The organism is Armatimonadota bacterium, from assembly GCA_023511795.1.
In the GTDB taxonomy this organism is placed as follows: domain Bacteria; phylum Armatimonadota; class UBA5829; order DTJY01; family DTJY01; genus JAIMAU01.
Map to the genome: position 1 here is coordinate 576715 of JAIMAU010000001.1, position 57671 is coordinate 634385.

General features: G+C 45.8%; 57 protein-coding genes (1 of these 57 running past the window's edge). 42 read left to right on the top strand and 15 right to left on the bottom strand.

Annotated elements, in window-relative coordinates:
- From fliF to K6T99_02580, 28 genes are all read left to right on the top strand, one after another.
- Positions 1 to 441, top strand: the final stretch of a protein-coding gene (gene fliF, locus K6T99_02445) for a flagellar M-ring protein FliF (GenBank protein MCL6518669.1). It extends 1107 nt beyond the left edge of the window; only the last 441 of its 1548 coding nucleotides appear in the window; its start codon lies off the left edge, out of view; its stop codon occupies positions 439 to 441.
- Between the two features lie 12 nt (positions 442 to 453).
- Entirely contained in the window at positions 454 to 1506 is a 1053-nt protein-coding gene (gene fliG, locus K6T99_02450) for a flagellar motor switch protein FliG (protein MCL6518670.1), read from the top strand.
- Positions 1484 to 2167 carry a hypothetical protein gene (locus K6T99_02455; protein MCL6518671.1) on the top strand — a complete coding sequence of 228 codons (684 nt, stop codon included), beginning with the start codon at positions 1484 to 1486 and terminating at the stop codon, positions 2165 to 2167. Before fliG ends, K6T99_02455 begins: the two co-directional genes overlap by 23 nt.
- Entirely contained in the window at positions 2160 to 3500 is a 1341-nt protein-coding gene (gene fliI / locus K6T99_02460; GenBank protein MCL6518672.1) for a flagellar protein export ATPase FliI, read from the top strand. The genes K6T99_02455 and fliI overlap by 8 nt, the downstream gene beginning before the upstream one ends.
- 62 nt (positions 3501 to 3562) lie before the next feature.
- Complete coding sequence (gene fliJ, locus K6T99_02465; GenBank protein MCL6518673.1) at positions 3563 to 4039, top strand: flagellar export protein FliJ; 477 nt, start codon at positions 3563 to 3565, stop codon at positions 4037 to 4039.
- Positions 4029 to 4556, top strand: coding sequence for a lytic transglycosylase domain-containing protein (locus tag K6T99_02470; protein ID MCL6518674.1), 528 nt, complete (start codon positions 4029 to 4031; stop codon positions 4554 to 4556). Before fliJ ends, K6T99_02470 begins: the two co-directional genes overlap by 11 nt.
- A gap of 134 nt (positions 4557 to 4690) precedes the next feature.
- Positions 4691 to 6355: a flagellar hook-length control protein FliK gene (locus K6T99_02475; protein MCL6518675.1), complete on the top strand. Its 1665-nt coding sequence runs from the start codon at positions 4691 to 4693 to the stop codon at positions 6353 to 6355.
- 12 nt (positions 6356 to 6367) lie between these two features.
- Positions 6368 to 6772, top strand: a complete 405-nt coding sequence (locus tag K6T99_02480; protein MCL6518676.1) for a flagellar hook capping protein — start codon at positions 6368 to 6370, stop codon at positions 6770 to 6772.
- Between the two features lie 312 nt (positions 6773 to 7084).
- Complete coding sequence (locus tag K6T99_02485) at positions 7085 to 7546, top strand: chemotaxis protein CheX (protein MCL6518677.1); 462 nt, start codon at positions 7085 to 7087, stop codon at positions 7544 to 7546.
- Positions 7539 to 7919, top strand: coding sequence for a flagellar protein (locus K6T99_02490; protein MCL6518678.1), 381 nt, complete (start codon positions 7539 to 7541; stop codon positions 7917 to 7919). Before K6T99_02485 ends, K6T99_02490 begins: the two co-directional genes overlap by 8 nt.
- 148 nt (positions 7920 to 8067) lie before the next feature.
- The gene (locus tag K6T99_02495; GenBank protein MCL6518679.1) at positions 8068 to 9318 is read left to right on the top strand and encodes a flagellar hook protein FlgE; all 1251 of its coding nucleotides are present in this window, start codon (positions 8068 to 8070) and stop codon (positions 9316 to 9318) included.
- 97 nt (positions 9319 to 9415) lie between these two features.
- The gene (locus tag K6T99_02500; GenBank protein ID MCL6518680.1) at positions 9416 to 9646 is read left to right on the top strand and encodes a flagellar FlbD family protein; all 231 of its coding nucleotides are present in this window, start codon (positions 9416 to 9418) and stop codon (positions 9644 to 9646) included.
- Between the two features lie 18 nt (positions 9647 to 9664).
- Complete coding sequence (locus K6T99_02505; protein ID MCL6518681.1) at positions 9665 to 10450, top strand: flagellar motor protein; 786 nt, start codon at positions 9665 to 9667, stop codon at positions 10448 to 10450.
- A 1-nt stretch (position 10451) separates the two neighbouring features.
- Positions 10452 to 11315: a flagellar motor protein MotB gene (locus K6T99_02510; GenBank protein ID MCL6518682.1), complete on the top strand. Its 864-nt coding sequence runs from the start codon at positions 10452 to 10454 to the stop codon at positions 11313 to 11315.
- Positions 11281 to 11670 carry a flagellar basal body-associated FliL family protein gene (locus tag K6T99_02515; GenBank protein ID MCL6518683.1) on the top strand — a complete coding sequence of 130 codons (390 nt, stop codon included), beginning with the start codon at positions 11281 to 11283 and terminating at the stop codon, positions 11668 to 11670. The genes K6T99_02510 and K6T99_02515 overlap by 35 nt, the downstream gene beginning before the upstream one ends.
- Positions 11671 to 11714: 44 nt before the next feature.
- Positions 11715 to 12698 (top strand): FliM/FliN family flagellar motor switch protein, encoded by a 984-nt coding sequence (locus tag K6T99_02520; protein ID MCL6518684.1) that lies wholly within the window; start codon positions 11715 to 11717, stop codon positions 12696 to 12698.
- 27 nt (positions 12699 to 12725) lie between these two features.
- On the top strand, positions 12726 to 13193 hold the full coding sequence (fliN, locus tag K6T99_02525; GenBank protein ID MCL6518685.1) for a flagellar motor switch protein FliN: 468 nt from the start codon (positions 12726 to 12728) through the stop codon (positions 13191 to 13193).
- Positions 13194 to 13203: 10 nt separating this feature from the next.
- A complete protein-coding gene (locus K6T99_02530; GenBank protein ID MCL6518686.1) occupies positions 13204 to 14130 on the top strand; it encodes a flagellar biosynthetic protein FliO in 927 nt (308 codons plus the stop codon).
- The gene (fliP, locus tag K6T99_02535) at positions 14117 to 14863 is read left to right on the top strand and encodes a flagellar type III secretion system pore protein FliP (GenBank protein ID MCL6518687.1); all 747 of its coding nucleotides are present in this window, start codon (positions 14117 to 14119) and stop codon (positions 14861 to 14863) included. The genes K6T99_02530 and fliP overlap by 14 nt, the downstream gene beginning before the upstream one ends.
- A gap of 10 nt (positions 14864 to 14873) precedes the next feature.
- Entirely contained in the window at positions 14874 to 15143 is a 270-nt protein-coding gene (gene fliQ / locus K6T99_02540; GenBank protein ID MCL6518688.1) for a flagellar biosynthesis protein FliQ, read from the top strand.
- Entirely contained in the window at positions 15144 to 15926 is a 783-nt protein-coding gene (fliR, locus tag K6T99_02545; GenBank protein ID MCL6518689.1) for a flagellar type III secretion system protein FliR, read from the top strand.
- A 22-nt stretch (positions 15927 to 15948) separates the two neighbouring features.
- On the top strand, positions 15949 to 17025 hold the full coding sequence (flhB, locus tag K6T99_02550) for a flagellar biosynthesis protein FlhB (GenBank protein MCL6518690.1): 1077 nt from the start codon (positions 15949 to 15951) through the stop codon (positions 17023 to 17025).
- A 68-nt stretch (positions 17026 to 17093) separates the two neighbouring features.
- On the top strand, positions 17094 to 19184 hold the full coding sequence (gene flhA / locus K6T99_02555) for a flagellar biosynthesis protein FlhA (GenBank protein ID MCL6518691.1): 2091 nt from the start codon (positions 17094 to 17096) through the stop codon (positions 19182 to 19184).
- Positions 19185 to 19192: 8 nt separating this feature from the next.
- On the top strand, positions 19193 to 20221 hold the full coding sequence (locus K6T99_02560; protein MCL6518692.1) for a flagellar brake protein: 1029 nt from the start codon (positions 19193 to 19195) through the stop codon (positions 20219 to 20221).
- A 12-nt stretch (positions 20222 to 20233) separates the two neighbouring features.
- The gene (locus K6T99_02565; protein ID MCL6518693.1) at positions 20234 to 20455 is read left to right on the top strand and encodes a hypothetical protein; all 222 of its coding nucleotides are present in this window, start codon (positions 20234 to 20236) and stop codon (positions 20453 to 20455) included.
- Positions 20456 to 20462: 7 nt separating this feature from the next.
- Positions 20463 to 21254: a FliA/WhiG family RNA polymerase sigma factor gene (locus tag K6T99_02570; protein MCL6518694.1), complete on the top strand. Its 792-nt coding sequence runs from the start codon at positions 20463 to 20465 to the stop codon at positions 21252 to 21254.
- Between the two features lie 16 nt (positions 21255 to 21270).
- Entirely contained in the window at positions 21271 to 21561 is a 291-nt protein-coding gene (locus K6T99_02575) for a hypothetical protein (protein MCL6518695.1), read from the top strand.
- A 7-nt stretch (positions 21562 to 21568) separates the two neighbouring features.
- On the top strand, positions 21569 to 21850 hold the full coding sequence (locus K6T99_02580) for a hypothetical protein (protein MCL6518696.1): 282 nt from the start codon (positions 21569 to 21571) through the stop codon (positions 21848 to 21850).
- An 11-nt stretch (positions 21851 to 21861) separates the two neighbouring features.
- Here the strand turns inward: K6T99_02580 and K6T99_02585 are convergent, their stop codons facing one another.
- The 15 genes from K6T99_02585 to K6T99_02655 all read right to left on the bottom strand — a co-directional run bounded on the left by K6T99_02585 (position 21862) and on the right by K6T99_02655 (position 34204).
- Positions 21862 to 22314 (bottom strand): hypothetical protein, encoded by a 453-nt coding sequence (locus tag K6T99_02585; GenBank protein ID MCL6518697.1) that lies wholly within the window; start codon positions 22312 to 22314, stop codon positions 21862 to 21864.
- Positions 22311 to 22721, bottom strand: coding sequence for a flagellar export chaperone FliS (fliS, locus tag K6T99_02590; GenBank protein ID MCL6518698.1), 411 nt, complete (start codon positions 22719 to 22721; stop codon positions 22311 to 22313). The genes K6T99_02585 and fliS overlap by 4 nt, the downstream gene beginning before the upstream one ends.
- A 29-nt stretch (positions 22722 to 22750) precedes the next feature.
- A complete protein-coding gene (gene fliD, locus K6T99_02595) occupies positions 22751 to 24724 on the bottom strand; it encodes a flagellar filament capping protein FliD (protein ID MCL6518699.1) in 1974 nt (657 codons plus the stop codon).
- A gap of 110 nt (positions 24725 to 24834) precedes the next feature.
- Positions 24835 to 25650, bottom strand: coding sequence for a flagellin FliC (locus tag K6T99_02600; protein MCL6518700.1), 816 nt, complete (start codon positions 25648 to 25650; stop codon positions 24835 to 24837).
- Positions 25651 to 25988: 338 nt separating this feature from the next.
- Entirely contained in the window at positions 25989 to 26453 is a 465-nt protein-coding gene (locus K6T99_02605) for a flagellar assembly protein FliW (protein MCL6518701.1), read from the bottom strand.
- Positions 26454 to 26478: 25 nt separating this feature from the next.
- Positions 26479 to 27393: a flagellar hook-associated protein FlgL gene (flgL, locus tag K6T99_02610; GenBank protein MCL6518702.1), complete on the bottom strand. Its 915-nt coding sequence runs from the start codon at positions 27391 to 27393 to the stop codon at positions 26479 to 26481.
- Positions 27394 to 27398: 5 nt separating this feature from the next.
- Positions 27399 to 28790, bottom strand: coding sequence for a flagellar hook-associated protein FlgK (flgK, locus tag K6T99_02615; protein ID MCL6518703.1), 1392 nt, complete (start codon positions 28788 to 28790; stop codon positions 27399 to 27401).
- 13 nt (positions 28791 to 28803) lie between these two features.
- Entirely contained in the window at positions 28804 to 29247 is a 444-nt protein-coding gene (locus K6T99_02620) for a flagellar protein FlgN (protein ID MCL6518704.1), read from the bottom strand.
- A 14-nt stretch (positions 29248 to 29261) separates the two neighbouring features.
- Positions 29262 to 29555 carry a flagellar biosynthesis anti-sigma factor FlgM gene (locus K6T99_02625; GenBank protein MCL6518705.1) on the bottom strand — a complete coding sequence of 98 codons (294 nt, stop codon included), beginning with the start codon at positions 29553 to 29555 and terminating at the stop codon, positions 29262 to 29264.
- 144 nt (positions 29556 to 29699) lie between these two features.
- The gene (locus tag K6T99_02630) at positions 29700 to 29993 is read right to left on the bottom strand and encodes a rod-binding protein (protein MCL6518706.1); all 294 of its coding nucleotides are present in this window, start codon (positions 29991 to 29993) and stop codon (positions 29700 to 29702) included.
- Between the two features lie 26 nt (positions 29994 to 30019).
- Positions 30020 to 31123, bottom strand: coding sequence for a flagellar basal body P-ring protein FlgI (locus K6T99_02635; GenBank protein MCL6518707.1), 1104 nt, complete (start codon positions 31121 to 31123; stop codon positions 30020 to 30022).
- A 34-nt stretch (positions 31124 to 31157) separates the two neighbouring features.
- Positions 31158 to 31739, bottom strand: coding sequence for a flagellar basal body L-ring protein FlgH (locus K6T99_02640; GenBank protein MCL6518708.1), 582 nt, complete (start codon positions 31737 to 31739; stop codon positions 31158 to 31160).
- A 2-nt stretch (positions 31740 to 31741) separates the two neighbouring features.
- Positions 31742 to 32716 (bottom strand): flagellar basal body P-ring formation chaperone FlgA, encoded by a 975-nt coding sequence (gene flgA / locus K6T99_02645; protein MCL6518709.1) that lies wholly within the window; start codon positions 32714 to 32716, stop codon positions 31742 to 31744.
- 6 nt (positions 32717 to 32722) lie between these two features.
- On the bottom strand, positions 32723 to 33511 hold the full coding sequence (gene flgG / locus K6T99_02650) for a flagellar basal-body rod protein FlgG (protein ID MCL6518710.1): 789 nt from the start codon (positions 33509 to 33511) through the stop codon (positions 32723 to 32725).
- A gap of 12 nt (positions 33512 to 33523) precedes the next feature.
- A complete protein-coding gene (locus K6T99_02655) occupies positions 33524 to 34204 on the bottom strand; it encodes a flagellar hook-basal body protein (GenBank protein MCL6518711.1) in 681 nt (226 codons plus the stop codon).
- Between the two features lie 235 nt (positions 34205 to 34439).
- Here K6T99_02655 and K6T99_02660 point away from each other — a divergent pair, with 235 nt between their 5' ends.
- The 14 genes from K6T99_02660 to K6T99_02725 all read left to right on the top strand — a co-directional run bounded on the left by K6T99_02660 (position 34440) and on the right by K6T99_02725 (position 57599).
- Entirely contained in the window at positions 34440 to 34934 is a 495-nt protein-coding gene (locus tag K6T99_02660; GenBank protein MCL6518712.1) for an HAD hydrolase family protein, read from the top strand.
- A gap of 66 nt (positions 34935 to 35000) precedes the next feature.
- Positions 35001 to 36770, top strand: coding sequence for an NTP transferase domain-containing protein (locus tag K6T99_02665; GenBank protein MCL6518713.1), 1770 nt, complete (start codon positions 35001 to 35003; stop codon positions 36768 to 36770).
- 24 nt (positions 36771 to 36794) lie between these two features.
- Positions 36795 to 42077 (top strand): glycoside hydrolase family 99-like domain-containing protein, encoded by a 5283-nt coding sequence (locus K6T99_02670; GenBank protein ID MCL6518714.1) that lies wholly within the window; start codon positions 36795 to 36797, stop codon positions 42075 to 42077.
- Between the two features lie 51 nt (positions 42078 to 42128).
- Positions 42129 to 44357 carry a tetratricopeptide repeat protein gene (locus K6T99_02675; protein MCL6518715.1) on the top strand — a complete coding sequence of 743 codons (2229 nt, stop codon included), beginning with the start codon at positions 42129 to 42131 and terminating at the stop codon, positions 44355 to 44357.
- Between the two features lie 77 nt (positions 44358 to 44434).
- Positions 44435 to 45376: an aldo/keto reductase gene (locus K6T99_02680; protein MCL6518716.1), complete on the top strand. Its 942-nt coding sequence runs from the start codon at positions 44435 to 44437 to the stop codon at positions 45374 to 45376.
- 161 nt (positions 45377 to 45537) lie between these two features.
- The gene (locus K6T99_02685; GenBank protein ID MCL6518717.1) at positions 45538 to 46359 is read left to right on the top strand and encodes a sugar phosphate isomerase/epimerase; all 822 of its coding nucleotides are present in this window, start codon (positions 45538 to 45540) and stop codon (positions 46357 to 46359) included.
- 71 nt (positions 46360 to 46430) lie between these two features.
- On the top strand, positions 46431 to 47810 hold the full coding sequence (gene cysS / locus K6T99_02690) for a cysteine--tRNA ligase (GenBank protein ID MCL6518718.1): 1380 nt from the start codon (positions 46431 to 46433) through the stop codon (positions 47808 to 47810).
- Between the two features lie 68 nt (positions 47811 to 47878).
- Positions 47879 to 48580: a PIG-L family deacetylase gene (locus K6T99_02695; protein ID MCL6518719.1), complete on the top strand. Its 702-nt coding sequence runs from the start codon at positions 47879 to 47881 to the stop codon at positions 48578 to 48580.
- Between the two features lie 75 nt (positions 48581 to 48655).
- Positions 48656 to 49921 (top strand): DegT/DnrJ/EryC1/StrS family aminotransferase, encoded by a 1266-nt coding sequence (locus tag K6T99_02700; GenBank protein ID MCL6518720.1) that lies wholly within the window; start codon positions 48656 to 48658, stop codon positions 49919 to 49921.
- A 97-nt stretch (positions 49922 to 50018) separates the two neighbouring features.
- Positions 50019 to 51035 (top strand): Gfo/Idh/MocA family oxidoreductase, encoded by a 1017-nt coding sequence (locus tag K6T99_02705; protein ID MCL6518721.1) that lies wholly within the window; start codon positions 50019 to 50021, stop codon positions 51033 to 51035.
- 5 nt (positions 51036 to 51040) lie between these two features.
- A complete protein-coding gene (locus K6T99_02710) occupies positions 51041 to 52063 on the top strand; it encodes a zinc-binding alcohol dehydrogenase (GenBank protein MCL6518722.1) in 1023 nt (340 codons plus the stop codon).
- 2 nt (positions 52064 to 52065) lie between these two features.
- Positions 52066 to 54612, top strand: a complete 2547-nt coding sequence (locus K6T99_02715) for an extracellular solute-binding protein (GenBank protein MCL6518723.1) — start codon at positions 52066 to 52068, stop codon at positions 54610 to 54612.
- A 69-nt stretch (positions 54613 to 54681) separates the two neighbouring features.
- Entirely contained in the window at positions 54682 to 56535 is a 1854-nt protein-coding gene (locus K6T99_02720) for an ABC transporter permease subunit (GenBank protein ID MCL6518724.1), read from the top strand.
- Between the two features lie 47 nt (positions 56536 to 56582).
- Positions 56583 to 57599 (top strand): AIR synthase family protein, encoded by a 1017-nt coding sequence (locus K6T99_02725; GenBank protein ID MCL6518725.1) that lies wholly within the window; start codon positions 56583 to 56585, stop codon positions 57597 to 57599.
- Positions 57600 to 57671: the final 72 nt, after the last annotated feature.

Sequence of the window (57671 nt, forward strand, 5' to 3'; positions counted from 1 at the left end):
ATGCTTGATCAGAAAGTTGATGCATCAAGGATACCAGCTATTCAAAGTGCTGTTGAAGCAGCGGTCGGCGCAGATTCTAAGAGAGGTGATAGGGTAATCGTACAGAGCATACCCTTTGATGATTCGGCAACAAAACTGGAGAAAGAAATGGATGCAGCAGCAGCAAAGCAAAACTATCTGTCAATTGGGAAAAGCATTCTTGGGGTACTCCTCCTCTTTGGATTCCTTTTCTTCTTGAAGCGGACTGTTAGTCAAATCAAGGTTAGCATTCCCGAACCACCGATGCCATCAACTGCGTCGCCTCAAACAGCTCAGGTCTTGATCGGCAAAGAATACATGACACCTCAGTCGGTTCCAAATGAGGCGATAATACAAAATATTGGGCAAAAGAGTCCTGAAGAAGTAGCCCAAGTTATTAAATCGTGGATTTCAAAATCATAAGGTTGGTGTGCTGTGACTACGCAAGATTCATTAAATGGTCTTCAAAAAGCATCTATTCTATTGATGTCGTTGGGTGCCTCTGCATCCGCGGAGATACTAAAGCACTTAAGTGAGCAAGAAATCGAAATGCTCACAAGAGCGATTGTTCAAACTGAGCGTGTCGATCAAGAGGTCCGTGACATGGTGCTAGAAGAATTCCAGCGCGAACTTGCAGTTGCAGAGACCTCTTTGACCGGCGGCAAAGATTTTGCGGCACAAGTGCTCGAGCAGGCATTAGGCCAAGAGAAAGCAAGCAAACTTATCACACATTCAAGTAAGTCAACTTCTGGAAATACGCTCCAGTCAATTTGGGACATAGAGCCGGAAAAATTGGCAAAAACAATTGGCAACGAACACCCCCAAATTGTTTCTTTGCTGCTCCTGAACCTCCCGCCAAATACTGCAGCAGGGGTACTCTCAAAGCTTGATCCAGAATATCAAGTGGAGGTAGCTACTCGCATATGTACGATGGCCGAAGTGGATCCTGGGGTCATAGCAGAAATTGAGGCTGCATTGAGGCCCAAAGAGTCAGGCACAGCTGTTGAAGAAGTAGAGCTGTTGTCTGGTCCAGCTGCCCTTGTTGATATTCTGAATAACGTTGACCGCGTAACTGAGCGAGCTGTTCTCGAGGCAATGAACGCCAGGGATGAAGCTACGTGGCAGCAAGTTCGCAGGATGATGTTCCTATTTGAGGATATTGTAAAGCTCAGCGATAGGTCTGTACAGCTGGTGCTGAGGGAGATCGACCAGGATGACTTGCGCCTTGCTGTAAAGGGTTGTCAGGATGAAATAAAAGAAGTCATATTTCGCAACATGTCTGAGCGTGCAGCAGAGAGTTTGAAGGAAGACCTTGAATTAATGGAAAAGGTCAAGCAAAAGGACATAGACGAAGCCCAACAGAGGATTGCCTCGGTGGTCAGGCGGATGCTGGCTAGTGGCGAAATTACGCTTGATGAAGAGTTAGAGATGCCTGCAGAGGAATCGCTTACTGAGGGAGACAAAGTTGAACAGCCTAATCAAAGCTAAAGTAGTTGCTCAATGCGAGCCAGTATACGTTGTTACTTGTGATACCGAAATAAAAAAGAGACGGAAAGGAAGTACTTCCTCGCCTCAGGACCAAGCTCGTGTGGTTGTGGAGAGTGCCAAAGAAGAAGCAGCACAAATTTTGGAGAATGCCAATCGCGAGGCAGAGGCAATCCGTGCGGCGGCTTACAATGAGGGTTACCAGGCTGGCCTTAGGGAGTTAAATGCTGAAAAGGAGGCTTTAGCTGAGCGAGCGGCTTTGGTAGAGAAGGAGGCAGAAAAACAGCTTGTTGAATTTTGGGCTGAAATTGAGCCCGAATTGCTGAAGCTTGCAGTAGAAATCGCAGAGAAAATTATACGTCATGAGCTGGCAGAGAATAATAAATACGTGCTTTCAACGGTCAAGACTGCACTTTACCAACTTCGGGACCGCCGAGAAATCAAGATAAGAGTTAATCCCAACGATTACGAGTTAGTTCGCAGTCATAAAGATGAGCTCATTTGCTCGTTTGATGGGGTGCATGAATTGGAAATTATCGAAGACCGTCGAGTTGATCAGGGCGGATGCGTTATAGAGTCGGCTAACGGAGAACTAGATGCGCGGATTGCCACACAGCTTGCCGAGGTAGAGCGAGCACTTATGGAGGCAGCACATAATGGCTAGCACCATTAGACGCCCCGACCTTCGCCGATACAGTCGGGTTGTGAGCAAGCTTAACACCATGAAACTAAATGGCAAGGTTAGCCAGGTTGTTGGCGTTGTTATCGAATCTCGTGGCCCTGCTGCCCGACTAGGTGAGGTGTGCGAGATCTATGCCAGCAGGAACGCACCTCCAGTTCTTGCTGAGGTTGTAGGTTTCAAGGAGGATTCTGTTCTCTTGATGCCTCTTGGTGACATGGATGGGATTGCTCTCGGAAGCGATGTCATTGCAAGGGGAACCTCCCTAAAGGTTAAGGTCGGCGAGGACCTGCTTGGAAGAGTACTTGACGGACTTGGGAGGCCAATTGACGGTGGCGGGCCGATTACGGTGGAGAACGAGCTTCTTGTTAATAGAATGCCGCCGCCCGCTCTCGAACGCCGGCGGATTCTAGACCGATTGGCATTTGGAATAAGAGCGATTGATGGTCCTTTGGTTTGCGGTAGAGGCCAAAGGATAGGAATATTCGCAGGCAGCGGCGTGGGAAAAAGTACGCTTCTCGGTATGATTGCACGAAATACAGAAGCTGATGTGAACGTGATTGCTTTGGTAGGCGAGCGTGGCCGCGAGGTGCGGGATTTCCTCGAAAAGGATCTTGGGCCGGAAGGTCTTGCTAGGTCGGTTGTTGTTGTTGCAACGTCGGACCAAAACGCTGTTGTCCGCTTGAAGGGTGCTCTGGTGGCTACAACAATCGCAGAGTATTTTCGCGATAAAGGCAAAGAGGTCATGCTTATGATGGACTCGATTACAAGAGTTGCTTGGGCGCAGCGTGAGATAGGTTTAGCAGTTGGTGAGCCACCTACAACGAGGGGATACACGCCGTCGGTTTTCGCTTTGCTACCGAAACTATTGGAACGCTCTGGGACCGCAGCCGTAGGTTCAATCACAGGTTTGTATACAGTTCTTGTGGAAGGCGACGATATGAACGAGCCAGTTGCGGATTCTGTAAGGAGCATTCTTGACGGTCACATTGTACTTTCGAGGGATCTGGCAAATCGGAACCACTATCCTGCGATTGATGTGCTTGCAAGTGTTAGTAGGTTGATGCCAGACATCGCCTCAAAGGAGCATTTGGAGGCAGCTGGTAAGCTAAGAGATTTACTAGCAACCTATCGGTCGGCTGAGGATCTAATCAACATAGGCGCGTATGTTGATGGTAGCAATCCAAAGATTGACGAGGCTAAACGCAAGATAGATGATGTGAATAATTTTCTTATACAGGCCACATATGAGGATGCTCCGTTTGATGAGACGGTATCTGCATTAATAAACCTTACGAGGAGTGAGGAAAAGGCATAAGCAAAAAGTTATCCGTAAGCTGAAAAATGATAACCTATTCTTCAAACGCCAGGTGATAAGTTATGAAAAGCTTTCGGTTTAATCTCCAGAAGGTTCTTAGCTACCGTGAGAACGTGGAAGAAATCCTTTTAGCTGAATTGGCGGCAATTAAGGCGGCATATGACCGTGAGCTTGGACGGCTGAGCGAAATCACCGCTGCGAGGGATATGTTTCATGATGCTATGAAGAGAGAGCTTGCGTATGGGGATCCTGAGTACATCCGAAGGGCTTATCACTATCTTCAGGACTTGTCAAAGCAAGTTGATGCTCAGCAGATTACGGTACACAGACTTGCTGTTGAGAAGGAAGTGAAAACAGCGGAGGTTATTAAGGCATCTCAGGATCGAAAAATATTAGAGAAGTTGCGTGAGTATAAAGCAGCCGAGCATAAACAAGAGTTGCTCAGGGAGGAACAGAAATTCCTGGATGAAGTTGCTGGAAACAAGTACGTGCGAAGACGAGCAACGAAAAGGCCCATGGGGTGGAAAAATGAATCTTGAAAATGTTGAAGCAGTAAAAGCCCGAATAGCAGAAATTCGCAAAAGATTTGTGGACCCGATGGAAAGATTTTCCCAATCGTCGCATTGTGCGTTTGAATGTTTACTCAAGCGCGCCAAGGTTTCCAATGTACCAGTTTGCCCGGAGGATTTAGAGCCGCTAATTAATCGAGCTGCTGAAAAATATGGCATTGATTCCTCAATAATCAAAGCAATTATCAGCGTGGAATCGGGGTTCTCCCAGGTAGCAGTTTCGAGAGTCGGGGCGGTAGGTTTGATGCAGCTAATGCCTGGTACTGCTCGTGCTCTAGGCGTTGACCCTAGCGATCCAGCGCAGAATATAGAAGGCGGGACTAGGTATTTAAGGCAGCAGCTTGATCGTTTTGGAACATTGGAAAAAGCATTGGCGGCATATAACGCTGGTCCTGGCGCAGTTTTAAGGTATGGGGGAATCCCACCTTACACGGAAACTCGAAACTACGTTGAGGCTGTGTTGCGAAGGATTGATTTTTATCGCTAGTTAGTTTTTTGGCAGGGGTTGTTTTGCCTTAATGACCCCCTGCTTGAGGAAAAACAATAAACGAAGGGAGGTAAAGTGTCATAGAGGAAATAGCGAGTACAATTAACGAAGTGGCTTTGCCAAGTGGAGTCCCGATGCCTCGGGGACAGCCGAATAGCACCCCGAAAGATGCCGTTCAGTCTGCACCGCCATTTGAGTTAATTGTGGCACACTTGATGGGCGGCTCAGACGCTGCGGTGGAGACAGATGAGGAAAGGGCTGGACAGCAGGTGTCCGACGTTGGCAATGGTGGAGATGAGATCGCCGGCCAACCATCCAAAACGATGGATGCAAGCCTTCAAATCGAGTTCCTGCTGGGGTCCTTCAGAGAAGCGGTTGGCGAAGCAGTTCCATTAGAAAGCGAAAAGAATAAAACGCTGGTTTTTGGTGCAAAGCAGGGTTGCATGCTACCGAAAATGTTGGGGATTGAGCCTAGCTTAACATCAGAAAAGCCAGTGTCTGCTTTGCTTTCAAAGACTGCCTCGCTACGTATTCCAACGCCACAAGCGCCAGATGCGGCACGGCTTTCTAGCGGTACCGAAATCGCGATGGATAGAGTGCCTGGCGAATTGGCGGCTATTCAGCCCACGTCTTGGTCTGGCATTGCGGATGTCCGTAGGTTACTTAACCTACCAGACGGCATTCAAGTTAGAGATGGAGAGGCAACTCCACAGCTGTCGTTTCCCAAATCGGATTCAGGGCAAAATTCCTATCCGATTCGGGATACCCTGCTAGAAATGCTGGGACCTAAACTAACTTTGACCTGCAATGCGCCTCGTCCATTGCAACTCGATGGTTCTGCAATGCTGGAGAGTGTCCCGGTTTTTCTTCAAACAGGGCAGACTAGAGAGCTGGCTGCGTTTATGAATGTGCACTCAGATAGCATAGAAAAGACAAGCCTGGCCAGTCAATTTGCTGTGCATGAGGTACATGAGTCGGCATTAGCGGCTGCTTTCTCCAATGTACAAAACACCGCTGAGGTTGCCACTCCAGGTAGCAGTACAGCAAGGAGCAAGGAAGATAAGGTAGTGGGACGAGCGTTTAAAGGTACGCTAGTTGATGCCCAAATCCTAGATGAACAGGCTTTGGTTAGCCCTAGTAAGCAGGAAAGCCGCATCGTAGCGGAATCAATGATAGTGGATGCGTTGCAGGATTCTAACCCTAAGGATAAGTCTGCCATCTTTAGCAAGGAAGTGACCGACAGACAAAAGGATGGTGTGGTAGGTCAGGTGGCGAGAGAGGTGCCAGCTGGAGTTAATATCCAAGGCGACCAGCTGGTGAGACCTTTTGAAAGGTTGAACGGCCATGTACCGCCTGAGCCATTGCTGAGAGCGCATATCATTCACCAGATTGTCAGGGCTGCAAGGATGCATGTCTCCGATTCTACAGCTGACATTACGTTGCGGTTGGATCCGCCTAACCTAGGAATTGTGCATCTGAACGTAGTGGCAGAAAAGGGCATGGTAACTGCCAATATAAGAGTTGGCACAGAAGCAGTCAGACAGGCGCTTGAGGCGGACCTCTCGATGTTAAGAGAGTCATTAACCAATGCGGGCATTCATGTGGATGCAATATCAGTCACGATTGGCGATGATATGACTCCTGGTTGGAATTGGCAGCTTGGCGAGCATGGAAATGCTCGAAATTATAGTGCTCAAACCACCGGAAAGCATGCGGCAATTTCTAGGGAAGCCGACGTTGAGACTGTTCAAAATGGAATGCGTGCAGTTTCCGTTGGTAGATTCGACTATCTGGCGTAGGAGGAATTGCGAATGATAACCCCTGTAGCTGAGATTAACGGGGCGAGTAACGCAAATATGAAAGCGGCTGTGGAAAAGCCGCTCGACCGCGATGCCTTCTTGAAGCTGCTTATCACCCAATTGAGATATCAGGATCCGCTTAGGCCGATGGAAGACAAAGAGTTCATTGCGCAATTAGCTCAGTTTTCAAGCCTAGAGCAAATGCAAAATATGAACAAAAGCTTGGAGGCTTTTCTTCAAAATCAAACGGCTTTCCAAGCTATCGGCCTCATAGGTCATGTTGTAGAAGGAATCGATCCTAGAGGCGGAGAGAAGGTAAATGGCGTCGTGAAGAGCATTCGTTTTGACGGTAGCACAATACTTCTCAAAGTCAATGATCGCGAACTGCCTCTCGGCGCAATAAGCCTAGTACAGTAGGGCTATAATATGCTGGACCGACACCCGAGTACGCTCATGTACTCGGGTGTCCTTTTTCTCCCCATCCCATGTGAATTATTCCCAACCTTTGTTGCCACTCAAATATAGAATTTCGGCGCTGATTTCCAACGGTAGTAAGATGTTCATCCTATCGCTTAGGAAGACATCCTTCATATATGGGTGAAGTAAGCGTAAAGTGCGACTCTTCTTTTTGCCTGTTAAAGAGCAAGCGGCTGCTGGCACGGAAATTGCTGTTAATGTGGCGGCGACGCGTCGTAATACCTGTCGGCAGGAGATCCGGGAGGAGATTGTTTGAAAGTCGAGTATGTTAACCCATTTGTAGAGGCATCATGCTCCGTGTTGGAGCATGTTTCGGGCGCATTAGTCAAGCCTGGTGATTTGTGCCTGCTTGGAAACCCTTTTGGTGTTGCTAGCATCAACATAGCCACAAGAGTTGAAGGAGCTCTTTGCGGCATTGTGGTTCATAGCATGACAGGTTTGACTGCTCGGCAGCTTGTAAGCCGCATAACTGGAAAGCAGTGTCAGGGCGTTGGCAGGGTGATGTGCGCAGGCTTAACCCAGCTTGGAATGATGTTTGTTGAGGTTGCTGGCAGGACGCTAGCGAAATACGGCTATCCCTGTGGACTCAGCAGCCCTACCATTTTCCATGGGCTGAATGTGGAGTTCATGTCTGAATCGCCTGCTTTGAATATACCGCTAGAGACGGGAGCTGGCGAGGTAAATGTGAGTGTGGCGGTGAGAGGTGATGAGTAAAATCACTCCAGGAGTACAAATAGAACGCTCAAGTCTAGGGAGACCTGTGCCGATTCGACATGGTAAAGCAAATCATGGTGGTTTTGCTTCGGCATTGGCTAAAGAAAGCGAGCGTCTGGAAGGGTTGAAGATTTCCTCGCATGCCCAAAAAAGGCTCAACTCCTCAAACGTTGCTTTGTCGGAGTCGGATATTCGGCGCATTGATGGGGCTGTTCAGCGCGCCAGTGAAAAAGGCGCAAATCAGTCGCTAATAATGCTTGATAATCTGGCTCTTATTGTGAGTGTCAAAAATCGCGTCGTCATTACAGCAATTGATGAAGCTCGCAACAAAGAGGGAATCTTCACGAATATAGATAGCGTGGTAATCGCTTAAGGAGGTGAGGTTCGGACCAGGAAAACTTACGTTCACAAAATATGTTCGGGGTCGGACCTCTGCTGAGGAGACCCCGTGTCGCTTGATAGGCGAGCGGTACACAAAGTCAAGCTCATTTATCGAGTTTCTTCAGGAGGTCAATTAGAGCATGATTCAAGCGATGTACAATGGTGTCTCGGGCTTACGAGCTCACAAGACACAAATGGACGTAATTAGTAACAATGTCGCAAATATCAATACGGTTGGCTTTAAAGCTTGCAGAGTGAACTTTAGAGAGATGCTTAGCCAAACTATAAGAGGGGCAACCGCACCAAAATCTGGCGGATTGGGTGGAACAGACCCTGTCCAGATAGGGTTGGGAACGAGTATAGGCAGTATTGATACTCTCTATTCCCAAGGTTCTCTCATTGCTACCGGGAAGGCTACCGATGTGGCAATTGAGGGTAGCGGTTTCTTCATTCTTACTGATGGCCAAAGCAAATACTATACCAGAGATGGGTCTTTCCAGCTTGACTCTGAAGGCTATCTGGTGTCATCTGGTTCGGGTATGAAGGTTCTAGGCTGGGCGGCTGATCCAAATACAGGGGAAATAAACACAACCTCCCCTGTAACGTTTGAATCAGCGATACGCCTTCCTGTAGGTCAGCTAGTGATTTCACGACAGACAACCTCCATAACTTATGGAGGAAACTTAGATGCAGGTTCTGAGGCTGGACAGGGCTATACCATAAGCGTTGAGATATATGACTCGCTGGGTGCGCCTCATACGCTTACGGTACTTTTCACAAAAACCACAAATGATGGTGAATGGACATGGGAAGCTGGAAGTCCTGATGCCGAACCAAGTTCGTCTGTCGGAAGCGGAACTATAGTTTTTGATTCATCTGGTAACTGCACAACAGCGACGGGTAATATCTCGCTAACATTGGCATTTCCAAATGGAGCGAGTAGCCCAATTTCAGCTACGCTTGATTTTAGGGGCATTACTCAATTGGCAGGAGAGACTACCATTTGCCCGACGTCGCAGAACGGCCTACCACTAGGCGGTTTGGATAGTTTTACAATTGGCAAGGACGGCGTCATATCGGGGTTTTTCACAAATGGTATGTGTAGTCCTCTCGGACAGATTGCCCTTGCCCAGTTCAGTAACCCATCGGGTCTGAGCCGCGTTGGCGGCAACCTGTTGGTTGAGACCAGCAATTCTGGACTACCACAGATTGGCCAAGCATCGGTCGGTAGCTTAGGGAATATCACTGCTGGTTTCCTGGAGTCATCTAATGTGGATTTGCCAACCGAGTTTGCCAATATGATAGTTGCGCAGAGAGGTTTTCAGGCAAACTCAAGAATAATTACAACCGCAGACGAGATACTTCAGGAATTGGTGCAGCTTAAGCGATAGCGCTGTGGTATTTGCCTTTCGCCGGGCATAATCGGTAGGGGGTGGAATTCAAAATTCCACCCCTGCGATTAGCCTTGATGAAAGTAAGGTGTTGCAAATGATTGCTGTGAAGCTAATAAACGGCACGGAAATAATTTTGAATTCTGATCTTATAGAGTTCATAGAAGCAACGCCGGATACGGTAATCTCGCTTTCGAACGGAAAGAAAATGATTGTTAAAGAATCCGTGTCTGAGGTTGTTGAAAAAATTATAAATTTTCGAAGGCAGATTGGCATTACCATTAAGGGATTAAAGGTTGCCGAATCTTCGTGCGTTGATGAGGACTAAATAAAGGGCAGATGAATAATGGATATTGCTACCGTAGTTGGTTTAATTCTCGCATGGGGAGCAATACTAACTGCATTGATAATGGAGGGTGGTAAGGTTACAGACCTTATCAACCCTTCTGCGTTTGTTTTAGTTGCCTTGGGTACAGCAGGTGCAACTACAATCTCGTTTTCAATGAAGCATATTCTAAGTTTGCCAGGTGTTATTCGCAACGCATTTTTTAGCAAAGAAACTGACATGCGGGAGATTATCAATACCATGGTGGAATTTGCCCGTTTGGCACGTCGTGAAGGCATACTTGTTCTCGAGCAAGAAGCCATGAACCTTGATAACAAGTTTTTGCAAATGGGCATCCAGCTTGTGGTTGATGGCACACCATCTGAGATGGTTCGGGAAATTCTAGAGACCGAAATAGCTTCACTTGAGGAGAGACACAAGGTTGGTGAGAGCATTTTCTCCACTATGGGTGGATTTTCACCTACCCTTGGCATTATTGGTACGGTCATGGGTCTTATTCACATGCTTGCCAGTTTGGACGAGCCAGGAAGAATGGGACCCGCAATTGCCGCTGCATTCATTGCAACTTTATATGGTGTTTCGTTTGCAAATTTAATCTTTCTTCCCATTGGTTCGAAGCTTAAGGTGCGGACGGCCGAAGAGGTTACTACTTATGAGATGATGATTGAAGGCATTTTGTCAATTCAAGCGGGTGACAATCCAAGAATGGTAGAAGCAAAGATGATGGCTTACCTCCCACCTAAGCTCAGGCAGAACGTGACCACACATGCAGCAAGTCAGGAGTAAGATGGAACGTCGTCGTAAATCATCTGGAGGAGAAGGTGGCGGAGGCGGCCATGACGGAGGCGGCACTCTCCGTTGGTTGCTTACCTATGCAGATATGATTACGTTGTTAATGGCTTTCTTTATTATGCTCTATTCGATGTCAATTTTGAATTTGAATAAGTTTCGCCAGGTGGCTATCTCAATTAGAAGTGGTTTTGGTGGGTTTGCGGAAGGACAAGGCAAATCTATTCTTGGAACAAGCGGACAATTTAGTGTGAAGCCGAGCCCAATAATAGGAGAAAGTGTGGGCGTGCCCTGGAAGGTAGTAAAGAAAATCCAGCGGTTTGTGCAAGAAGAAGACTTAGGCAAGTCAGTTAGATTGCGCGCAGATGAGAGAGGGTTAATTGTTAGCTTGGCTACCGATGAGATTATGTTTGCTAAGGGAAGTGCAGAGTTGTCACCCAAGGCAAAGGAAATAATTGGGGTTGTCGCTGATGTCCTTAAAGACATACCAAACTCAATTCGTGTCGAAGGGCATGCCTGTAACTTGCCTGTCTCATCAGCAAAATATCCATCAAATTGGGAGCTTTCAACGGCACGTGCTACGACTGTCGTTCGATACTTAATCGAAGTGCTTGGTTTCCCGGCAGACAGGCTTTCGGCGGCTGGTTATGCCGATACTAAGCCTATTGCACCCAATAATTGCGAGGCAAACCGCGCACTAAACAGGCGTGTGGATATAGTAGTGCTAAATTCCGAATGGGAACAGCCAAGGGAGGAATCCAATGAGCATCGTAAACGAGAAGTCGGGAAGGTTGCAGATAGCAATAATAATCGCGGTGGTGCTGGCATTGGTTCTAGGAGCAGGGGCGTTCACGTTCACTAAAATAATCAAAAAACCAAGAGGTAAGGCAGCTCAAACAAAACCAGTAGAGCTTTCCGAATGGAAATTGCCTGAATTTATAGTGAATCTTGCAGACACCGACGAGCCACGCTACCTTAAAGTCGACTTGGTGCTTGAGGTTGAAGGAAAGTCCAACAAAGGCGAGGAGGGTGGCAATGCTGAGGAGGCAAAGGCTAGGGATGCCATCATATCCGTATTGTCTCGAAAACATTTTTCAGAGTTACTGACAGAATCAGGCAAGAAACGCCTCAAATCAGAACTCAAGAATGCCCTCAATTCCAGATTAAAAGATATTGAAGTAGTAAATGTTTACTTTACTTCTTTTGCGATGCAATAGCTAACGATTGGGTTAGTTGGCCTGCCATTTAGCAGGAAAGAATTATGAAGAAACAGTTTGTGAAAAAAGAAGCGGATATCTGCTCAGGGACTATGAGCAAGTCAAGCGAAGGTGCTGTTGGAACGCCGGAGGTGCGACCATATGACTTTGTGCACCCTGATAAGCTTTCAAAGTCGAACCTTCGAGCTCTTAGGCTCGTGTTTTCAGGTTTAGAGCGCCCATGGACAGCAACTATTTCGACAAAGCTTAGAACCGAGACCCAAGCAAGCCTATTGTCCTTTGAGCAGATGCCGTTCAGTAAATATGCAGAGTCTGTATCAGAAAACACTGTTTTCTTCACTATTGTAATGCCGCCGCTCCGCGGATATGCAATTGTCGACATCTCTCCAGAGTTTGCATTGAAGTTGATCGACCGACTAGCAGGTGGCAAGGGTGAAATGCTACGTCAAGTCAGGGGGCTCACTGAAATTGAACGGCGAATTACTGGACGTTTTATTAGCAGTCTGATGCCAGGTCTTATTGATGCTTGGAAGCCTGTAACTAGCGTGGAAGCCGTCATTTCAGAATCTTTCTCATCGGTGGAAGATATTGAAATTGAGCCACAGGAATTAGTGTTGGTTGTGGGTATGGCATTGAATTCCGCTTTGGGTGAACATCAAATTAAAATTGTCTTGCCAGTTAGCTCTCTTGACCCTGTGCTTAAGTTATTAGACCCACAGAGGTGGTTAAAGAGTGAAGCTTCAGATAAGTCAACTCCTACGCAAACCCTGGCTGTTTTGCTTAATGATATTCCCATACCTGCATCTGTCCAATTGGGTCGGGCACAAGTCAGTGTTCAGGATGTATTAGATATGGAAGTCGGAGATGTAGTAAGGCTTGACAGCAAGGTAAATGATCCGCTCTTAGTTCGAATCGGCGATGAGGTAAGGTTCCTTGCGAGGCCTGGTCTCGTAGGTAAGCGTGTATCAGTTCAGGTTATTGATAAGATTGAGCAATGCATGGAGAAATGCGCTGTTTCAGAATCATAATCACAACAAACAAAAGAGGTAAAGAATATGAGCCAACAAGAAGAAAGAGCCCAAAAAAGCGAAGTAGTTGAACAGCCACCTACGGAAGAGGCAATTCATGCTAATAACTCAATTGAATCACCGAAGGTTGAGCTATCCGTAGTAGAAGGAAATGCTGAGGAGGAAAATTCTTCGGGCAGCTCGGTACGGCCGGTACGTTTTGGCCAAATTTCGCCGACTGCGGGTGTAGGCGGTCAGAGTTCAATAGACCTTATCCTTGATGTCAGTTTGGATTTGAGTGTGGAACTTGGGCGAACTAACATCCCAGTGCGTGATGTTCTTCAACTTGGCCCGGGTTCGATAATCGAACTTGACAAGTTAGCGGGAGAGCCGGTCGATATCATGGTTAACGGCAAGTTGATTGCAAGGGGCGAGGTTGTTGTCATTGATGAAAACTTTGGTGTTCGGTTAACGGAAATTGCAAGTTGCTCGGAGCGATTGCTCAAAGCTGCGTAGAGGTGTTAGGATGAAAACTCTGCTTGTTGTAAAGTGCCTGTTATATGTGCTGATGGCTGCATGTTCTTGTGGACGTGTGCTTTCTGCAGGTGCGGCAGAAAGCCAAGGAATAAATGATAGCGGAGCGGCATTGACGACAGCAATTGATGCCCAGGCAGATAATGCGACCTCAGATAACTTGGATTCATTGGATAAATCATCTCAGGAAACGCCGGTCATCATCCCAATAATTCCAGAAGATAAAAAAGCTACACCAGCAGTTTCTGTCAGCGAGGTAACCGAACCTCGAAAAGCAAAAGAAGAAGGCAGGCGAAGCAAGCCTGTTCGGCGTGCGCCACTGTACCCAGCAAGTGTGGTTGTGCAAATAAATGACTCGCAAACTTCGAAAAGGGCAGAGCCTTCACCGTATGTTATTGAAAAGAAGCGCCCAGATAAGATAGCACTCCTTTCAAATTACCAAAGAACTAATCGAGAGCCTGCCAAGAAGGAGACATCTACCATTGCTGTTGTTCTCTCCATGGTACTCAAGCTCTCTATAGTTTTAGGGCTTGCATATTTTACAATTTTGCTATTGAAATGGGTTTCATCGCGAAGAAACCTGTTGCCTAACAACCATGATTTAAAGATGGTTGCATCAGCTAAACTTTCAGCAAATAGTACTCTGCACATTGTTAATGTAAGAGGGAAAAGCCTTTTAATAGGGTGCGGTGGAGGCCAAGTGAGTCTTCTATGTGATCTGGGGGACGTATCTGAAGAAGGGTTGTCTCAATCTAACGGTCTTTTTATGGAGTATCTTGAGAAATACTCGAAGGAAGAAGCGCGACATGGTCCTGCTGGGAGGATTGCTGGCCTCTTGCGGGACTGCACGGCATATCTGCGCGAGCGTAGTCATGTCTTTGCCAGAGCGTCAGGTAGAGGTGTGAATGATGAGGGCTAGGATTTTGACGGCAGGGTATGCGCTGTTTGGCTTTTTCGGTACCGCAGCGGCAGAGCCCGTAATTCCAAAGCTAAATATTGGCATCGAGGCGGCAAACAGTCCCCAAGATGTTTCTGTGAGCCTGCAAATCCTTCTAATCCTTACGGTTCTGTCGCTTGCGCCGGCAATGCTAATCATGCTGACATCGTTTACAAGAATCGTAATCGTTCTCTCATTCACTAGGAGTGCGCTTGGTACTGCTCAGGTGCCGCCAAATTCGGTACTGATTGGATTAGCGCTTTTCCTTACCTTTTTTACTATGGCGCCGATATTTATTAATATAAACGACGCGGCACTCCAGCCGTACCTGCATAGGGAAATAAGCTTCGATGAGGCACTTGACCGCGCGTCCTCGCCAATAAGGGATTTCATGTTCGCTCAGGTAAGAGAGAAAGATATCGCGCTTTTCGTAAATCTTGCGCGTATTGAGCAGCCGAATAGTGAATCTGATGTGCCAATGTACGTGCTTATTCCTGCATTTTTAATTAGCGAACTATATAAGGCTTTCAGCATTGGATTCATGATCTTCATCCCATTCTTGGTAATAGACATGGTTATTGCAGTAACCCTGATGTCTATGGGCATGATGATGCTTCCGCCCGTGGTGATCTCGCTTCCTTTTAAAATTTTGCTTTTTGTGCTTGTAGATGGTTGGCACTTAATCGCTCAATCGCTCACAATGAGCTTTCACTGAGGTGTAGACTATGACTGATTCAAACGTTCTGAGTATTGCACAACATGCATTGACTTTGGCGGTTGCCATATCTGCGCCAATTTTGGGTGCTGGATTGGTAGTGGGCTTGGTAGTAAGCATTTTCCAGGCTGCCACACAAATACATGAAATGACAATAACATTTATACCAAAAATTCTGGCAGTTGCAGCGGCCTTGACTGCTTGTGGGCCGTGGATGGTGCGGCAGGTTGTAGATTTCACTACTGTTTTGTTTCAAAGCATACCAACGATGGTGAGATAGATGGACCTAGCATCGTTTAGCTTGGAGAGGCTTGAAACATTTGTATTGATTCTCTCGCGCACAGCGGGGATATTTGCCATAACGCCACTGTTTGGCTCAAATCAGGTGCCTTTACAGATACGTGTTGCAATGGCGGTGGGACTTGCAATTGTATTCATGCCTCTCTACCGGCTTAATGGAGTGCTAGCATCCGATGCCCTTCAAATGGCGTTGCTAATTGGGAAAGAGACATTGGTTGGATTAGTAATCGGATTCGTAGCTACGTTGGTACTAACGACTGTTCAAATAGCAGGTGAATTCATAGATATGCAGTCGGGATTTAGTTTTGCAAGCATGGTTGACCCGGTCAATGGAACGCATACTGCCGTGGTAGCAAGACTTCATTATTTGATTGCTGGCCTTTTGTTTTTTGTGACTAACGCCCACCATGTGATGATTCAAGGCCTTGCAGATAGCTTCAGTCTGGTTCCAATTGGCCAATTAGTCATAAATTCGGCTGTGGCTAATGGAGTTATGGATTTGTTTGTCCATTTATTTATGGTTGCGATTCGTATTGCCATGCCAGTCCTTAGCGCTGTTTTTCTTGCTGATATATCGTTGGCGCTAATTGCTCGGGCTGTTCCCCAGATGAATGTGCTCATAGTGGGTTTCCCCTTGAAGATTGGGGTTGGCCTCGTTGGCATTCTTGTTGCTTTGCCGATCATAATGGCTTCTGCTCAGGGATTATTTGGTGATATATACAGTCAGACGGGGAGTATTCTTCGCCTGTTTGTTGGTCAATAGGCACAGCTAGGAGAATTTAGGAATGGCTTCACAAGACAGGACCGAACCTGCAACCCCGCGAAGGCGGGAGGAAGCAAGGCAAGAGGGCAAAGTTGCCAAAAGCATGGACGTCAATTCTGTTGTTGTCCTGCTTGCTGGGATTCTCCTCCTGAAAGTTGCCGGGCCATATATGCTAAGAGGATTGATGGCAATTGCCACGGATGCATTTTCTCACTTGCATTCTCGCGAAATAACTATGAGCAATATTGGAACATATTTAGCGTCATATGGAGTTCGCGGAGCGCTTATCTGTCTTCCTTTGGCGATTGGGTTAGGTGCAGTAGGCATAGCGTCTAATGTGATGCAAGTCGGCCTAAAAGTTACACCAAAGGTGCTAAATCCCGATTTGAATAGGCTCAATCTGGTGCAGGGGATTGCAAGGTTGTTTTCATGGCGCTGTGGTGTAGAAATCATAAAGCTAGTGGCTAAAGTAGGCATTGTTGCTTGGGTTGTTTATGCTTCTTTAAAAAACCAATATTTCTTGCTCGTAAATTTGGCGGGTATGCCTCTTGTCAGCGGTTTTCTTCTAGTAGGGAGCCTCTGCTGGCAGCTTGTTTTGCGAGCATGGATTGTTATGTTGGCAATGGCAGTTTTCGATTTTATATATCAGCGCTTTCAATTCGAACAAAGCATGAAGATGACCAAACAAGAGGTTAAGGATGAGTACCGGCGTTCGGAAGGAGACCCTTACATAAAGGCAAGGATTAGACAGCGCCAAAGGGAGATAGCTCGCGGACGAATGTTCCTTGATGTTGCGAGGGCAGATGTAGTGATTACCAACCCAGTTCACCTGGCAGTGGCGTTAAGATACGACTCGGCTGAGATGGCTGCGCCAACCGTTGTTGCCAAGGGCCAACGGCTCATTGCTGAGAAGATCAAGGCCATCGCCGAAGCACATTGCGTTCCAATAATTGAAAACCCGCCGGTCGCAAGGTTGCTATATAAGACTGTCGAAGTCGGTCAACAGATACCCGAAAGCTTGTATCAAGCAGTTGCTGAGATTCTAGCTTATGTATACAGAATGAGCGAGAGAACTGATAACAGGCACGCGGCTGCCTAATGTGTTTTCGTTCTCCCAAGCAATAGCGCAATTTAGGATGATAAGATGAGGGCGGAAAAGGACTAATTATGGCAACAGTTATAGCACCTCGGAAGCCATTAGGGCTTCAAACAATAACCAAATACAGCGATTATCTTGTTGCTTTCACTGCTGTCATCGTCGTGGGAATGCTGATAATGCCAATTCCTGCGTGGTTGCTCGACGTCTTACTAACACTAAACATTGCAATGGCGATGACCGTTTTGCTGGCAACAATCTATACTCCACAGCCGCTTGAGTTTGCTTCTTTTCCGTCTATGCTTTTGGTTACTACGCTTTTCCGTCTTGCCCTCAACATTTCAGCCGCAAGACTAGTACTGCTTAGCGGTTCTGCCGGGGCACTCATTTCGGCATTTGGTACGGTTGTTGTCGGCGGTAACTACGTTGTCGGTGTTGTTATTTTTATTATTATTGTAATTATCCAATTCATAGTCATAACCAACGGCACAGGTCGAGTTGCTGAAGTTGCTGCAAGGTTTACGCTAGATGCAATGCCAGGAAAGCAAATGGCTATTGATGCGGACCTCAATGCCGGCATTATTGATGAAGAGGAAGCTCAAGCTCGCCGAAAAGCAGTCGCACGAGAGGCTGACTTTTATGGTGCCATGGATGGTGCAAGCAAGTTCGTTCGGGGGGATGCTCTTGCCGCAGTTGTCATGATAATAATCAACATCCTTGGCGGAGTCATGATTGGCGTACTTCAACGGCATATGAACTTTATAACCGCTCTCCAAAACTATACGCTATTGACAATTGGTGTGGGTCTTGTTACGCAAATACCCTCTTTGCTAGTGTCGACCGCGACAGGCTTAATGGTTACAAAGGTATCATCAGAAAGCAATCTGGGTAGCGAATTAACTTCACAAATGCTTGGCCAGCCAAAAGCAGTTTGGATTACATCAGCAATATGTGCAATACTCGCATTAATTCCGGGGCTTCCAAAAATGCCATTTATTCTTGCTGGTTTATTTGGAATTGGTTTGGCATTCTTAATCAAGGGGCAAGCGCAACCTCGCACTGAGGAGCAGAAGGAAATCATAACTCCAAGGCCCCCTGAATCCATGACAGATTTGCTTGCGGTTGATCCTATTGAGGTTGAGCTAGGATATGGTTTAATACCACTAGCTGATCCAAAGCAAGGTGGCGACCTCCTAGATAGAATCACTGCAGTACGAAGGCAGGCAGCGCTCGAACTTGGTCTTCTTGTTCCTGCAATTAGAGTTAGAGATAATATGCAGCTTAAACCGAACGCCTACTCAGTTAAGCTTCGCGGTATCGAGATTGGCACAGGCGAAGTATATTCCGGCCAGTTGTTAGCGATGAACCCTGGGACGGCGACTGCTGAGCTCCATGGTATAGAAACTGTTGAACCAGCCTTCGGACTTCCAGCGATTTGGATCTCCGAACTCCAACAGACAGAAGCTGAGATGGCCGGCTATACGGTTGTTGATCCACTAACCGTTATGATTACACACCTAAGTGAACTTATTAAGAAACATGCGGCGGAAATTTTGACGCGACAAGACACGCAAACGCTAATAGACACTGTTAAGGAGAAGTCGCCTGCAGTTGTTGAAGAACTTGTTCCAAATCTTCTGAGCATCGGTGACATCCAGAAAGTCCTCCAAAACTTGCTATCAGAGCGGGTCTCAATCCGAGATCTGGGTGTCATTTTAGAAGCGCTAGCCGATGGTGCACGGCTTACAAAAGATGCCGATTTGTTGACTGAGTATGTGCGCCAGGCTCTTTGCAGGCAAATTAGCAAACAATATCAGTCGCCAGAAGGTTGTATTCATGTAATTACCCTTGACCCGGCTGTCGAACAGATACTTGCAGAAGGTATTCGTCAGACGGATACGGGTTACCAATTGGTTCTAGAGCCGCGAATTGCCCAGCGAATTCTTGAAGAGACTCGGAACCAAGCAGAGCGAATGGCAGCGTTAGGATATCAACCTGTCATTCTCTGCTCGCCTAAGGTGAGGATTCACTTTAGGCGGCTTATTGAACGAATGGCTCCAACGCTAGCTGTTTTGTCGTTCAATGAGCTAAGTCCAGGTACCAAACTTGAAACACAGGGAATGGTGAGCCTGGCGAATGAAAGTTCTTATGCAGTAAAGTGAGGTAGCAAGTGTTTTGGCGCAAGAAAACTGAAGACAGGGTGAATATCTTTTCCCTCGTGAGGGTCAACGACAGAATTCAATTGAAAGTCTATGGACGCGCATATCTAAGTCGTGTTGAAGATATTCGAGGGCAGGAGCTGTTTGTTGGCGCCCCTGTGGAGCAGAACCGAGTAAGGATGTTACCGACAGGACGTGAGGTCACGGTTAGCTTGTTTGCAGTTCATGGACTGCAACAATTCTCTGCCGTCGTTGTTCGCATGGAAACAAACCGAATCCCACTTGTTGTCTTGTCGAATTTCAAGGCGATAGGCACAGTTCAACGAAGAGAGTATGTTAGGGTGCTGCAGAAGCTTCCTATACGTTATAGGCCACTTTCGGGTCCTAAGGGTGGTGGGCCTTGGTTCAATGGAATAACGAACGACTTGAGCGGCGGCGGGGTCCAGTTGACTGTAAGACATTGTGGACTAGAGGTTGGAGATCTCTTGGAGATAGAACTCTTTTTGCCCGGAGAGGAACCTATTAGTGCGGTTGGACAGGTCGTCCGTTCAACGCAGGGTTATTTTTCAATACTCAGCGGTCAGACAATTGGCATTAAGTTTACAGAAATAGATTCGGCAGAGCGCGACCGAATTGTCCGTTATGTCTTCAAAAAGCAATCAGAGATGCTTGATTCGCGCCGTAGTTTTGTTCGCGTAAGGCAGCGTGTGGAAGTTTCCTACAGACGCTCAAACAAACATTCATTTGAGAGAGGATACACTCTGGATATGAGCACGGGTGGCTTGCGGTTGGTGGCTTTGTCAGGTGAGAGTTTCAACACAGGTGATATCCTCGATATTTGGATTGTTCTTTCCAACTCGACAATTATCGGAGCAACCGGTGAAGTTGTCTGGGTAGGGAATGGAAAAGAAACTTCAGCTCAGGAACAGCAAATAGGTATAAAATTTACCAAGATTGATTCAGAATCAAGGGCTTTGCTTGCTGATTTTCTTTCTGGCGCACGGACGGAAGATAACCAGCTGGATGATAAGGCAGCATAGGACTGAAGAACTATGGATGGATTTTATCAGTTGGTGTGCCTGCTGATATCGCTTGCAGGTTTCATGATAGTCATAGGGGTCCTGCTAATACGAGGTGAGCCTATTCTTGTCACCGCAGTTAAGGGCGTGCTGGCTTTTGTGGCGCTCAAAATTATTCTAGGTGTATTAAGCAAGCTTTTTAACGCAGTAGCCTGCTCTGAAAACACCAACGAAAGAAACAGGAATGAAACCTAGATAGACTTTGTGGAGGTTTGCGAACTTGCCAAAGACAGACCTTCTGTGGAAACGATACAAGCAGGGTAGGGATTTAGATGCGCGAGAGCAATTGATTCTAAACTATGCGTATCTGGCAAAGTATGTTGTTGACCGTATGACTGTTCGGCCAAGTGCGGTTATGGATTACGACGACTTGCTTGGGCATGCCGTCGTTGGGCTTATCGATGCTGTAGAGAAGTTCGACCCCTCTAGGGACGTCAAATTTGAAACCTATGCCGTAACTCGAATTAGAGGGGCCGTACTTGATGCGATCAAAAGTCTTGATTGGATGCCTAGAACCATTCGTTCACTGGAGCAAGAGCTTAGACAAACGTTCGCACGCTTAGAAGCAGAACTTGGCCGCCCAGCAACTGATCAAGAGGTCGCTTCATCACTTGGAATAACTGTTGATGCTCTGAATGAACGACTTGCGGATATAGCTCAGTCGGCGCTTCTCTCGTTTGAAGAGCTCTTATCTTTTAGAGAAGAGAATTTTGGCGAAAGTGGTATCTATTCCTTAAACGACCCCTCGGACGACCCCATTTTGGCTGCCGAGTTGAATGAACGAAGCAAGCTACTTGCTAAGGCAATTACCGACCTTCCCGAAAAAGAAAAGCTTGTAATTAGCTTATACTATAATGACGGGTTGACGCTAAAAGAGATTGCAAAAGTCCTAGGCGTCACTGAATCAAGAGTCTGCCAATTGCATTCCAAAGCGGTTGTAAGGCTGCAAGGGAAATTGGCAAGGTATGCTGATTTGCTTGTTGCCGCGGCATAACGTGGAGGTGTTCAAGGTGGATGTTCGTGCGTCAGATACTTCAAACTTGGCGGCTCAACAGGTTGAATTAAAGCGTGGGGAACCGGTCAGGGAACGTTTACATGGACAGGTTCATGATCCATTTGCAGCTCACGCGGCGGCTCAAGTCGACGGACAAGTATCACGTCCAAAATTGTCTAAAGAACTCAGGAGAGGCAAGAAAAACGAAGAACATACAAGAAACCAATTTTCAGTAGAGCAGGAATCCGAACAATCCAATGTGTCCGAAACAGAGATTGAACACCATGTTCTTGATGTGAGGGTATAAGAAGTATATGAACGAAGGTTGGTTCACATTTTGTTTGGTGGCTGCCATAATCTTGTGTTCTGGGTGCGTTCTTGTAGCTGCAATTATGCGAACAGTTGCTGTCCAGCGTCAACGCGAAGCACTCATAACCGATAACCTGCGAGCGCTCGAAGAATCCACTGTCTTCTTGATAGAGCAATTGAGGTCAGAAACCGAACGAATGATTGCAGAAGTTGAGCAACGGAGGAAAGTTCTCGCTGAATTAATCGCAGAGTTTGACAAACAGCTTTCAGTAATCGCTAGAAAATGAGCAATATTTTCCTAAAGTATATTATCTAGAAAGCGTGAACTTTGCATTTGGGGTTGCTTTTCGTATGTTTTAATGAGACTGCGGTGTTGTCTCAGCCTTGCCAGGTTTTTTCTGTATTCGCCAAGCAGTGCGTGTAAAGCATCTTCACAGGCAGCTTGCTTCTCCATCAGCGATTTTAGACCAGTGGATACCTGCTCTATTATTTGCTCCAAATGGGGATGCTTGTTGATACCGTCTTGGCTCCGAGTTGGCAGTCGTTTGGCGATTGATTGCAGTTGATTTGAACACCGCTTGATTTCTTCACATGCCTGGGCTCTTTCTTCAAGTATGCTCGCAACAGAGCCAATATCTGAATTGCTAATTTTCACCATGAGTTGCAAAGACAAATCGCACGCTCGTTGCAAATGCCGGTCGAACTTAATTCCGATTTGAATTGCTTCTTGAATAGCGTCTGCGGTGGTCATGCTGCCTTTGCCTCTAGTTTAGACTGGCCAGAGCGTGCAAGCAATTCGGCTTCTGCCCAAGTTTGCCTAAGTTCAGAAAGAATTTGGATTACTTCTTCCAAAGCCCTTTGGTCGTCTTTTATATTGGCATGCGTGAGACGGTCGAATATATAGGAATATAGGCTATAAAGGTTTTCGGCAAGCTGGCGGTCAACATTCATATCAAGGCTTGAAATAAGTTCTAGAACGATATTTTGCACTTTACGTATATTCTCGCTTTGCTGGTCCAGCTTACCTTCTTTCATCTTTTCAGCTGCCGTTTTGGCAAATCTGATAGCCGCATCGTAAGCCATGAGGAGTAGTTTGCCAGGGGATGCGGTTTTGAATTGGTTTTCTACATATTGCGAGTATGGACTGTTTACTGACATGGCATCCTGCCTCTTTGCTCCTATAAAGTTTATTTCCAGCCGTTTGCTATTTGTGCTAGCTGGCCTGCAAGAAATTGCCCCTGCGATTGCAGTTTGTTGAGAGCATTCTCCATAGCCGTGAATTTAGCCACAAGTTGCTCTTCTTTTGCTGCTATTCTCTTTTCTAATTCAGCGATGTAATCGTTTATATCCTTTATCTGAGAATTAATTGTGTCTTGAGCAGCGTCTATTGCTCCAGTATCTGCCGATGTGATAAAGCTTAGGTAGTCGGACAAAATTGCCCCGACTCCTTTTGTAAAGTAGATAACCCCATAGTTTCCTGGGGTAGTCGCGGTAATTTTAATCTTTAATCCTTCGGTGTTTTCGTTGCCTACATTACCAGTTAGGTATTGCCCATTTCCAGTCGCTGGTTCGCCGTTGATTGTGCCCGCAACATCTGTGCCGGCAGCACCTGTTCCAGTTCCTGCCTCGCCATCGTAGTCATCCTGAGTGACCAATACATTACCCAAGCCAGATGTTATCTGCCCCGGCTGGGTATTAGAGAGGTTCGAAACGGCATTGATCGAAAGGTTACCATATCCAACCCTGGTGAGTGTAAGGTAATCTCCTGTCCCTTGGCCGTTGATGTCAGTCCTTGACGCAATGACGCCAGTTTGGGAGGAGTACTCGTTAATTTTTGCGACTACCTGTTCAGCACTCATACCGGTTGTGAGCTTTATGATAGTATTGTTAATGGTGATTTCTTCATCTTGTGTGAGGACGCCGATTTGAGCAACGCCAGCAGTTATCCGTGATTGCGTTGCCACAGCTGTGACGACAATTTCATATCCGTTGGTGCCTGATATTTTTGTCTTTTCGGTGGACGAGACGTATGATATTGCTCCATTAGTTGTATACCCAACAGCGGCAAAAAGGCGCTTGATGGTGTCTAAATTGTTTTTTAGGGCTTCATCCAATTTAGTCTCATCAATCAAAAGCTTATTGTCGCTGGTTGTGGATGTTATTCCTATCTGTGAGAGCAATTTTACAGATTGGCTCAATCCTTCAATAGGTTTACCTACTCTTGTTGCAAGGTCCGACTGGATTAGTTGCAAAGATGAATCCGAGAAGAGTGCCCCGCCAGAATTGGTCTCAATATTGTATTTAAATTGCTGGTTAATATAATCCATCAGGTTGTTGTATTGGTCAACAAAGTCCTTGATGGATTGTTTCACAGCGTTTGTATTGTTTTCTATTGTAATTGTGATGGCCTTTGTTGGGTCGGCCTTTTGCAAGTTAAGGGTCACACCTGGAATGAGGTCTGTGATGGTATTGCTACTTTTGTAAACGGTGATCTCCGAACCGGCGCCGTCACCAAGTGTTAAACTAGCATCTTGCGCTGACTGCAAGTCAGTGAAAGTTGGCAAAGTCCCGGTAACATTGAGGGTAATTGCGCCGACCGTGCCAGTTTTGTTGCTGGTTATTACCAGACGATAAGGGTTAGTTTCTGAACCATCGTTTATAATGCTAGCAGTCACGCCCGCATTTGAATTATTGATGGCATTGCGTATTCCAGCAAGGGTGTTATTTGTTTCATCAATTGTGATTTGAACTGGAGCGCTTGTTCCTACGGCTATGGTAATTGTTCCTGTCCCAACACTAGTTGTAGTCGTATCTGCAAATCCTTCGGTTTTAAGCTGATGTGCGCGGGCAAGAGTATTAACCTTAAGATAATAGGTTCCTGTTTGTGCTGAGGAGGAAGCAGAGCCGCGAATTATATCTTCATCGCTTGAGATGAGGCTCTTTGCGTCAAAGGTTGAGCTAAGGGCTAAAGAATCGGCTTTTGTTTTAAGAGCGAGTATACGTGTATTCGCTTCCTGCCATGCGGCAAGTTTTGAGTTCAGGGTCGCTCTTTGCGCTTCCAGTCGTTTTATAGGTATTCGTTCAATCTCAATAAGTTTTGCAATAATCTCGTCCGTTTTTAACCCTGATATTATGCCATTTATTGACGCTGTCCCTGGCATTCTCCAGCTCCAATTGTTTAAGAATTAGTGGAAGTACCAATGCTAACTTTATCGTGTAGTGGCGTGGCCGCCTCATGGCGGCCACGTTGTTATTTGGTGAGCTTTAGGCGCTACCTGATTAGTGCCAGTAGCGCTTGTGGCGCTGCGTTCGCCTGCGTAAGCATTGCAACGCCAGCCTGCAGTAGAATCTGGTTGCGTGTAAACGCTACCATTTCTGCTGCCATGTCGCTGTCTCTGATCGAGCTTTCGGATGCGGCGATGTTTTCCTTCGCTACGCCAAGGGACGCTATGTTGGACTCGAGGTCCTTTTGTGCCGCACCTAACTGGGCTCTCATTGTAGATACCGTGTTTATTGCGGTATCAAGTAGTGAGATAGCGCCCTGAGCGTCAGTAGTAACATCTATTGAAGCTACACCCAGAGCTTCTGCAGAGACGTTTTCAATGCTTATGGTTGTCGTCTGGTTGGCGTTTGCACCTACCTGGAAAACTAAACCGCTAGCAGTGCCATCCAACAGCTTCTTCGTGCCGAACTGCGTGTTCGCAGAAATTCGGTTAAGAGCTGATATCGCAGAATCAATCTGCGTCTGGTCTGCTTGCAAAGCGGTTTCATCGTTTGCACCTTCGTTTGCCGCGTGCAGTGCCAGGTTGCGCATTGTGCGAAGCAGGTTCTGGACTTCGGCCAGAGCACCCTCAGCTGTCTTTATCATATTGACTGCATCGCTTGAGTTTGCTATTGCCTGGCCGAGACCACTAATCTGGCTGCGCAGGTTTTCAGAAATTGCCAGTCCTGCTGGGTCATCTGCTGCTCGGTTGATTCTAAAACCAGATGACAACCGTTCGATTGACGCAGCTAATGCAGAGTCAGTGCCCTGCAACTGACGGTGCGCATTGAGCGCTGCTGCATTCAGGTTGATCCGTAAAGACATGTTCTATCCTCCTCCTTGAAGTTTTTGTCCTTTGGACTTTGGAGCATCCTGCTTCATTTTAGCCGGCTGAGTAGTGCAGCCGATTCCGACCGCCGGCTATCAGCACGTTGCTATTATCGGAATCGGATTTTCTCATGGGCGCACACTCATGGGTCATGTTGCGCCCAAACTGCACATACGCATCACTCTCCTTTCGAAAGCAATGTTTTGCGTCTCCAAGTTAAATTGCTGATTTTTGCTTTTTATCTTTGCAAGTACTATTACGGATGTTACTTCCAAGTTCTTATTCCATAATTGAGCAAATATTTGTGATATTTATCTAGCTTAATAAATAACTTTTAGGCTGCTTTGGCCAGGCAATTAGAGCTCTCTTCCTTTGGAATTTCGCCGATTACATGTTTTGTTCCATATCGCTCATCATCAAGAACTATTTGGCGTGCATGAAGCGTGCGAGCATTGATTACTATTGGCCCAAGTAGGTTGGTTGTAATTCTGCCATTTTCCCTGTCAACCGTTACAGTGGTTAGCATTACAGCCTCAGTTGCCTCCTTGAGGTCTAGTGATGCTACTTGGTCATCATTAAGAACTATTTCGTAATCGGGAAAGAAGTCAGTTGGATTGATTACAATGAATGCCACAGCAGGGTCATCCACTGCCTGAAGCCATTTGAATGGCGTATCGGTTCGGTCATGCAATAATACATACCGCGTGCATGCCGGGAAGCCAAGCATTCCATCTGGCATGTTTACAATAGAATCCTTGGAAACTTCCACAGTTCCGAATCTCGTTGTTTCAATTTTCATGTATTAATACTCCTTCCTCAGCAAGCTACTTAAGGAAATCTGCCAGCGTAAGATTCATTATTCTGCCAGCAGTTGCAATTGCTGCCTGATAAACGTTCTCCCGGGTACGAAGATCTACAATCGCTTCTGCAAGATCCGCATCCTCAGTTTTCGATAACAGTTCCGACATAGTTACTTTAGAATTAAGCAGTGCTTCATTTGTCGCTTCGAGCCTACTCAAGCTTGCACCCACTTTTGACCTTACTGCTATTGCATTATCAAGAAGTGCATCGATGTCGGCTATCCTTGCGGAAATTGCTTTGCAGTCTCCGGCGAGTACTTCTTCTTTAAGCAAACGTATTGTTTCAAATATATCGGGCGAGCTTGGAACTGCAATGCTGCCCATATTTAGCACCATATCTCCCGTCACACCAGCGGGGATTGATATGCCAGGACCAACTCGGATAAAAAGCTGATTGCTATTTCCTTGATATATATATGGCGGCTGACCTGCTGGATTACTGATTATCGGCGTCTTGTCACTTAAGCTTCCTGCAAAAATGTATTTGCCTAAGCATTGTGTGTTTGCTAAATCAGCAATTTCGGATGAAACGTGGTCCAGCTGTGCCGCTACTGCCATTTTTGCTTCGTCGGTTATACTTGCGTTTGCTGATGTCATAGCTAGCGACCTCACGGTGCGGATAGCTGAAACTATCGAGTCGAGAGCACTGCATGTTATCGATAGTCTATTTCGTGCGATGTCGGTATTTCTTGTATACTGCTCAATCGAAGCAATGGATGATCGCAATCCCAGTGCTCGTCCGGTTCCCACAACATCGTCTGATGGCAGCCTTATGCGCTTTCCTGAGGAAGCTCTATCCTGTGCTTTTAGAAGAGCCTCGGAGTTTGTCATGAGATTCATTCGCACTGTTTCAGCTACCATCCCAAGTGTGAGTCGCATGGTACTTACCTCCCGCTAATCCCCATTTGCCTTATTATGGTATCAAGCATTTCGTCCATAACGCTGATGATTCGTGCAGCGGCATTATAAGCCTGTTGGTATTTGATCATGTTCACCATTTCTTCGTCGATTGATACGCCTGACATGGATGACCTTTGCAGCTTTAATTGATGGGTGGAAAGCTCTTGGACGCTGTGTTGGGTTTTTGCTTCTCGTGCATTCGCGCCGATGCGGGCGATTAGGCTGTTGTAGGCATCTCCAACTGTTTTCCCATCGATAACTGGCTGGTTGCGGAGGTCCGAGATATTTAGGGCAATAGAATTGTCAGCAATGGTTCCGCTTGTGCCTGTTGCAACCATTCTTGGGTCAGAAATCAGAGACCACTCTACCTCAATGTTGGATGCATTGCGGCCGGAAGCGAAAAAGTTGCCTGCGGGATTGCCATTAGGTAAGCGCCCTTCAGAATATATTGCGTTTACTGCTTCTATCAATCCACTAGCAATAGTATTCAGCGAATCAATGCACTCCTGGATTGTTGTGTCTCGAACATATAGTAGGCCTTTTATCTGGCCGCCATTTATCAAAACTTGCGAATTGTCATTACTCCAAACTATGTCCGACCATGCTCCGGTGCCCTGAACGACTGATATCTCGTTAACATGTGTACCTTGCACCAGGTTTTTGCCACCTATTGAAAGCATTAGTTCAGAGCCATTGAGCCCATGTACTTCGACACGCACGAATTTTGAGAGCTCTTCAATCAGCAAAGCTCGTCGGTCAAGCAGGTCGTTTGGGCTATTGCCGGCGCTCACCACACCAGTGATTTCGTTGTTAATTTTCGCTATCTCTTGGGCTAACGTATTTACCTGTGCAACGCAGTCTGCAATGGTCTGGTCTGTGTGTTTTTGAAGGCTGAGCAAGTCGCCATAAAGCTTTCGCATACGGTCGGCCAATGCAACGCCTGCGTCCACTACAGCAGAGCGCGCTGGCAGACTGTCGGGACTGGAGGCTAGTTCTTCCCAAGAATTCCAAAATTGATCAAGCACTCCCGAAAGCCCCATGCTTCCTGGCTCACCGAAAATTGATTCTATCTGCCCCAAGGCTTCATTCCTTGATTGCCACATGCCAAGTTGGTCAGTAGCACGCCGGATTAGCCCATCTAAATAGTCCGTTTGAGCGCGCCTGATTGTTTGGATAACGACGCCTGTGCCGAATTGTGGAATGATACCTCCACCGAGGGCATACGAACCTTGTGCAGGATTGTTGGTGACAAAAATTGGTTCCTGACGCCGATAGCCTTCAGTGTTGGCATTGGCAATGTTGTGCCCCGTCACATTCAGTGCATATTGTTGAGCGCGAAGAGCACTAACGGCTATATCAAGCCCAGAAAACGACAATTTTTACCTCCAGTTAAACCTTCTTATCTAGCAAGAGCGCTCCGTTCCACTCACCCTCGTTAGCTGCGCGCTGCTCAGTAATGAGTTTTGAAAGCAGCTCAAGTGAGAATCGTGTGTATACTATAGAATTTCTGAGTAGTTCGGTGTTAGCGGCGACTAATGATTGAAGCCTTTGAGCTACTTCGGCTGTTTCATGACGAATTGCGCTAAGTCTCTTATCGTCATATCTCGCTTTTTCCTGAGCAAGAAGATTTGTAATGGCTTTTTCTCGCCGAGCCAGTTTGTCCAAGTTGAGCAAAACGGAATCATGCTTGCGCACGTTCTCAGCAAGTTTCTCGTGCATGCCATCCTTGAGAATAGATTGTTGTTCTTTTGAAAGATTTATCAATTCATGTAGTTTCTCAAGCTTTTGCTCTGCTGTTGCAATCAATTCATCCCTCAGGCGTTCCGAGTCCATGTTAATTCTCCCACTTACTTTATTCTGCCTTGGAATATGTCAGTCAGTATTCGACGTGCAAGCTCATCCTCATTCACTGCATATTTGCCAAATTGAATTCTGCTTTTGATATCAGCTATGACGTCATCGCGAACACTTGGCAGTTTTGCAATAACTTGCTTAATTTTCTGCATTTCTGTTGCCTGTTTTGAAAGGATTAGCTTATCTGGATGCGACGAAGGAACAACCTCGGATATTGGCCTAATTGTATTGACTTTATGCGTATGCAATTCGAGAACTTTATGGATTTGACTGTTTGAAATATGCATCGTACACACCCTTTGGGGTTGCCAATTTAGTTACTCTTTTCCAAGATATGTTTCGACTCTTTTCACCAAAACTTTAGCGTTTTTTAATATTGCAAGCGATTGCCTAGTAAATTAAGACCCACCTAGGTTTTATCCAACCCTTGCTTAGTCCTTGTTATTATGAGTTTTCGATAGCTGGGTATATAGCATGTCTGCTATGCCCAGAGGGTTTGTAAGAGAAATCTGCTTGGCTATTTCCTCGTCAAGCATGCTATTGAAAAGTTCTTCTTCGCGCCTGTCGCCAAACAAATCGGTTTTAGGAATTGACTGGCGCATTATTGTCAGGAGTTGGTGGATAAGAACGGATTCAAACTCCTTACATGCTTTCCTCAACTTCTGCTCGTTGCTTACGACTGCTGATGTATTTGACTTACTTATTGGTAGGTTGTTAACGCGCATGAGAATGGCCTCGCTTTGCAAATTGGTTATATAATCTCAAGCTCTGCATGAAGTGCACCTGCCTGCTTGAGAGCCTGAAGAATAGCTACAATATCTCTGGGTGTTACCTTAAGTTCGTTCAATGCTTGCACAAGTTGCCTTAAAGTTGAGCCTGGCTGGAGATTGATCAAATATCCGCGTTCTTCCTTTACATCAACCGTAGTTTGCTCAACAACTGCTGTTTCGCCTTTCTTGGCGAATGGACCGGGTTGAGAAACTTGCTTTTCTGTCTTTATCTCAATGCTTAAATTGCCATGTGATATAGCAACTGGCGACAACTTGACTCCACCGCCAATGATGACTGTTCCGGTGCGTTCATTTACAATGACTTTTGCCACCTCAGCTTCGACAACCGAAAGCTCACCAACGTCGGCAATTGTTCTTATCACATCTTGTTCTCCTGCTTTAACCTGGACTGTTGCTGCGTCCAAAGCTGTAGCCGTGCCTGCCCCAAGCTTGTTGCTTACTGCTTCAGCGATACGGACTGCTGTGGTGAAGTCGGGGTTGTTCAGCAATATATTGATACAGCCGTCATCAACAAGCGTCGTTGGGACCGCCTGCTCGATGATTGCTCCGCCGGGAATGCGCCCTACGGTAGTGTGGTTTTTCGTTATGCTGGTGCCGCCTCCACCTGCGGTGAACCCACCGACTGAAACTGGGCCTTGGGCAACTGCATAAACTAAACCATTGGCTGCTTGAAGTGGAGTCTGTAGTAATGTGCCGCCTTGGAGCGTGCGGGCATCTCCTAATGAGGAAACTGTTACGTCAATTTTGCTTCCTGGGCGAACAAAGGGCGGAAGGTCAGCTGTAACCATGACAGCAGCTACATTCTTCACTTTCATCTTATCTGGCGGCACACTAATGCCAAATTTTTGAAGCATATTGGCTACAGACTGGGCAGTGAAAAGTGTTTGCTGGGTGTCGCCAGAACCATCAAGACCTACTACTAGCCCGTAGCCGAAGAGCTGATTGCTTCTGGCTCCTTCAATTCGGGCAATATCCTTAATCTTCACAGTTTGCTCGGCTATTGCCATTTCTAGCGTCAAGATAATCAAAAAAGCAAAGCATATCTTAGCCATAGTGCGATTCATAATGCTTCCTCCATCAACAAGGTCGTAAGCCGGTCTAGAATAAAAACCTCAGTATCTTGCTAATAAAACCTTCTTTTGTACGGTTACCTACCGGGCCTTTGCCAATGGTTTCAATCCTAACATCAGCCAAATTAGTTGAAAGTACTGTGTTATCAGACCTGATGTCTTGAGGCCGAACAATCCCCGTCAGAATTATGGTTTGTTTATCACCATTCATGTTGAGCGATCGCTCGGCTTTAATTTCGAGATTGCCGTTCTTTTGAACATTTGTTACGGTAGCAGCAAGTCGGGTCTCGAACTTGTTGCTTACCACGCTTTCGCCGGACGTCGAGCTATTCTGTGATGAAGTATAGCCAAGCTCGGGAACCAATTTCAGAAATGGACCAATGCCTGCTGCATTGTCATGCTCAAGGCTCTTGTCAAAGCTTTGTCCAGCTTTTTGTGAAGCGGCGGACTGTTCAACGATTAATACTGTAATTAAATCGCCAACCTTGCTTGGCCTTAAATCAGCAAAGAGGCTTTTCTCCGTTGGCTGCCATAGTGAATCAGCACAGAGAGATGTGATTGTAGCTATAAGCAAAACAATACTTAAAAATGCGAATCTTCTGAGTAACATTGCTACGTCCTCCTGTCAAGTGAAATCTCGATAATCCCAGGTGCGGTTACTGTCCCGCGGACTTCTTGGGAGTCTCTAAACAATCTAACTTTAATGCGGTCGCCAATGCGGCCTTCTTGCACAGCAACGCCTTTGTCGCTCACACTGACTGCTCCGTTGTTTACAAAAACAATCACTGCGTCGCCTGATTTAATTACTGGAGGGGATGCTATCCATCCTCGACGAAGTACCGAACCCTGTGGAATTGGCACACATGCACTCCATCCTGCTTCTGGCTTGCCAATTATAATGTCATTTGGAAGGTTGGTTATGTCTCGTTCTTCAAGCGAGATATTTGACGCATCTAACTCTTCATCTTTTGCGATGGTTTTTGTCGCTACCGGCACTTGTGCGATAACTTTGATTAGAGCTGGGACGTAGACCGTCCGGTAAGTTCTGCCATCAATTACTATCTCGATGGGAACATTCACGCGACCTTTTAGTTGTTTATTTGAGGATTTGACTCTTAGTTCAAGTTTGCCGATTGGGACTTCCTGGTCAGTTGGCAATCGAACGATTTCTGCTGATGCAACGCCAGGCAAATCTTCCTTTTTAGATACGTATTCCCGAACAGCATCAAAAAGCATTTCACCAGTAACGAGTAACGCCCGCCTTTTTATGCTAACCAAATCAGGGCAAAGAAACACAATTGAGTTACTCCAAAGGCCAACCCGTCGAAGAGCGGTAGTAATCTGTGAGCGTGTCAGTTCTCGAGACTTGCCAGGGAGTGGTGAGCAACATATAACGGTTTTCTTTGCTTTTTCAGCAAATGCTTGGTCATCCACTTTTATTGTTGCAATGTCCCCGAGAGTGATGGTTTGGCTTTCCACTTCACAGGAAGGTCTGACTTGTATGGTTAGTTGCGGCGTTGCGATTGCTGGAACGATGGCCAACATTAACCCCAAAATTAGCACATATTTGGTAATTTGCTTGGACATTTATCGTTACCGCCTCAAATTGTTTGCGATGCTCAGCATGTCATCTGCTGTTTGGATAGCCTTGGAATTGACCTCGTAGGCACGTTGAGCGACAATCATGTTGACCATTTCCTCGACAACCTTTACGTTGGACATCTCAACAAACCCATGGGCAATTGTTCCAAGCCCATTGAGACCAGGTGTGTCTACTATCGGTTCGCCCGAAGCGGCTGTTGGTGCCAAAAGATTGCGGCCAAGGTTATTCAGACCTGCTGGATTGATGAATTTAGCTATCTGTATCTGCCCCAGCTCCTGAGGGGTAGTTTGGCCAGCCATTGTGACAGATACTGTTCCATCTGAACCAATGCTGATGCTTGTTGCTTCGGCTGGGATTGTAATTTCTGGGTCGAGAGGATACCCATCTGCTGTGACTATGCGACCTTGCGAGTCTAGCTTGAATGTGCCATCCCGAGTATAGGCAGTGGTTCCATTGGGAAGCAGTACTTGGAAAAATCCATCACCTTCAATCACAAGATCTAGCGGATTGTTGGTCTGCTGGAAATCACCCTGCGAGAATATTCTGGTAATCGCAGCTGGTCTTGTGCCAAGGCCAACTTGGATGCCTGTAGGAACCATTGATCCTTGGGCTTCCGTTGTGCCTGCAGTCCTAAGCGTCTGATAAAGAAGATCTTGGAAATCAACCCGGCTCTTTTTAAATCCTGGTGTGTTTACGTTAGCCAGATTGTTTGAGATTACATCAATGTTTAGCTGTTGTGCTGCCATGCCGGTTGCGGCGGTCCACAGCGATCTTATCATTGCTCAATCCTCCTAAACTGTTCTAGGCATTTGGTTGATGACTTTGTCGAGTGTTTGGTCTATCGATTGGATGACTTTTTGATTTGCTTCGTATGTTCGTAACGCGCTAATCATAGAGACCATCTCAAGTACGACGTTAACATTCGAACCTTCTAAACTTCCCTGTATAACTTTTCCCGGGGTATTTGAACTATCGGTGTGAATGCGAAGCTTGTTAACAATTGTGCCGCTAACTTTCACGTTCCCTTCGGGTTCCACCGACCAATTATCACTGGTTATTGTTATCGGCCCATTTTCGCCAAGAACGAGGTTTCCTTCTTGTGTAACCAACTGCCCGGCCTGATTGAGCTTGAAATTTCCACTTCTTGTAATAATTTCGCCGGTGGGTGTACTAACTACGAAAAAACCAGGGCCATCAATTGCCAAGTTAGTCTTAGATTCCGTGTCAATCATCTGACCAATGGTTTCGTCTTGCTTGGTGTTAAGTATTGGGATTACACATTTGACTTGGGTGGCAGATGGTCGAGACTCAGCACCATGAGCGTTTGAGAGTTCAGCTATAAAATTGGAAAATGAAACCCGCGTGCGTTTGAATCCTGGAGTGCTTACGTTTGCTAAGTTGTTTGAGATAATATCTTGTTGGTCCAGTTGCGCTATCATTGCTGACGCAGATGCATATAAACCCTGAATCACTTTGCGTTACCTCCGCATTACTTTTCGACCGTCTGGCGGTGTAACTTTAGCGGTATTTTCAAATGTCTTGCCAGTAGCCAAATTCCATAAGTTCAATGTCGTTTAGGCAAATGATGCCCTACAATTCCCTGGCATAGTAATTGCTGTATATTCAGTGCTCTGAATGCTATCGAAAGGTGCTGCTTGCATTAAGAACGGTAACTAATAAGTATGTGGGGAGATATTCTCCAGGCAAATGGATATTAGGCGGCATTCTGATTACAAACCTATAAAAATTGCTTTCTTCGATGTGGACGGCGTCCTTACGGATGGAACAAAGTTCTATCACGAAGACGGCACAGTTTCTAAGCTTTTTCACGACCAAGATAGCACAGGCTTGCGAATGTTAACCCAAAATGGGGTGGAGGTCATTATAATTTCCGCCGATGAGCGCGTTAATAGAAATTGGGCGGAACATCAAAGCCTGCCTTTCTATTGCACAGCTGACAAGGCAGAAACCGTAGCAGAGTTATTGGACAAGAAGGGATATGATGGCAAATCGGCGGCTTTTGTGGGAGATGACCTGAGGGATCTTGAAGCCATGAAGCTTGTTAGATATTCAATGGCGCCTGCAAATGCATCGCAGCAAGTGCGTCGAGTGGCGAGGTTTCGGCTTCGCCGTGCCGGTGGCTCGGGTGCTGGGCGTGAGGCGGCAGAATTAATTTTGCGGATAAACCGTTTTATTTTTTAGAAATATCGCTTGTTACTGCGATTGAATATGTGGTGTTCTAAATTTCAGGAAGTAAAGGAGTAGCCAATGAGAAGCGTGGTGTTGCTCGCGGCAGGAATGGGAACAAGGCTTGGCTCAATGACAGAAAAGTTGCCCAAATGCCTTATTCCATTTAATGGTAAAACGCTTCTAGAGTACACCATTGAGAAGCTCCTACGCTTTAACTTTGATAATATCGTGGTAGTTGCTGGTTATCGCCATGAACAAGTGCGCCGGATTGTTCCGGATATCTTGGTGAACGAGGATTATGCCACCACCCAGCCTCCTTATTCCCTCCGTATAGGTCTTGAAAGAGTCCCTCATGGACCTGTTCTTGTCATGGATGCGGATATTTATTTCGAGGATCGTGTGCTCGAGGAAATTCTCAAAATGGGGGACAGGTCTTTTGTTATTACCTACACTGCCGAATCTAAGCTGGAGCCAGGTAGCCGTGTGAATGTTAAAGATGGTCGAGTCGTTCAAATCGGACGCTATATTTCACCCTTATTCCCTTGGCAAATCCACAGCGGGATTACTCATATTAGTTCGGCCGACTTTGATTACTACAAGTATCTTGCCAATCAGGATACATTCCGCACAACCGAAATGCATGTTCTTTTGAATGAATTGTGCAAGAAAAGACCAATTCTTGCTATCAATATGGAGAAAGCAAGGGTTGAGCGAAAAACAGGGGATATCTTTCTCGATGGAGGTTCATTTTCTGACGTATTAGTGACCGAGGAGGACAATATAATAAGGAAGGAAAGCGCGAAGGATACGGAAAGGCTAATAAACGAGATATATTATCTCCGTGATTTGCCTGAAGACCTTCGGCCCTATTTTACAGAGCTTTTGGATTACAGCGTCGAAGGACCAGTTGTTTGGTATACGATGCCACATTATCCTCAGCCTTCGCTTAAGAAGCTTATTCTTTCAGGCCAGTTTACCGCACTTGATGCAGTAGAAGTTCTTACTAGAATAGTTAAATTCCTAGTTGAAAAGGTCTACGTGCTGCGTCGTATCGATGCCCCGGCAAGCTACACTGCTTCTGTGCACTTTAATAGGGTTGATGTTCGCCGTGAAATGGCTTTAAAGCGAGCTCCAATATTAAAGCAGGTTTTTGGGGCAAAGCATTACATAATTAACGGCTTGGAGTATGAGAATCCGTTTGACATAATCGAAAAGATTAGAACTCGTGTAAAATTGGTGAGCACTCTTCAACCGCCGTATCTGTGCATGATTCACGGCGATCCACATTTCGACAACCTGCTGATTGACACGTCGCAGACGCCTTGCGGTTTTCGCCTGGTAGACCCGAAGGGTTTCTGTGCCGGAGACCCCATGTACGATATATCTAAGCTTTTCCATGATTTTCAAGGTCTTTACGACTTTATATATGAATACATGTTTGATTTGAATTGGCAACTGCAAGGTGATGTTTTTGAAGCCGAATTCCAAATTCATAACTGTGCCGCGCTTCGAGAGTTTCAAAAGATTAATGAATATTTCCCAACAATTGTTTCACAGTTTTTTGAGAGCGACCCAAACTGGTATTTGCGCATGAAATTCATTGAGGCAATTCATTTTAATTGCCTTCAGCCGTTTCATATTAAAGGAGATGGCATAGAGTCGAAAGCAATTGCTATGTTTCTTGTTGGCGTTCAGCAGATGAACAACTTTTGGGAAATGGTCCCACCCGACCTCAAGAAGGAAGATATGAAGTATAAGTTGGTTAATATCAACACTATTGAGGACTTTACATACGCACGAAGCCTGATTAAGTCAGATTTGAATGAAGAACAAGCAAAAGCAGCTTGAGAATACCAAAACGGAGAAGTGCGAATGGTAGAAAAAAAGGTTCTAGGAAGGCATGAGAGAAGAGTAGCTTGTTATGCGACGTTACCGTTCCAATTGCGGTCTCTCAAACCAATCGCTGATGGATTTGAGGATTCACTTATTAGCTATAGTCATAAGGAGATAATGGATTGGCAGCCAGATGTTATTATTACTGCCGATGTCTCACAGTTGCCTCTTTTTCGTGAGTACTGCGATGCCCACAATGTCTTATTAATAGGTATGAGACATGGTCCAGCTACAAAATACACTTCTCCTGAAAAAGAATACTCCGTCGCAGACTATGTTTGCGCCAGCGATTGGGATGTGGACGATTTTACGAAGGCTGATGTTAGACCGAAACGAGGTTTCTTGCTTACCGGCAATCCCTGGGTAGACGACGTATTCAAAATTCCCGAGCGCAAACTTTGTAAGGATGCTCCTACAATTCTTTTTGCTCCAACCTATAATCCTGAAGTCAGCGCGGCTAAGTTTTTCGAAGATAAGCTTGCAAATCTTATCCATTCGGTATATCCAAAAAGTAAAATCATTATCAAACCGCATCCTGCTATTCTACAATATGACCATCCGTATGTTGTTCAACACCGCGAAATATTTCGCCGATGGATTAGACAGTGGCTTGCTATATGCCAGGATTCGAATCTTGTTTCATTGATTGATGACCCCACAGCATCAATTAGTCGGTTCTTTCCAGATGCGGATATTCTAATTTCTGATGGCTCATCGTTAATATTTGAGTTCATGGTGCTAAATCGCCCAATTCTTTTGTATACGAGCCCTGAGAAAGTAGGAATATGGGAGTATGATTCAAGGGCGCTTGGCAATGCCTGGCGCGATGTGGGAACGGAGTTCACTACGCGAGAGGAGTTCATTTTTGCTTTAAAGAACGCTTTTGTCAATCATTCCGAAAAACACAGCGCAAAGCAGAAGCAGTACACAAATATTCTTTATGGCAACTACCAAGATGGGCGATCAACAGAACGAGTAATCCAAAGCATCAAAAATCTGCCTTATCTGGATATAGCGCTTCTAGCGGACAAAAATGCAAGCCATGTAAGAGAGTTCAGCGAAGGGTTGAGCAATATTCTCAGGAATAGCACCATACATGTTCTTGAAAACATAGAACCTGAGGAAAAAGACTTTCAGCTAAATGCCTTTTTTGAGAAGAGCGATTCACAGTTTGTTATGGTGATTGATTATGATGGGGGAAAGAAGTTGCAATGTGCAGATTTCGTTAGCCGTTCGCTACAAATTATGTCGCAAGACGAATCAATTGCAGCTGCCGGCAGGTTGGTAGATGGGTGGATTGAACGCAGTTTTGCAATTTTTGATAGAAAAAAGGTCTTGGGCGTGGGTGGATTCTCCAAGTCAGATTCTGACTTATGCATGAGGCTTTTAGAGAAAGGTTGGAAAGTAATCTCTGCATGGGACGATAGACCGGTGATTAGATTTGAAAGCGGCTTTTATGATGAGGAATACGGCGTGCGGTGGATGGCAGAAGAAGCAGTTATGCGTGTTGGATGGAGTGTGTGCAACGTTAAGAAATTCCCACCTTTATGCCTCACATTCGATGTTGTGTGTTCGAATTCCAAACATTATCCAAACTTCCCATTTAACCTAAAAATATGCGAAGGCGATGCAACAATTAAAGAAATTCGCTTTGATAAGTCCTATAAGAAAGAAAAAGTTGAGATTTTGCTTCCTTGTATTACAGGACCCCATATTCTTCGATTTATAAGCGATGAGTCCTATGTCCCTCGCGAGATTGGCATAAACGGCGACCCTAGAAGGCTTTCAGTAATGGTTAACAATGTAAAACTAAATGAGCAATTCCTACATAAACATATACAGACTGAATGCCCAGTTCGTTTAATTGCCTTCTACTTGCCGCAGTTTCATCCCATACCTGAAAACGATAAGTGGTGGGGAAAAGGCTTTACGGATTGGGATAATGTTCAAAAAGCTAAACCATTATTTAAGGGACACTACCAACCACACGTGCCCGCAGACTTAGGTTATTATGACCTTCGTAACCCTGAAGTTCGTGAAGCGCAAGCTGAAATGGCAAAAAAATATGGGATAGAAGGCTTTTGTTACTGGCATTATTGGTTCAATGGAAAAATGCTGCTAGAGAGACCATTTAATGAGGTGCTTGAGTCTGGAGAGCCTGATTTTCCCTTCTGTCTTGCGTGGGCTAATGAGAATTGGACGCGAAATTGGGATGGGCATGAAAACCTAATTCTTCAGCCTCAGGAGTATGGTGGAGAGGCTGATGATATTGCTCATTTCGAATGGTTGCTAAAGGCATTTAGAGACCCACGATACATTAAAGTAGATGGGAAGCCCTTATTCCTTATATACAGACCCATGGATATCCCAAATGTTGAAAAAACGCTTGCATTGTGGCGGCAGTTAGCTAGGAGTTCTGGGTTGCAAGGCTTGTATGTAACCGCCATCAGAATCAGTCTCGACAAAACGGTAGACGGGTACTGGTTAAAGCAAGGTTTCGATGCTGAGCTACTATTTCAGCCATCTTTTGGAAAGCTGTGGGATAAATATGGAGCGGGTGAACTCCCGGGGGTTCTTAATAAATATGGCGAGGGTGATGGCGAGCCTGGGCTTATTTTGAATTACAATGACGCGTGGCGTGTAATGGCTGGCATGGAAGGCAACTGTTTGCGAACAGTAGTGCCTTCTTGGGATAACACTCCACGTAGAAAATATGGGGCTTTCATTCTAAGAGATTCTACGCCTAAGGCATATGGCGAGTGGCTAAAACTTGAAATTGAGCGTGTGAGCAGTAGGCCTCCAGAACAGCGGATTGTCTTTATCAATGCTTGGAATGAATGGGGTGAGGGTAATCATTTGGAGCCAGATGTTCGCTTCGGGCATGGCTACCTCGAGGCTACCAAGCGAGCAATTATTGGTGTTCAAACAGCAAGGCTTTATTCAGTGGGTAGGTTGCACGAAGCTGTTTCACTACTAGAAGAGCATATCATGGCAGATCAGAATGATGCTCAGGCATATAACGACCTTGGCGTCCTGTACTTCGAAAAAGGCGAAATTGAGAAAGCGCAATATTGCCTTGAGAAATCGCTTGCGCTAGATGGGACCGATGATACTGTTCGGAAAAACCTTATGGACCTTTATCTTGCTTGCGGGCAATCGGAAAGAGTAGCAAGGCTAACTAGCAATGCCCAAGAGGATTCTAACTATCCGAGCTGCAAGTCTGCCAGGCCTAGGATAATTGCAATACTTGCCGCTTACAATGAAGGCGACGTTATATACCATGTAATTCGGGATTTAATCGAACAAGATATTGAAGTATACCTTCTAAACCATCATTCAACAGACAACACAGTTGAAGAAGCATCAAAATGGTTGGGCAAAGGTCTTATAGGCATAGAATTGTTTCCTGAAGAGAGTGGTCTCGACATTCCAAATGATGTATTTGCTCTGCGCTATATTCTTATGCGCAAGGAGCAGCTTGTTCGAAAATTTGGTCCTGGTTGGTACATCAACGCAGATGCAGATGAGTTCCGCGAGTCGCCCTGGCCTGGCCTGAATCTTCGCGAGGGAATCGAACGTGTAGACGCATTGGGATACAATACAATCAATTTTGCAATTTTTGATTTTAAGCCAACTGATAATTCATTTGTGCCTGGAGATGATGTCCGCAAATACTTGACCGGTTACTCCGCACCTGCTGTTTCGTGGGACAAAATGCAGGCAAGATGTTGGAAGTATTGGGGCCAGGATTTCAAACTTTGGCATACCGGTGGCCATCTAGTTCAATTCGAAGGTAGGCGTGTGTTTCCCATCCCGTTTATCCTCAGGCATTACCCAATTAGAAGCGAAGCACATGGGGAGACTAAGATATTCGGCCAACGGAAAAACCGCTTTGATGAAAATGAAAAAGCCGCTAACTGGCATGTACAATATGACGATATCACTCGAGAAAATAAGAGATTCCTGTGGGACAAGTCCCAGCTTACCCAATATAACAGAGACGAAGTATGCCGCCAAATCCATAAAAGATTCGCTGGTTTGGAACTATCTGAGGATAATAGCGAAATAAGGATTGCAATTGTAGTTCTAGTCCATAACCAGCTCGATGACACAAGAAAGTGCCTGGAGAGCATAAGGCGACATACAAACCTGCCGTATGAGCTTGTGGTGGTGGATAATGGCTCCACAGATGGCACAGAGCAGTATCTTGATGAGATTAAGACCAAATGGAATTCAAAACATTGCAGGGCAATCAAAGTCATACGCCATGAGACTAATCTTGGTTATGCGGCAGGCAACAACTCAGGTATTTTGGCCTCTGAGGGTGCATATGTTGTTATTCTAAACAACGATACAGTAGTTACTCCTGGTTGGCTTGAGCGCCTGGTTAGATGTGCGGATGATGACCCACGCATTGGTATTGTTGGGCCTGTGAGCAATAATGTCTCAGGTTCTCAACATGTCGAGAGCGTTGATTATGACCAGTCTACTCTAAAGGGGCTTGATGAATTCGCCGAGAAGTGGGCTGCTTTGCATGATAGGCAGATTAGACCAATAACGAGAGTTGTTGGTTTCTGTATGTTGATAAAACGTGAGGTAATCGAAACAATCGGCGGCTTTGACCCAAGATTTGGGATAGGTAACTTCGAGGATGATGATTTTTCAATTCGTGCCGCAATTGCAGGATATCATTCTGTAATAGGGCAGGACTGTTTTATTCACCACACTGGCAGTCGAACTTTTGTTGGTCAAAAGATTGATCATAATGCGCTTATGCGAAAAAATTGGGACCTTTTTAAAGCAAAGTGGGGTATACCAGCTGAACTACCTTTAGGTGTACCGTACAACATGTCATTTCTTCTAAAGCAAACGTTCGATCCGGAGCGCCATCGTTGCCCACTGGAAATCTCGAGTTCATCTCTTGTGTGGTTTGTTGCACCAGAGTGGGATAAGTTCGAAACATGGTGTCCGGTAATTGAAGAATATTTACGCTCAGATGTATCAAAAAAAGATGCGCTTCTTAGCATGTATGCTGGACCACGCACAGCAAGTGATTCAAGTGCGGCAGCCGAACTGGTGGCTGATTTTTTGGCAAAACTGGGTATCGATGAGGGTCAAGCTCCTGACATTGAAATAACAGAAGAGCTTCCTAAAAGCGGAAATGTGCAAATTATACTGTCGAACGGCAGGTTGGATGAATTTTTGCAATTTCAGTACCCTGGCCAATGCGTTCGCATAGATGAATTGCGGAAGGCAGCGTAGTTAGGCATGACAACATAATAGTTGATTTTGTGTCGGAGGCGAGATATTAAAATGCCTTTACGAGTTACAAAAGCCAAGACAGTCGGTAATGAGAAACAGTTGGGGCTTGATGCACTAAGAGAAAAACGGTGGGCCGAGGCGGCCGACTATTTGGAAAAAGCACTCAATGGTTCGCCCTCAGATGTTGAAATTATGAATGCACTGGCAGTCGCATATAGTGCCCTGGGCAACGGTAAAGCTGCTCGCACAATACTTGGGCAGGCAGTTCGGGTGTCGCCAGAGTGTCCCGAAACATATAAAAATCTTGCAGTGCTACTTGCGCGCGAGGGCAGGGTATTAGAAGCGGCGGATAATGCTTGTCAAGCAGTCGAACTTTCTCCTTCTAATCCAGAAAATGTCCGAGTGCTTCGAGATGTACAAGAACTGGTTCGGAAACTTTCACATTCGACAAAGAAAGAAAAAAAGTTAAACCGGCGTATTGGAGGACCAACGCGCACTGAGATTAATGAGCGCCTTGCCAAGATTAATTCAGTTATTAAAAAGGCACAGTCTATTAGCGAACAAGTGCCTACTCTTTCACTATGCATGATTGTAAAGAACGAAGAAGCAAATCTCGGTTCTTGTCTGCGGAGTGTAAAGGGCATTGTGAATGAAATAATCATTGTTGATACCGGGTCAACAGACCGCACGCCCGAGATTGCACAATCTTATGGGGCAAAGGTTTATCATTTTCCATGGACTGATAACTATGCTGAAGCTCGGAATAAGTCATTAAGCTATGCAAATGGAACGTGGATTCTCATACTGGATGCTGATGAGCAGCTTGATAAATCTGCAGGCCCAGTAATTCTTAAGGCAATAAAAGAACCCGTTGCGGATGCGTTTGCATTGCTTTTCCACAACTATATGTCCGAAAATCAAGGTCCAGATATGTTTATCCATCGTACTTGCCGGTTGTTCCGCAACAAGCTCGAATATCGGTATGAAGGACGAGTGCATGAACGTATAGTCCCTTCTATTGAGCGGTCGGGTGGGAAAATGGCATATCTCGATGCGGTAATCCACCATTTTGGCTATATGCCTGCTGTAATGTTGGAACGTTGCAAGCATGAGCGGTATGTTCGCCTTCTTGAAGCAGACCTTGCAGAGAACCCAAATGACCCATATTGCCTCTACAATCTAGCTTCTGTCTACATAACAAAAGGCAACTATAAGGAGGCGCTTGGATATCTTAAGAAGGCTGAAGAATATATTTCGCGGAGTCATGAATTTGCCGCCGCCACTTATTCACATATGGCTCATGCCTTTTGTGAACTTGGGAGTCCAGAAGAGGCTATAAATGCATTGGAGCGGGCGCAAAATAAAGGCATATGTCATCCTGAATTGAATTTTGCGAAGGGGAATGCTCTTCTAGGCCTTGGGAGATATGCAGAAGCAATCACTGAGTTCGTATCTGCTGTCCAGCTCGGCCAAAGTAATAGATGGGTAGGCGATCCTGGTGCGTTTGGATATAAGGCATATTTTGGAATAGCTAGTGCTTGCATGGGATTGCAAGATTACCAGAAGGCTGCTGAATATGCCGAGCTGGTGGTGAAAGAAAACCCTGGTGACGCTAAGGCACATGAACTCCTAACCATTGCCTATCTTCGTTTGGGAAATACAGCTCAAGCTGAAAAACATGGAAAGGAGTGGCTTCGATTATCGCCGGGTGATGCCCGGGCAGTGATGGGTTTCGCCCAGGTTTTGCAGGCAAGCGGTCAATTTAAGGAGGCAAGGAATCTCTATGTTTCGCTTCTAGATTTGGATTGCGAAGCCGCTGAGCTTCATTTCAACCTGGGTGTTTGTGCAGAGGCACTTAATGAGCTTGAAGATGCTAGTCGGCATTTTACTAGGGCGATTGAATTGCAGCCTGATTTTGTCGAGGCGCATACCAACTTAGGACGGTGTCACGCGAAACAAGGGCGAATCTCTGAAGCGCTTGCTTGTTTTGCACATGCTGTGGAAATAGACCCGGGGTATGCAAATGCTTATTTTAATGCAGGGGATATTCTGTATTCGGCTGGCCGCTATGAGGATGCTATAAATGTCTATCAGAATGGCTTGATGTGTTATCCAAATAACCCGGCCGCATTCCTTGCCATAGGAAATTGCTACTTCCGCATGGGGGCGTATGAAGCCGCTATTATGGGTTATCGCCAAGCTTTGGTTCTTCGCCCGAATTACCCTGAGGCCGAAGCTAATCTTTCTAAGGCTCTACAGCATGTAAAATCCTCGGTTTAAACCAAACCCGAAGGTTTTTCTCCCGCCAGTGTTTAATAAATTTGCGGTTAATGTAATTCATCCGTGGACTGATTAAAATGGAACGCCGCGAATTAGGGAGAACAGGTATCTGGGTGTCAAGGCTTGCCTTCGGGACGCTGCCTTTCAAACTTCACGAAATGCCAATTAGCGATGGCGCGGAGCTTCTTGTTGCCGCGGCAGAAATGGGCATCAATTTTTTTGACCTCGCAGAAATTTACGGTTCGTATCCTCACATGCAGAAGGCACTTAAGCATATGGAGTTACCTCCTATAATTGCCGCCAAGTCCATGGCAAAGGATGCAAGCTCCATGATCACATCAATCAATACTGCACTTCGAGAAATTGGCGTACCAAGGCTTGACATTTTCAAGCTTCATAACGTTGATAGCGTCGAGGACTTGAATAGTAGATTGCCTGCGTGGGAAGAGCTAGTTAAGGCTAAATCAAAGGGATTAATTCGTGCAATCGGTGTGTCTACACATTCCTGCCGCGTGCTAGAGGAAATCATTAGTTGGCCTGAGTTGGATGTTGTTCTAGTGGTTTTTAATAGAGGTTTTAAGGGTGTTGTAGAGGGAACAATGGCAGAGATGCTGGATGGCATCAAGGCAGCTCATAGCGCTGGCAAGGGTGTCTACATTATGAAGGCGCTTGGCGGTGGACTACTGTATGCGAATGCTAGGGAAGCTTTGGAATTCGCATTTAGCGTTGAAGAAGCTGATTCGGTCGCCGTCGGAATGCATAGCCTCCAAGAAGTAATATACAATGTTGCTGTGTGCAAGGGCGAGGCTGTTCCGCCTTCCGTCGAAACGAGTCTAAAGCAGCGTAAAAGACGCTGGCATGTTCGTCCATTCTGTCGAGGTTGTGGGGCTTGCATATCCGCTTGCCGTTATGGAGCGCTCCGCATGGGTGAGAAAACGCCAGTTGTGGATGAGGAGAAGTGCATACTGTGTGGATATTGCGGCTTCGAATGTCCTGCGATGGCGATTAAAATATTGTAGGCGACTAATTTTTAAAAAGGTCTTTTTGCAAACAAGACAGAGGACTAAAAGCATCCAGTGGCATGCGCTCCTGCTTTGTCTTCGTTTAACTTGATAAGAACCGATAAACTCGTCATTTTGGAGTGGACTTGTTATAATATGCGAGTCATACCAAGTTGGAGATGCCAATGAAATTTTCGATTTGCAACGAGCTTTTTGAAAATTGGCCTATAGAGAAAGTATTCGTTACTGCTGCCGAAATCGGATACGATGGCGTTGAGATTGCTCCGTTCACTCTCGCGTCATCGGTTTACGAGATCACAGATGTACGACGCCGAGAGATTGTTCGAGCTGCCGCTGATGCTGGTGTTGAGATCGTTGGGCTTCACTGGTTGCTAGTGAAACCAGAAGGATTGCATATCAGTCATCCCGATGCAGATGTTCGTAGGCGAACGCGTGACTACCTTGATGCGCTGATTTGCTTGTGCAGTGATCTCGGCGGTCGCGTTCTCATTTTTGGCTCGCCAAAGCAGAGGAACGTGCACGAAAGCCTAACTTACGAGCAAGCTTGGAATTATGCACGTGAAACATTTTCGCATTGTGCGGAAAAGGCACAGGAAAATGACGTCTACCTTTGCATAGAGGCGTTACCTCCGCGGGAGACCAACTTCATAAACACAGTTGAGGAAGCGCTGGCAATGGTTCGTGCGGTTGGTAAGCCTAACTTTCGCACAATGGTTGATGTAAAAAGCATGTGTTCTGAGGGACGGTCAATACCGGAGATTGTTTGTAGTGCAGGTGAACATATTATGCATGTTCATGCTAATGACGCAAGTGGACGAGGGCCTGGGATGGGCGACACAGATTTTCACGTTGTGTCGTCAGCCCTTCGCGAAATCAGGTATAATGGCTATGTTTCAGTAGAGGTTTTCGATTACAAGCCCGACCCAATAACAATTGCAAAGCAAAGTTTAGCTTATTTGAGGGAAACGTTTGGTTGTTAAATATTCACTGAGAATTTATCTCTTCCAGTAATAGAAGAGAATTGAAAACTTAATTTTGAGATGATTCAGCCATGACTATCAGATTCTTCAATACGCTAACCCGCGAAAAAGACGAATTTCGAGCAATAAATGACATGAAGGTTGGACTCTATACCTGTGGGCCAACCGTATATGACTTCGCCCATATTGGAAACTGGCGCACCTACTTATTCGAAGATATTCTTCGGCGACACCTCGAATACCGCGGTTTCGAGGTAACACACGTGATGAATATCACGGATGTCGACGACAAGACAATACGTGGCGCTAGGGAAAAAGGCATAAGTCTCAACGAGTATACTCTTCCATTCATTAAGGCTTTTTATGAGGACAGGGACCATCTAAACATCGAGCCGGCGCATGTATATCCCAGGGCGACCGAGCACATTCAGGAGATGGTTGCTCTGATAAAGAAGCTTCTTGACAAAGGTATAGCATATAAAGCTGAAGACGGCTCGATTTACTACGACATCTCAAAATTTCCTGGATACGGCAAACTTTCTCATTTTAAGATAGGAGAGTTGAAAGCTGGCGCTCGGGTTAGCTCCGATGAATATGAAAAAGAACAAGTCTCCGATTTTGCTCTTTGGAAGGCTTGGGATGAGGCAGACGGCAATGTATATTGGGACACTGAGCTTGGAAGAGGCCGACCCGGTTGGCATATCGAATGTTCAGCAATGAGCATGAAGTATTTGGGCGAAACGTTTGACATTCATACCGGCGGCGTTGATAACATCTTTCCACATCATGAAAACGAAATAGCCCAGTCTGAGGCTGCAACCGGAAAACCATTCGTCAACTATTGGCTTCATTCAGAACATCTCCTCGTAGAAAATCGCAAAATGAGCAAATCACTTGGCAATTTCTACACGCTTAGAGATGTAATGGCTCGAGGATATGATCCACTGGCGTTTAGGTATTTGGTCCTTGGCGCACATTATCGGTCAAAATTGAACTTCACTTGGCAGGCACTGGATGCTGCTAAAACAGCGCTTGAGAACTTATATGAATTCGTAGCGCGACTCGATAGGGAAAACCCAACTGGCCTTGATGACGCGGTTGTGCGCTGGACGAGAGCGTTTGATGAAGCAATGGATGACGATTTGAATACGCCGGTTGCGCTAGCTGCGGTTTTTAGCTTGATTAAAGAGGTCAATATTCACGGCCGTGGTGGTCGGGAAGTCTTCGCTGCAATGGTGAACTTTGACCGAATCCTAGGTCTCAAACTTGCCGAGCGAGGGATGCCTGTTGAAGTGGAAATACCCTCGGATATAATAAGACTCGTCGAAGAACGTCAGAAGGCAAGAAAGGCACGCGATTTTGCTGCCGCCGACCGCATCCGCGATGAGATTCTAGCTGCCGGATACATTGTAGAGGATACCCCCGAGGGCCCTAGAGTAAAGAAGAAATAGGGGGTTTACAATTTTTTTAACCATGGGCTCCAAGGGATAATAGAGCAGTATGTTTGAGGAGGCTAATTATGCGGATTTTAGCAGTTGGGGCGCATCCCGACGATATAGAAATCCTATGCGCTGGCACACTTGCTAAATATGCAAGCCAAGGCCATGACATTATTATGTGCCATGCATGTATTGGGGATAAAGGGCATTTCCACATCCCAAATGATGAGCTTGCGAAAATTAGGTGCAAAGAGGCTCAGCTATCGGCAAGCAGGATTGGAGCTGAGAGCATATCGCTGGGCATACCAGACTGTGAAATTTTCAATAATCGAGAGACGTTGGCGGTATTCATTGATATGATTCGCGTAACCAAGCCCGACTTAATAATTACGCACTCGCCAACTGACTATATGCCTGACCATTGCGTAGTTAGTGGCTTGGTTTATGATGCATCTTTCCATGCCTCGTTACCTAATTGGAAGACAGAGCACGAATATCACGACAAAGTTCCACCGGTTATCTATATGGATAACGTTGCTGGGGTGGACTTTGAACCAGGTGAATATGTGGATATTACGGATTTTATTGAAAAAAAGAAGGAAATGATGATGTGTCATCAAAGTCAAGTCGTCTGGCTAAAAGAGCACGATAACTTAGATGTTATTCAGTTCATAGAAGATTGCGCTAAGTTTCGAGGATGGCAGTGTGGTGTTCAATACGCGGAAGCTTTCCGTACTGTCAACCGCTGGCCTAGACTGAGGACTCAGCGGTTGCTGCCTTGATTTTATACGTTTGGAGAGAGGTTTTTCCCAATCCAACATTTTATTTGATTTAATTTCAATATTGGAGGTACAGCTATGTCAGCGGATAAACTAGCAATCAATGGCGGAACGCCTGTTAGAACAGCTCCATTTCCACCATGGCCCTATTTTTGGGATGATATGAAAGCTGCTGTAAAGGAAGTGCTGGATAGCGGAAAAGTCAACTACTGGACAGGCTTTCGCGGAATGGAGTTCCAGAAGCGATATGCTGATTACTGCGGAGTTAAGCATGCAATAATGTTAAATTCTGGCACGAGCGCACTGCATGTGGCATATGCCGCCGCAGGAATTGGTCCCGGAGACGAAGTCATAGTTCCATCTTATACTTTTATTGCCACTGCTGCTGCTGTTTTGCACCAGAATGCTATCCCAATTTTCGCTGATGTTGAGGAAAAGACGTGGAACATTGATCCAAAATCGGTTGAAGCCCTCATTACTGAGCGCACGAAGGCCATTGTGCCTGTTCATCTTCATGGTCATCCAGCAGACATGGATGCAATTAACGCAATTGCCGCAAAGCACGGATTAGTTGTGATAGAGGATGCTGCTCAGGCACACGGCGCTGAGTATAAGGGTAAGAAAATAGGTTCCCTTGGAGATTTGGCAGCATTCAGCTTTTGCCAGGACAAAATTATCACAACTGGCGGCGAAGGCGGGGCAGTGACTACTGACGATGATGATTATGCTGAAATTGCGCGCAGCTTCAAAGACCATGGTTATTGGGAAGAAGAGCGTAAGGACCTTCTCCAGATGGAGGCACTCTATCCATATATCCACCACCGGATGGGATTTAACTACCGCATGACTGAAATGCAAACAGTTATTGGAATGGCAGCCCTTGAGCGTCTTGATGAATGGGTTGAAAAGCGACGGGCTAATGCTCATTTCCTAACTAAGCGGTTGTTAGAGATTCCACAGGTCGAGCCGCCGTATGAGTCTCCAGATGTAAAGCATGCGTTCTATAAGTATGCTTTCAAGATTAAACCTGAGATGCTGAATTGCACGAGAGACGAATTTATCCATGCTCTACGTGCCGAAGGTATTCCTTGTGTTGCTGGTGTTCCGCCGGAAAACTACAAAGAAGAAGTTTTCCTAAAAATGGTTGGTTATGGAAATACCAAGTGCCCGTTTAAGTGTCCGTGGTACAAAGGTAACGTAGATTATAGCAAGGTTGACTGCCCAACTGCACGAAGGATTGGCATGCAGACCATTTGGCTGTTGGTGCATCCAACAATAGATGAGCAATGTCTTGAAGACATGGCAACTGCTGTCGCTAAGGTTGCGACGGCTTATGCAAAGTAAATGGAGTTAAAAGAAGCGGGGGTTTAACCCCCTCTAATTTTTAGGCCGAAGCAAGCAAAAAGTTTTAGTTGCTTTTCGGCTTGGGAGGTTCCCTGATATGGAAAGAAAACTTGGTGCTGCGGTATGGGGCGCCGGATGGGTATCTGGTGAGCATATCAAAGCGTATAAGAACAATCCCTACTGCGAGGTAGTCGCCATTGGAAGCCGCAGGGCAGAGAGTGCGAGGGCAAAGGCGGCTGAGGCAAATATTGAATGTACAATATATACCGACTATGATGAGCTACTGAAAGACGATCGGGTGGATATTGTTTCAATCTGCACTCCGAACGACTGCCATGCCATCGAGACAATTAAGGCGGCTGAAGCTGGCAAGCATATCCTTATCGAAAAGCCGGTTGCTCTGAATCTTGATGACTTAGTCAAGATGCGAGGTGCTGTTCGAAAGGCCGGGGTGAAAACTGTCGTGAGTTTTGTTCTCCGATGGAATCCACTTTTTCAATGTATAAAGGGCTTGCAGAAGACTCCTGCAATTGGGCGCATCTTCTATGCTGAGGTGGATTATTGGCATCCTCTCGGCCGTTGGTATAAGGGATTTGATTGGGTAATTACCAAGGCGTCTGGCGGTAGCATGCTTTTAGCTGCAGGTTGTCATGCGGTTGATGCGATTAGGTATTTTGTTGAATCTGAGGTGGCGGAAGTAGCAGCATATTCAAACAATATGGGGCCTTGTGAATATGATGCAAATATCGTTGTTGCCATGAAGTTCCAGAATGGTACAATTGGCAAGGTCTCAGCGAGTTGGGATGTCGCTTCACCTTACATATTCAACATTGAGCTATTGGGAGAGAATGGTACCATTCGAGACAACAAGCTTTTTTCAAAGACACTCCTCCCTGGCCAAACAAAGTTTTTGGAGATTCCAACTATTCTTCCCGACAGCGGAGACGTGACCCACCATCCGTTCCAGCCAGAAATTGACCATCTGGTTGAATGCATTCTCACGGATAGGGAATCTCATGTTAATCTAGACGATGCAGTAAAGACGCACGAAGTTTGCATAGCGGCTGATATCTCTGCGGCAGAAGGTCGCCCTGTTAAATTGCCCCTGTTGTAGTAGCCATGAAACAAGTATTCATTAGTGGAGTTGGTGAAGTAGTTGTCAAAGAGGTTGAGGAACCGCCCCTCGTAGAAAATGGCATTTTGTGCCGAACAGCCTACTCTCTTATCAGCTCAGGAACGGAGACAATGGGTTTATTGGCACGGCGCAGGAACCCAGATCCAAATCGCCCCGACTCGAGTTTAGGATATTCGAATTCTGGCATTGTAGTTGGAGTCGGCTCGAAGGTTACGGAGTTCTCTGTGGGGGACCGTGTCGGCAACTATGGAAGTCCCTCATGCTACGGCGGGCATGCTGAGGTTTGTTGTATTGGCCGCAACCTTGCCGTAAAGCTTCCTGAAAACGTTGGCCTTCGTGAGGCAGCATTCACGGGTTTAGGAGGGATAGCTGTGCAAGCCTTGCGGCGGGCGAACTTAACTTTTGGCGAAACCGCCGTTGTGATGGGATTAGGAGTTCTTGGTCAGTTAATTGCCCGAATTAGCCATGCTGTAGGTTATCGAACCTTAGCTACGGATTTCATTAAAACTCGGTTAAGCATTGCGGAGTCAAATGGAGTTCACGTGATAAGCGCAAATGAAGATTTCGTAACTGCGGTTATGGATTCAACAAATGGGCAAGGGGCAGATGCCGTTTTAATTGTTGTAGCCTCTGAGTCTTCGGAGCCAATAACTCAAGCGCTGAAAATGATACGCTTCGGCGGCCGTGTAGTCATGGTAGGCGTCGCGAAGATGGAAATTGACCGCAATCTCTTTTTTGCGAAAGAGGCGGATTTTGTAATTTCGCGCGCCGCAGGTCCAGGTAGATACGACCCGGTTTATGAACGTGATGGTGTAGACATGCCGCATCCATTTGTTAGATGGACCGAGGGCAGGAACCTTGGTGAGTTTATTCGCCTGGTGGCTGAGAAGCGTGTTCGAGTAGATGACCTTATTAGCCATGAATTTCCTGTTGAAGATGCGGCAAAAGCTTATGATCAGATATTGAACCACCCGCAGGAAACGCTCGGGGTTTTGTTGAAGTATTAGCAATGTCAAGTAAAGTAGTCCAATTTCTTCTCCTCTTAAAACAAAATGTAGAAAATCGAATACTGCTAGCGTTTAATTCTTGTCTCGTGAAAGATTTGTCGTTTATCAAGAAACTCTCGTTCATACTGCTGTTATGCCTTGCGGTTGAGATTGCATACGCAAAGGTTGATAAGAAAGACCAGATTGTCCTAACTGTTCATCGTCTTCCACTTAAAGAAGCTAGAAGTGTTCCAGATAAAGCAAACTGGGCTATTGTCCAACGCTTCATGGAGCTTCACCCAAATATCAAGCTCGAGGGTTTCCGTGGGCTTACTGCGCCTGGACTCGATATGGAGGTCGGCCCTCTTCTCGCGATGGCGGGTGGGGTCGCTCCAGATGTACTCTACGTCAATTTTCGTATCTCCGACAGCTACATCCAGCAAAAGTTTCTCTATCCTCTCGACGAGTATGTTGAAAAATGGGCGAAAGAGGAGAATTTGGATGAGTTAATTTACCCTCCTGTTTGGCAAGTAATCAAACGCAATGGACACATCTGGGCGATTCCTTATCAGACTTATGTGATGACTTTACAATATCGCAAAGATTTGTTTCGCGAAGCTGGCCTCGATCCAGAAAGACCTCCCAGGAATTGGGATGAACTTTTTGAGTATGCCAAGAAGCTAACAATTCCTGAGAAAGGTCAATATGGTATGGCGCTTTTTGCAGGTCCCCATTCGGCTTGGTGGTTTATAGATCTCCTATGGTCGGCAGGCGGTGAAGCGGTGGCCCAGGACGAAAACGGAAATTGGCGTGCTGTTTTCAACGACGAGGCGGCGGTTACTGCTCTGAAGTTTTACCAGAAGCTAGGACGTGCGCGCTGGACGAGAAATGGCAAAACTTACCGCGGTGTGGCTTATCGCGATACAGATTACGGCAAACTTTGGCAGTTGGGCAAAATAGGTATGGTTTTCGGTTATATAAATGACCAAATGATTGCCAATGTCAATCCAAATCTGATTGGCATTGCCCCTGTTCCTGTTGGTCCCTCTGGTGAGCGCGGTAACGAGCTTAATTGTGCTATGATGGGTATCAACGCAATGGTTAAGGATAAGCGGGTGCGTGATGCCGCTTGGGAGTATATTAAGTTTTGGGCTAGCGATGAGGCAGCTCGAATCAGATGCAAAGTCTATGTTGAGTCAGGCTTTGCTCGATTTATTGCACCTAAGTATCTGAAGAAATACGGCTATACTCAATATCTTAAGGAGGTGCCGAAAGGCTGGTCAGAAACCCTCGAAGAGGCACTTCGCTCAGGGCGTCCTGAACCATATGGGCGTAACTGCGAGAACATCTATCAGGAGATGACGCCGCCTCTTGATGCTGTATGGTTAAGCGACCGGACCGACTATAAGAGGCTACTCGATAATGCTGTTGCCCACTGCAATGAAAAGTTAATGGGTGTAGTTGACCCCAAAATACTAACCGTGAGGCGTCGTGTTGCGTGGGTGGTTGTTATTGCTCTTTTTATTATCTTTTCGTTAGTGTTTTGCTTTGTGATTAAAAGCTTCAGCAAGGATTATGAATCCCCACACCAAATAACTGTAAAAAGGAAAAAGTCTCGTTGGGTGAAATACAAGCGAACTGCTTTTGCGTTTTTGTTGATGTCTCCTGCCTTAGTCTCAGTTGCACTGTGGGCATACTATCCTCTACTTCGTGGCTCAGTAATGGCATTTCAAGATTATCGAATAGTAGCTGGCACTAGGTGGGTCGGACTCGATAATTTTAGCGAGGTCTTATTCACGCCGCAGGTATGGAAATCATTTTGGAACAGCTTTGTGTTTATGCTTCTTTCTTTGGGCCTTGGATTCTTTAGCCCAATTATCTTAGCGCTAATGCTTCATGAAGTACCAAAAGGCAAGATGCTCTTCCGAACGCTGTATTACCTGCCCGCGGTAACAACAGGCCTTGTGATCATGTTTTTATGGAAATTCTTTTACAATCCAAGTCCGGCTGGGTTGCTAAACCAGCTTTTGCTTAATATAAACGACTACGTCATAAAACATCTGAACTCTGCTATGGCGATTATGCATATCCCTGCGAAAATTCCGTTGTTCGAACCATTGACTTGGTTGCAAGATCCAAGGCTTGCAATGTTGTGTGTGGTACTCCCGATTATATGGGCGCATGTTGGGCCAGGGTGCATTATTTACCTCGCTGCGTTGAAAAGCGTGCCTGAAGACGTATATGAAGCTGCTGACCTCGATGGAGCAGGGGTGCTCCAAAAAATTAGGCATATCACAATTCCATATTTAAGGCCGTTGATAATAATCAACTTTGTTGGTGCGTTTATACATGCATTTCGATCATTCGATTTCATATTTGTAATGACGGGCGGAGGCCCAATGCATGCTACACATGTCGCTGGGCTAGAAATTTGGTATAACGCGTTTCTTTACCTAAAATTCGGATACGCAGTTGCAATGGCTTGGTTAATGGGATCGTTTCTTGTAGGGTTTACAGTTTTTCAGTTGAGAATTCTCTCGCGTCTCCAGTTCAAGACCGCAGGCGCATGAGAAATATTTGTTATTTGGTAGTTGCCAATTATTCAGTTTAGCAACTGATGTCATTAGAGGCTTTGCCATATGCCTATTATCACTGTAGTTGGTAGAAAACAGAGAAAGATTCGCATACTTATAGCCGCACTTTATATAATACTTTCGGCTGGAGCAGTGACAATGGTTTATCCATTCTTGCTGATGGTTTCGACTTCGTTTACTAGTCCAGTCGACCAAAACCAGTTTCGGATTATTCCGCGTTATTTTTATTCAGAAGATGAACTCTATCGCAAATATGTCGAAGCGAAGTATGGCGAGGAAATCGTCAAATATAACGCATGGCTCGGCGAAGACCTTTCAACATTTGAGGAACTTCAGCCGCCTAAGAATGTGAACCGCCGGTTTGTGGAAGAGTGGCGGCAATTTAAGAACTCACTCCCAATTGACCATATGATGCTTGCCCACTCGTTTTCGCTTTCCAGAATAACGCCCGAAATAGTCTATAAATACAGAAACTTCTTGAAAGAAAAGTTTAGTGGTGATTTGGAAAGGTTCAATAAAACCTATATCGAGGCAAACGAGACTTGGATGGAAGTTCAGATGCCCGTCGAGGACTGGACTCAGCGCAATTTTATACCTGAGCAAACCAAAAAATATCGGGAGTTTTTTAAATTTAAAAAGTCACAAGCGCCACGTTATTTGATTACGGTCTCGGTCGATGGTCTTTTTCAAGAATACCTTAGGTTGAGCTGTGGGGATATAAATACCATCAACAAAGCGCTTGGCAGCCACTATAAAAAGCGCGCGGATATCCATCTAACTGCTCGGGTTCCAAACTCACCCATGGCGGACGAATGGGAAAGCTTTGTCAGAAAAGAATGTCCTGTCCATTTTATTCGAATAGATGCCGCCGCAACGCCGCTATTCCAAAGTTTTTTGAGGAAGAAATATGGAACAGTTGCTTATCTTAATAAAGCATACAGAACTAATTTAAGTTCGTTTGAACAGGTAAGTCTCCCTCAGAAGCCGCCCAAGAGCGGCATGTTGCTAGTAGACTGGATTGAGTTCCTCCAGAGTGCTGTTCCAATCAAGATGGTGGAACTTCAGTCGCCAGAAGTGCTTTTTAGGGCTCATCTGGCTAATAAGTTTGGGACAATCGAAAAGATGAACAAGACACTAGGCACTAGGTTTGCTTCTTTCCAAGCGGTTGCGCCGCCCTATGCTGAAAACGACTTGGTTGAGCTTTTAGAAAATACAAGCGCAATTCGCCGCGAATTCATTGTGCGCAACTATCGCGAGGTTATTGATTATATAGCGCTTCATGGTAGGGCTCTAATCAATACGGCAATTCTGTGTATTGCACTAGTGCTAACAACTTTGACCGTCAATCCGCTTTGTGCCTATGCACTTTCGCGTTTTAACCTCAAATCTACATACAAGATTTTGCTTTTCTTGCTGGCTACAATGGCATTTCCAGCAGAGGTGAGTGCAATCCCGAGCTTCCTGCTTATCAAGGAGCTCCATCTGCTGGGCACCTATTGGGCGATAATATTGCCCGGCTTGGCAAATGGATACTCGATTTTCTTGCTCAAGGGATTTTTTGATAGTTTGCCAAAGGAGCTTTATGAAGCGGCTGTGATGGATGGGGCTACTGAGATGCAAATGTACCGAAAAATTACCTTACAGCTATCAAAGCCAGTGCTGGCGGTGATAGCTCTAGGAGCATTCACAGCTGCATATGGTTCGTTTATGTGGGCTTTCCTCGTATTGCAAAATCCCAAAATGTGGACGCTGATGGTTTGGCTATATCAAATGCAGATTTGGGCGCCTCAGTTTTTGGTCTATGCGGGGCTGGTGCTGGCCGCAATCCCAACATTACTCGTTTTCATTTTCTGCCAAAATATAATAATGAGGGGAATAATTGTTCCTTCGGAGAAATAATATAGTAAATCCTGGTTGTTTAAGTTACTTGTATTTAGAGAACTACTATGCCTTCTAAACTACGCACTGGCAAGCTGCCACATGACTTGCTTGCAAAGATGCTGTCTAAGATTGACCTAGATGAACGGGTTGTCGTTGGTCCGGCAGTTGGAGTAGATGCGGCAGTAATAGATTATGGCAACCGATTGCTTGTAACAAAGACCGACCCGATTACCTTCGCCACTGATTTAATCGGTTGGTATGCGGTGAATATTAACGCAAACGACATCGCAGTGATGGGCGCCACGCCAAAGTGGATGTTAGCGACTGTCCTTCTTCCTGTAGGTGTTTCTTCGGAGACTGTAGAGCAGATTTTTAATCAAATACTTTCAGCGTGTGAAGAATTGCAGATAAGCGTTATTGGGGGGCACACTGAGATAACGCATGACCTCAGTCGCCCAATCGTCGTAGGTTGCATGCTTGGTGAAACTGACCGATCAAGTTTAGTTACTAGCTCGGGTGCCAAAGTAGGCGATGACATAATAATCACAAAAGGTATTGCAATCGAAGGAACGGCAATTTTAGCGCGCGAAGCGTATGACCGACTTAGGGAGATGTGGTTTACTAAACAATTTCTGAAACGAGCTGCCAACTTTCTCTTTGACCCGGGTATTAGCGTGGTGAAAGACGCAAGGATTGCAGTAGAATCGGTCAAGGTGAATGCAATGCATGACCCGACGGAAGGAGGACTTGCTACTGGTTTGATGGAGATAGCGCAAGCATCGGGACTTGGAATCGAAGTCGAAAAAGACGCCATTCCAGTGATACCCGAAACGCAAAGCCTTTGTCGCGAGTTGGGTCTCGACCCGCTTGGTTTGATTGCGTCCGGCTGCCTAATCCTTGCAGTTTCTCCTTCCGATACCCCGCGTCTTCTCGATGCCTTTGGACAGGCAGGAATACGAGCCAATGTGATTGGGAAAATGATGCCAAAAGAACACGGCTTAAAAATGCGTACTCCCAGGGGCATTGCTGATTTACCTTCATTTGCAAGGGATGAAATAGCCCGATTTTTCGAGGAGATGTGAAAATCTATTTCAAACCACGGTATTCTTCAATTTTGCACGCAACCTCCGGAAGTCGCAAATATTTCCACCTTA

Bases quoted from the DNA above. Each gene is read 5' to 3' on its own strand.
- K6T99_02685 (MCL6518717.1), top strand. From the start codon at position 45,538: ATGCCAATGAAATTTTCGATTTGCAACGAGCTTTTTGAAAATTGGCCT.
- fliQ (MCL6518688.1), top strand. From the start codon at position 14,874: ATGACTGATTCAAACGTTCTGAGTATTGCACAACATGCATTGACTTTG.
- flhA (MCL6518691.1), top strand. From the start codon at position 17,094: ATGGCAACAGTTATAGCACCTCGGAAGCCATTAGGGCTTCAAACAATA.
- K6T99_02600 (MCL6518700.1), bottom strand. From the start codon at position 25,650: ATGTCTTTACGGATCAACCTGAATGCAGCAGCGCTCAATGCGCACCGT.
- flgG (MCL6518710.1), bottom strand. From the start codon at position 33,511: ATGATAAGATCGCTGTGGACCGCCGCAACCGGCATGGCAGCACAACAG.
- fliS (MCL6518698.1), bottom strand. From the start codon at position 22,721: ATGTCAGTAAACAGTCCATACTCGCAATATGTAGAAAACCAATTCAAA.
- fliJ (MCL6518673.1), top strand. From the start codon at position 3,563: ATGAAAAGCTTTCGGTTTAATCTCCAGAAGGTTCTTAGCTACCGTGAG.
- K6T99_02665 (MCL6518713.1), top strand. From the start codon at position 35,001: ATGAGAAGCGTGGTGTTGCTCGCGGCAGGAATGGGAACAAGGCTTGGC.
- K6T99_02605 (MCL6518701.1), bottom strand. From the start codon at position 26,453: ATGAAAATTGAAACAACGAGATTCGGAACTGTGGAAGTTTCCAAGGAT.
- K6T99_02695 (MCL6518719.1), top strand. From the start codon at position 47,879: ATGCGGATTTTAGCAGTTGGGGCGCATCCCGACGATATAGAAATCCTA.
- K6T99_02510 (MCL6518682.1), top strand. From the start codon at position 10,452: ATGGAACGTCGTCGTAAATCATCTGGAGGAGAAGGTGGCGGAGGCGGC.
- K6T99_02630 (MCL6518706.1), bottom strand. From the start codon at position 29,993: ATGCGCGTTAACAACCTACCAATAAGTAAGTCAAATACATCAGCAGTC.
- K6T99_02710 (MCL6518722.1), top strand. From the start codon at position 51,041: ATGAAACAAGTATTCATTAGTGGAGTTGGTGAAGTAGTTGTCAAAGAG.
- K6T99_02505 (MCL6518681.1), top strand. From the start codon at position 9,665: ATGGATATTGCTACCGTAGTTGGTTTAATTCTCGCATGGGGAGCAATA.
- K6T99_02530 (MCL6518686.1), top strand. From the start codon at position 13,204: ATGAAAACTCTGCTTGTTGTAAAGTGCCTGTTATATGTGCTGATGGCT.
- K6T99_02620 (MCL6518704.1), bottom strand. From the start codon at position 29,247: ATGGACTCGGAACGCCTGAGGGATGAATTGATTGCAACAGCAGAGCAA.
- K6T99_02580 (MCL6518696.1), top strand. From the start codon at position 21,569: ATGAACGAAGGTTGGTTCACATTTTGTTTGGTGGCTGCCATAATCTTG.
- K6T99_02720 (MCL6518724.1), top strand. From the start codon at position 54,682: ATGCCTATTATCACTGTAGTTGGTAGAAAACAGAGAAAGATTCGCATA.
- K6T99_02715 (MCL6518723.1), top strand. From the start codon at position 52,066: ATGTCAAGTAAAGTAGTCCAATTTCTTCTCCTCTTAAAACAAAATGTA.
- K6T99_02660 (MCL6518712.1), top strand. From the start codon at position 34,440: ATGGATATTAGGCGGCATTCTGATTACAAACCTATAAAAATTGCTTTC.
- K6T99_02670 (MCL6518714.1), top strand. From the start codon at position 36,795: ATGGTAGAAAAAAAGGTTCTAGGAAGGCATGAGAGAAGAGTAGCTTGT.
- fliN (MCL6518685.1), top strand. From the start codon at position 12,726: ATGAGCCAACAAGAAGAAAGAGCCCAAAAAAGCGAAGTAGTTGAACAG.
- K6T99_02500 (MCL6518680.1), top strand. From the start codon at position 9,416: ATGATTGCTGTGAAGCTAATAAACGGCACGGAAATAATTTTGAATTCT.
- K6T99_02680 (MCL6518716.1), top strand. From the start codon at position 44,435: ATGGAACGCCGCGAATTAGGGAGAACAGGTATCTGGGTGTCAAGGCTT.
- K6T99_02640 (MCL6518708.1), bottom strand. From the start codon at position 31,739: ATGTTACTCAGAAGATTCGCATTTTTAAGTATTGTTTTGCTTATAGCT.
- flhB (MCL6518690.1), top strand. From the start codon at position 15,949: ATGGCTTCACAAGACAGGACCGAACCTGCAACCCCGCGAAGGCGGGAG.
- K6T99_02480 (MCL6518676.1), top strand. From the start codon at position 6,368: ATGATAACCCCTGTAGCTGAGATTAACGGGGCGAGTAACGCAAATATG.
- K6T99_02635 (MCL6518707.1), bottom strand. From the start codon at position 31,123: ATGAATCGCACTATGGCTAAGATATGCTTTGCTTTTTTGATTATCTTG.
- fliP (MCL6518687.1), top strand. From the start codon at position 14,117: ATGATGAGGGCTAGGATTTTGACGGCAGGGTATGCGCTGTTTGGCTTT.
- K6T99_02725 (MCL6518725.1), top strand. From the start codon at position 56,583: ATGCCTTCTAAACTACGCACTGGCAAGCTGCCACATGACTTGCTTGCA.
- K6T99_02625 (MCL6518705.1), bottom strand. From the start codon at position 29,555: ATGCATATTTCAAACAGTCAAATCCATAAAGTTCTCGAATTGCATACG.
- K6T99_02565 (MCL6518693.1), top strand. From the start codon at position 20,234: ATGGATGGATTTTATCAGTTGGTGTGCCTGCTGATATCGCTTGCAGGT.
- K6T99_02585 (MCL6518697.1), bottom strand. From the start codon at position 22,314: ATGACCACCGCAGACGCTATTCAAGAAGCAATTCAAATCGGAATTAAG.
- K6T99_02675 (MCL6518715.1), top strand. From the start codon at position 42,129: ATGCCTTTACGAGTTACAAAAGCCAAGACAGTCGGTAATGAGAAACAG.
- K6T99_02700 (MCL6518720.1), top strand. From the start codon at position 48,656: ATGTCAGCGGATAAACTAGCAATCAATGGCGGAACGCCTGTTAGAACA.
- fliD (MCL6518699.1), bottom strand. From the start codon at position 24,724: ATGCCAGGGACAGCGTCAATAAATGGCATAATATCAGGGTTAAAAACG.
- cysS (MCL6518718.1), top strand. From the start codon at position 46,431: ATGACTATCAGATTCTTCAATACGCTAACCCGCGAAAAAGACGAATTT.
- K6T99_02495 (MCL6518679.1), top strand. From the start codon at position 8,068: ATGATTCAAGCGATGTACAATGGTGTCTCGGGCTTACGAGCTCACAAG.
- fliI (MCL6518672.1), top strand. From the start codon at position 2,160: ATGGCTAGCACCATTAGACGCCCCGACCTTCGCCGATACAGTCGGGTT.
- flgA (MCL6518709.1), bottom strand. From the start codon at position 32,716: ATGTCCAAGCAAATTACCAAATATGTGCTAATTTTGGGGTTAATGTTG.
- flgL (MCL6518702.1), bottom strand. From the start codon at position 27,393: ATGCGACTCACACTTGGGATGGTAGCTGAAACAGTGCGAATGAATCTC.
- K6T99_02705 (MCL6518721.1), top strand. From the start codon at position 50,019: ATGGAAAGAAAACTTGGTGCTGCGGTATGGGGCGCCGGATGGGTATCT.
- K6T99_02520 (MCL6518684.1), top strand. From the start codon at position 11,715: ATGAAGAAACAGTTTGTGAAAAAAGAAGCGGATATCTGCTCAGGGACT.
- K6T99_02475 (MCL6518675.1), top strand. From the start codon at position 4,691: ATGCCTCGGGGACAGCCGAATAGCACCCCGAAAGATGCCGTTCAGTCT.
- K6T99_02470 (MCL6518674.1), top strand. From the start codon at position 4,029: ATGAATCTTGAAAATGTTGAAGCAGTAAAAGCCCGAATAGCAGAAATT.
- K6T99_02490 (MCL6518678.1), top strand. From the start codon at position 7,539: ATGAGTAAAATCACTCCAGGAGTACAAATAGAACGCTCAAGTCTAGGG.
- fliR (MCL6518689.1), top strand. From the start codon at position 15,144: ATGGACCTAGCATCGTTTAGCTTGGAGAGGCTTGAAACATTTGTATTG.